This window comes from Vibrio sp. Sgm 5 (genome assembly GCF_026241575.1).
GTDB lineage: Bacteria > Pseudomonadota > Gammaproteobacteria > Enterobacterales > Vibrionaceae > Vibrio > Vibrio jasicida.
This window is the reverse complement of the sequence record NZ_JAPHPY010000015.1, coordinates 57,672-104,504: the sequence shown is the minus strand read 5'-3', so window position 1 is coordinate 104,504 and position 46,833 is coordinate 57,672. Positions and strand designations below refer to the sequence as shown.

At 44.0% G+C, this 46,833-nt stretch carries 44 protein-coding genes and 1 pseudogene (1 of these 45 cut by a window edge); 33 read left to right on the top strand and 12 right to left on the bottom strand.

The genetic code is table 11. The features are described from left to right. The first annotated feature begins 214 nt into the window (after window positions 1-214). The 9 genes from OQJ86_RS10950 (at window position 215) to OQJ86_RS10895 (ending at window position 6,150) form a co-directional block, all read left to right on the top strand. Window positions 215-694, top strand: coding sequence for a hypothetical protein (locus OQJ86_RS10950; RefSeq protein WP_265987739.1), 480 nt, complete (start codon window positions 215-217; stop codon window positions 692-694). Between the two features lie 819 nt (window positions 695-1,513). Beyond that, a complete protein-coding gene (locus OQJ86_RS10935; RefSeq protein ID WP_265987738.1) occupies window positions 1,514-1,822 on the top strand; it encodes a transposase in 309 nt (102 codons plus the stop codon). Beyond that, window positions 1,819-2,670 carry an IS3 family transposase gene (locus tag OQJ86_RS10930; protein ID WP_265987737.1) on the top strand — a complete coding sequence of 284 codons (852 nt, stop codon included), beginning with the start codon at window positions 1,819-1,821 and terminating at the stop codon, window positions 2,668-2,670. The genes OQJ86_RS10935 and OQJ86_RS10930 overlap by 4 nt, the downstream gene beginning before the upstream one ends. A 172-nt stretch (window positions 2,671-2,842) precedes the next feature. Further along, on the top strand, window positions 2,843-3,259 hold the full coding sequence (locus OQJ86_RS10925; RefSeq protein ID WP_265987736.1) for a DUF6973 domain-containing protein: 417 nt from the start codon (window positions 2,843-2,845) through the stop codon (window positions 3,257-3,259). Further along, on the top strand, window positions 3,256-3,642 hold the full coding sequence (locus OQJ86_RS10920; protein WP_265987735.1) for a hypothetical protein: 387 nt from the start codon (window positions 3,256-3,258) through the stop codon (window positions 3,640-3,642). The genes OQJ86_RS10925 and OQJ86_RS10920 overlap by 4 nt, the downstream gene beginning before the upstream one ends. A 659-nt stretch (window positions 3,643-4,301) precedes the next feature. Beyond that, on the top strand, window positions 4,302-4,652 hold the full coding sequence (locus tag OQJ86_RS10910) for a hypothetical protein (protein ID WP_265987734.1): 351 nt from the start codon (window positions 4,302-4,304) through the stop codon (window positions 4,650-4,652). 157 nt (window positions 4,653-4,809) lie between these two features. Further along, the gene (locus OQJ86_RS10905) at window positions 4,810-5,115 is read left to right on the top strand and encodes a hypothetical protein (protein ID WP_265987733.1); all 306 of its coding nucleotides are present in this window, start codon (window positions 4,810-4,812) and stop codon (window positions 5,113-5,115) included. 195 nt (window positions 5,116-5,310) lie between these two features. Beyond that, window positions 5,311-5,556, top strand: coding sequence for a hypothetical protein (locus tag OQJ86_RS10900; RefSeq protein ID WP_038872154.1), 246 nt, complete (start codon window positions 5,311-5,313; stop codon window positions 5,554-5,556). Between the two features lie 204 nt (window positions 5,557-5,760). After that, window positions 5,761-6,150: an MAPEG family protein gene (locus OQJ86_RS10895; protein WP_038881832.1), complete on the top strand. Its 390-nt coding sequence runs from the start codon at window positions 5,761-5,763 to the stop codon at window positions 6,148-6,150. Between the two features lie 75 nt (window positions 6,151-6,225). Here OQJ86_RS10895 and OQJ86_RS10890 read toward each other — a convergent pair whose 3' ends face one another. Beyond that, a complete protein-coding gene (locus OQJ86_RS10890) occupies window positions 6,226-6,456 on the bottom strand; it encodes a PAS factor family protein (protein WP_038872158.1) in 231 nt (76 codons plus the stop codon). Between the two features lie 459 nt (window positions 6,457-6,915). Here OQJ86_RS10890 and OQJ86_RS10885 point away from each other — a divergent pair, with 459 nt between their 5' ends. Together OQJ86_RS10885 and OQJ86_RS10880 are read left to right on the top strand one after the other, a co-directional pair. Continuing rightward, a complete protein-coding gene (locus tag OQJ86_RS10885) occupies window positions 6,916-7,497 on the top strand; it encodes a DUF1287 domain-containing protein (RefSeq protein WP_265987732.1) in 582 nt (193 codons plus the stop codon). A 14-nt stretch (window positions 7,498-7,511) separates the two neighbouring features. Beyond that, a pseudogene (locus tag OQJ86_RS10880) lies at window positions 7,512-8,173 on the top strand (Type 1 glutamine amidotransferase-like domain-containing protein). A gap of 964 nt (window positions 8,174-9,137) precedes the next feature. On the opposite strand, the gene OQJ86_RS10875 reads toward OQJ86_RS10880, so the two are convergent. After that, the gene (locus tag OQJ86_RS10875) at window positions 9,138-9,599 is read right to left on the bottom strand and encodes a DUF417 family protein (protein ID WP_042601289.1); all 462 of its coding nucleotides are present in this window, start codon (window positions 9,597-9,599) and stop codon (window positions 9,138-9,140) included. A gap of 131 nt (window positions 9,600-9,730) precedes the next feature. Here OQJ86_RS10875 and OQJ86_RS10870 point away from each other — a divergent pair, with 131 nt between their 5' ends. The 5 genes from OQJ86_RS10870 (at window position 9,731) to OQJ86_RS10850 (ending at window position 14,112) form a co-directional block, all read left to right on the top strand. Next, window positions 9,731-10,207: a GNAT family N-acetyltransferase gene (locus OQJ86_RS10870; RefSeq protein WP_265987731.1), complete on the top strand. Its 477-nt coding sequence runs from the start codon at window positions 9,731-9,733 to the stop codon at window positions 10,205-10,207. Further along, window positions 10,204-10,683, top strand: coding sequence for a GNAT family N-acetyltransferase (locus OQJ86_RS10865; protein WP_265987730.1), 480 nt, complete (start codon window positions 10,204-10,206; stop codon window positions 10,681-10,683). Before OQJ86_RS10870 ends, OQJ86_RS10865 begins: the two co-directional genes overlap by 4 nt. A 209-nt stretch (window positions 10,684-10,892) precedes the next feature. Beyond that, entirely contained in the window at window positions 10,893-12,311 is a 1,419-nt protein-coding gene (locus OQJ86_RS10860; RefSeq protein WP_104035873.1) for an SLC13 family permease, read from the top strand. Between the two features lie 3 nt (window positions 12,312-12,314). Continuing rightward, window positions 12,315-13,652 carry an ATP-binding protein gene (locus OQJ86_RS10855; RefSeq protein WP_038872180.1) on the top strand — a complete coding sequence of 446 codons (1,338 nt, stop codon included), beginning with the start codon at window positions 12,315-12,317 and terminating at the stop codon, window positions 13,650-13,652. Further along, complete coding sequence (locus OQJ86_RS10850) at window positions 13,639-14,112, top strand: response regulator (RefSeq protein WP_038872181.1); 474 nt, start codon at window positions 13,639-13,641, stop codon at window positions 14,110-14,112. The genes OQJ86_RS10855 and OQJ86_RS10850 overlap by 14 nt, the downstream gene beginning before the upstream one ends. 68 nt (window positions 14,113-14,180) lie before the next feature. Here the strand turns inward: OQJ86_RS10850 and OQJ86_RS10845 are convergent, their stop codons facing one another. Beyond that, window positions 14,181-15,890 carry a putative bifunctional diguanylate cyclase/phosphodiesterase gene (locus OQJ86_RS10845; RefSeq protein WP_038872184.1) on the bottom strand — a complete coding sequence of 570 codons (1,710 nt, stop codon included), beginning with the start codon at window positions 15,888-15,890 and terminating at the stop codon, window positions 14,181-14,183. Between the two features lie 458 nt (window positions 15,891-16,348). On the opposite strand from OQJ86_RS10845, the gene OQJ86_RS10840 reads away from it, so the two are divergent. From OQJ86_RS10840 to OQJ86_RS10825, 4 genes are all read left to right on the top strand, one after another. Continuing rightward, on the top strand, window positions 16,349-17,560 hold the full coding sequence (locus tag OQJ86_RS10840; RefSeq protein WP_265987729.1) for an HD-GYP domain-containing protein: 1,212 nt from the start codon (window positions 16,349-16,351) through the stop codon (window positions 17,558-17,560). Between the two features lie 345 nt (window positions 17,561-17,905). Further along, window positions 17,906-18,532, top strand: coding sequence for a LysE family translocator (locus OQJ86_RS10835; protein WP_265987728.1), 627 nt, complete (start codon window positions 17,906-17,908; stop codon window positions 18,530-18,532). Between the two features lie 207 nt (window positions 18,533-18,739). After that, window positions 18,740-20,284: a YjjI family glycine radical enzyme gene (locus OQJ86_RS10830; protein ID WP_265987727.1), complete on the top strand. Its 1,545-nt coding sequence runs from the start codon at window positions 18,740-18,742 to the stop codon at window positions 20,282-20,284. A 21-nt stretch (window positions 20,285-20,305) separates the two neighbouring features. Continuing rightward, a complete protein-coding gene (locus tag OQJ86_RS10825) occupies window positions 20,306-21,187 on the top strand; it encodes a YjjW family glycine radical enzyme activase (protein WP_039976692.1) in 882 nt (293 codons plus the stop codon). 20 nt (window positions 21,188-21,207) lie between these two features. On the opposite strand, the gene OQJ86_RS10820 is transcribed toward OQJ86_RS10825, so the two are convergent. After that, entirely contained in the window at window positions 21,208-22,164 is a 957-nt protein-coding gene (locus OQJ86_RS10820; protein WP_265987726.1) for a LysR family transcriptional regulator, read from the bottom strand. 603 nt (window positions 22,165-22,767) lie between these two features. Here OQJ86_RS10820 and OQJ86_RS10815 point away from each other — a divergent pair. Both OQJ86_RS10815 and OQJ86_RS10810 read left to right on the top strand, forming a co-directional pair. After that, window positions 22,768-23,535 (top strand): TerC family protein, encoded by a 768-nt coding sequence (locus OQJ86_RS10815; protein ID WP_265987725.1) that lies wholly within the window; start codon window positions 22,768-22,770, stop codon window positions 23,533-23,535. Between the two features lie 155 nt (window positions 23,536-23,690). Then, complete coding sequence (locus OQJ86_RS10810) at window positions 23,691-24,293, top strand: 2OG-Fe(II) oxygenase (RefSeq protein WP_038872201.1); 603 nt, start codon at window positions 23,691-23,693, stop codon at window positions 24,291-24,293. 81 nt (window positions 24,294-24,374) lie between these two features. On the opposite strand, the gene OQJ86_RS10805 is transcribed toward OQJ86_RS10810, so the two are convergent. Further along, window positions 24,375-25,655, bottom strand: coding sequence for an HD-GYP domain-containing protein (locus OQJ86_RS10805; RefSeq protein ID WP_104028925.1), 1,281 nt, complete (start codon window positions 25,653-25,655; stop codon window positions 24,375-24,377). Between the two features lie 289 nt (window positions 25,656-25,944). Between OQJ86_RS10805 and OQJ86_RS10800 the strand changes: the two genes are divergently transcribed. Continuing rightward, a complete protein-coding gene (locus tag OQJ86_RS10800; protein WP_042601300.1) occupies window positions 25,945-26,577 on the top strand; it encodes an SDR family NAD(P)-dependent oxidoreductase in 633 nt (210 codons plus the stop codon). 37 nt (window positions 26,578-26,614) lie between these two features. On the opposite strand, the gene OQJ86_RS10795 is transcribed toward OQJ86_RS10800, so the two are convergent. Beyond that, window positions 26,615-28,042: a GGDEF domain-containing protein gene (locus OQJ86_RS10795; RefSeq protein WP_230676728.1), complete on the bottom strand. Its 1,428-nt coding sequence runs from the start codon at window positions 28,040-28,042 to the stop codon at window positions 26,615-26,617. A gap of 8 nt (window positions 28,043-28,050) precedes the next feature. Then, on the bottom strand, window positions 28,051-28,548 hold the full coding sequence (locus tag OQJ86_RS10790) for a hypothetical protein (protein ID WP_038872208.1): 498 nt from the start codon (window positions 28,546-28,548) through the stop codon (window positions 28,051-28,053). Window positions 28,549-28,726: 178 nt separating this feature from the next. Between OQJ86_RS10790 and OQJ86_RS10785 the strand changes: the two genes are divergently transcribed. From OQJ86_RS10785 to OQJ86_RS10750, 8 genes are all read left to right on the top strand, one after another. Continuing rightward, the gene (locus tag OQJ86_RS10785) at window positions 28,727-29,917 is read left to right on the top strand and encodes an iron-containing alcohol dehydrogenase (RefSeq protein ID WP_045421400.1); all 1,191 of its coding nucleotides are present in this window, start codon (window positions 28,727-28,729) and stop codon (window positions 29,915-29,917) included. A gap of 174 nt (window positions 29,918-30,091) precedes the next feature. After that, window positions 30,092-31,297, top strand: coding sequence for an aromatic amino acid transport family protein (locus OQJ86_RS10780; protein WP_038872212.1), 1,206 nt, complete (start codon window positions 30,092-30,094; stop codon window positions 31,295-31,297). Between the two features lie 239 nt (window positions 31,298-31,536). Continuing rightward, on the top strand, window positions 31,537-32,661 hold the full coding sequence (locus tag OQJ86_RS10775; RefSeq protein WP_054756818.1) for an HD-GYP domain-containing protein: 1,125 nt from the start codon (window positions 31,537-31,539) through the stop codon (window positions 32,659-32,661). 98 nt (window positions 32,662-32,759) lie between these two features. Continuing rightward, entirely contained in the window at window positions 32,760-32,975 is a 216-nt protein-coding gene (locus OQJ86_RS10770) for a hypothetical protein (RefSeq protein ID WP_038872220.1), read from the top strand. Between the two features lie 398 nt (window positions 32,976-33,373). After that, on the top strand, window positions 33,374-34,138 hold the full coding sequence (locus OQJ86_RS10765) for an ABC transporter ATP-binding protein (protein WP_038872222.1): 765 nt from the start codon (window positions 33,374-33,376) through the stop codon (window positions 34,136-34,138). A gap of 12 nt (window positions 34,139-34,150) precedes the next feature. Further along, window positions 34,151-35,026: an ABC transporter substrate-binding protein gene (locus OQJ86_RS10760; RefSeq protein WP_265987724.1), complete on the top strand. Its 876-nt coding sequence runs from the start codon at window positions 34,151-34,153 to the stop codon at window positions 35,024-35,026. Further along, window positions 35,023-36,999 carry a Fe(3+)-hydroxamate ABC transporter permease FhuB gene (fhuB, locus tag OQJ86_RS10755; protein ID WP_265987723.1) on the top strand — a complete coding sequence of 659 codons (1,977 nt, stop codon included), beginning with the start codon at window positions 35,023-35,025 and terminating at the stop codon, window positions 36,997-36,999. Before OQJ86_RS10760 ends, fhuB begins: the two co-directional genes overlap by 4 nt. 226 nt (window positions 37,000-37,225) lie before the next feature. Beyond that, complete coding sequence (locus OQJ86_RS10750; RefSeq protein ID WP_265987722.1) at window positions 37,226-39,448, top strand: TonB-dependent siderophore receptor; 2,223 nt, start codon at window positions 37,226-37,228, stop codon at window positions 39,446-39,448. 47 nt (window positions 39,449-39,495) lie between these two features. Here OQJ86_RS10750 and OQJ86_RS10745 read toward each other — a convergent pair whose 3' ends face one another. The 5 genes from OQJ86_RS10745 to OQJ86_RS10725 form a co-directional block, all read right to left on the bottom strand. Then, window positions 39,496-40,044, bottom strand: coding sequence for a hypothetical protein (locus OQJ86_RS10745; RefSeq protein WP_038872233.1), 549 nt, complete (start codon window positions 40,042-40,044; stop codon window positions 39,496-39,498). A 264-nt stretch (window positions 40,045-40,308) separates the two neighbouring features. Then, complete coding sequence (locus tag OQJ86_RS10740) at window positions 40,309-42,087, bottom strand: ABC transporter transmembrane domain-containing protein (protein ID WP_265987721.1); 1,779 nt, start codon at window positions 42,085-42,087, stop codon at window positions 40,309-40,311. A gap of 2 nt (window positions 42,088-42,089) precedes the next feature. Continuing rightward, window positions 42,090-43,829: an ABC transporter transmembrane domain-containing protein gene (locus OQJ86_RS10735; RefSeq protein ID WP_265987720.1), complete on the bottom strand. Its 1,740-nt coding sequence runs from the start codon at window positions 43,827-43,829 to the stop codon at window positions 42,090-42,092. A gap of 271 nt (window positions 43,830-44,100) precedes the next feature. After that, a complete protein-coding gene (locus OQJ86_RS10730; RefSeq protein WP_265987718.1) occupies window positions 44,101-44,592 on the bottom strand; it encodes a prepilin-type N-terminal cleavage/methylation domain-containing protein in 492 nt (163 codons plus the stop codon). A gap of 332 nt (window positions 44,593-44,924) precedes the next feature. Beyond that, a complete protein-coding gene (locus tag OQJ86_RS10725) occupies window positions 44,925-45,800 on the bottom strand; it encodes a LysR family transcriptional regulator (protein ID WP_038872261.1) in 876 nt (291 codons plus the stop codon). 103 nt (window positions 45,801-45,903) lie between these two features. Here OQJ86_RS10725 and OQJ86_RS10720 point away from each other — a divergent pair, with 103 nt between their 5' ends. Further along, on the top strand, window positions 45,904-46,191 hold the full coding sequence (locus OQJ86_RS10720; protein WP_042601318.1) for a putative quinol monooxygenase: 288 nt from the start codon (window positions 45,904-45,906) through the stop codon (window positions 46,189-46,191). 11 nt (window positions 46,192-46,202) lie between these two features. Next, a protein-coding gene (locus tag OQJ86_RS10715) for a Gfo/Idh/MocA family protein (RefSeq protein ID WP_265987716.1) crosses the window boundary here: on the top strand, window positions 46,203-46,833 show its 5' portion. Its footprint extends 347 nt past the window's final position; the window shows 631 of its 978 coding nt (coding positions 1-631); the start codon lies at window positions 46,203-46,205; its stop codon lies beyond the right edge, outside the window.

Here is a 46,833-nt window from a genome sequence, read left to right as displayed (position 1 = left end):
GAGTTGAGAATTAAATGGTGATTTTCCTACAGAGGACTTTCACCTCATTAGTTCATGCCCATGCTGGGCGTACACAAACTGTTTAAGAATGATTCGCAACGCGTGGCATTTTTACTATGCGTTGATTTAAGTGTTTAAGGTGGTATGCGGTGGCTTCGGTATTGCGTTGCTCACACCTTAACAGGGCGTTAAACGACATATGGAGGCTAATCAGGTGAAATTGAGTTTGATAGCTTTGCTGTTATGCATGAGTTCATTTTGTTTTGGAGGCAATTTGGGCAAAGGGAAAGAAGACGCACAACACTTATTTGACTCGGTGCTGCCTTTTGCGGAAAAAATGTTAGCTGAGTATGGAGAGTTTTATCCATATGGTGCAGCGATGACTTTAACTGGAGACGTTGTTGATGTATCGGTCTTCGAAGGGAGCGAATGCCCACCTTCATCTGAGATCATTGATTTGCTCAATTCTGCCTTTCTTACAGCAGCTGCAAATCGACAATATAGCACCACCGCGGTAGTTTACGATGTTCGTATTACGCTTCCGTCAGGTAAGGTTTCAGATGCAATAGCCGTTAATCTTGATCATAATTCTGGCTATTCTATTGTCGTGTACTTGCCTTACAAAAAAGTAAACCAGGCTATAGAGTACGGTGAACTATCAGTTCAAGAAGGTCGTGGAGCAATATTTAATTAAGCGCGTGATATGTGCGTTTAACAAACTGTTCAAGAGGGATTCGCAACGCGTGGCATTTTCACTATGCGTTGATTTTAGTGATTAAGGTGGTGTGCGGTGGCTTCGGTATTGCGTTACTCACCCCTTAACAGGGCGTTAGTTTGCAAGAGGAACAACGCAGCTAAATCGCAAGATCTAGTGGTAAAAGCTCAAAGTTGAAATTGTCGTTTCGGCGTTCAATTTTAGTGTTAACTTGAGTGGTGTAAACTCAAAATTGGTATCGTTTCAACGGTTGATTTGTTCTTTGGTGCGGCGACTTTTGGGCTAACTGAGTTGAACTTTTTCGCTGAAACTCTGCTCGTTGAGTTTGTTGGTACAAAAGCCGATTTACTCGCTGAAATGACGTTTTCTCTGGTGTGGAAAGTTCACGTGGTTTCAGCGGCTTTGTTGAAAGTCCGCACTGTGAGATTGGCTTTCCAAAAGTGCTTTTTGGTGTTGTGAGTTCGTTTTCTGCGACGTTGTTTGTTCTAAGTGGTTTCATTGAGTAGCCGCCTTGAGACTACGCCTGACTTAAATGCATCAAAACACATAAATCTTATTGTTTGCAAAGTTTAAAATAACGTAAAATCAACGCTTTGGGTTTGCAAACTAACAAACTGCTCAAGAGGGATTCGCAACGCGTGGCATTTTTACTATGCGTTAAATTTAGTGATTAAGGTGGTTTGCGGCGGCTTTTGTATTGCGTTGCTCACCCCTTAGCAGGGCGTTAGTTTTCCGAGTACCCCACGTTTAGTAGACACTTTACTAAGTTAGATCTAGGGTCTAATTGAGAGGTGATTTATGGCTAAACATCGAAATCCAGCGTACACCGAAGAGTTCCGCAAAGAAGCGGTTCGTCTGTCTGAACTTCCAGGGAAAACGGCTGTATCGGTTGCCCAAGAACTAGGCATTAGTGCCCAACAGATCCGCAACTGGAAACGTCAATTTACCCGCCTATCTGATAAACAGTTTAACACCTTAGACGGTGTTGATTACTCGAAAAAAGAGTCCGAAGAGATCCGTGCGCTTAGGCGAGAAAACAAGCGACTGAAAGATGAAATGGAATTTCTAAAAAAGGTATCGGCGTACTTCGCGAAGCAGCAGGAGTGAAGTACGAGTTCATTGAAAGTTATGTGGGAGAATACCCAGTGGCGCTGATGTGTCGCGCTTTAGAGGTCAGCCGTGGTGGTTACTATAAGTGGTGTCATCATACTCCGAGTGAACGTTCTAAGCGTAGAGAACGCTTTGAACAGCTTGTCATGTGTACTTTTGCGGAGCATCGAGCTCGTTATGGTTCGGTGCGGATTACCGAAGAGTTAAAGGAAGCAGGCCATGCCTGCTGTATTAACTATATTGCTGATATCATGAAAGAAAAAGGTATCAAAGCTCGTAATGGCAAAGGGTTTAAATATAGCAAGGACGTGGCATCGATGACGAATGTAGCCGATAATTTATTACGAAGAGACTTCGAAGCCGACAACCCAAATCAAAAATGGGTTACCGATATCACGTATATCTGGGTGAAGAGCCGTTGGCTCTACTTAGCCACAGTGATGGATCTCCATTCAAGGCGTATCATCGGTTGGTCGTTGGATACGACGATGACGGTTCAGCTCATAACGAATGCTTTAAAAATGGCGTTCAAGTCGCGTAAGCCGCCGAAGGGCGTCATAATCCACTCATATCGTGGTGTACAATACAGGGCATATGAATACCAAGACTTCATGCGTGAGCATGGTGGTGTGCCGAGCATGAGCCGAAAAGGTAACTGTTGGGACAATGCGGTGATGGAGTCATTCTACAGTCGACTTAAAGTCGAGTTGATCTATGCAGAAGACTATCAAAATATCGTTGAAGCTCGGGTTGGTATATTTGAGTACATCGAGGTTTATTACAATCGCAGAAGAAAGCACTCAGCGTTGGGCCATGTCAGTCCGGTTGAGTACGAAAGTGTGTAGTTATGCAGTGTCCACTTTTTGTGGGTACACTAGTTGCCGAGTAAGTTCGAAGATGTAATTGATAATCATGTAACTGTGCTTTCCTTCTCAAGGTCTTATTTTTAATCAGTTTTTAGTAATGTGGATTTGCTTTAAAAGTGTAGGCTAGTTTGTGTTTAAATGCGGAGGTCTCATGGTTAAACATATTTATCAACAATACAATTCTCTTAAAGAAGGTGAAAAAGAGTATCTTACATTAAACCCTCACCATGCTATAGCAATAAAAGAAGCGAAAGATGTTGCTTTTTTCGAAACAGAATCTCGCTTTGGCATTAATGGACACAATGATAAAAGCGATGCATTTCGTCATTGTTTTTGGTCTGCGATGCTAGCTCATGACATTGGATACAAAAATGCTCTCGAATTTACGACAGCACATGAAGACTTTCCGGAAAACCCAGAAAATGAAAAGGTCATGGATTTACACAATAATAAAGTTGGTATTCGGTTAGGGTTATCGATGGCGAGTAATGATAAACTTGCACATTATTGTTACACTTCATTGCTAGCAGGTCGTCTTAAGGTAATAAAGAAAGAGAAGAAAAAATGAAAAAATTGGTTATGATTTTCTTTATTTTACTTCAAGTATCCTGTTCAGATACAAATGATATGCAACTAAGATTAAATGACAGTAGTGTCGATTTTTCTGAAGTTGTCGAAGGTGATTGGAATCGAGTCTGTTTTTTAGGTCCGTACTCCAATAATACTGCTGCTCGTTCTTTGCTGGGATTCGACTGGGATGCTGAGAATCTAAGTAGAATATCAGATTTAGATAGTATTACACTTTTATTATTTGCTAATGATGACGAAGTTATTAAATATAGTGAATTATCAAGAGAAATTGATTTTTCACTTTTTAGTAATACATGTATAAAACGTACTGAGGCAAAATTTAGCATTGGTGTGAATGATGTAGTCAATGTAGGAAGGTAAAAATAAAAGTCACCTTAGTTGTAACACATAACAAATTGCTTAAGATTGATTCGCAACGCGTGGCATTTTTAATATGCGTTAGTTTTAGTGATTAGGGTGGTATGCGGCAGCATCGGTATTGCGTTGCTTACCCCTTAATAGGGCGTTATGTGACTCTTCTGTTAATTTCATTGATTTGATAACTAGAATAAGATAGGTGAAAGAACTAGATGAAGTTAGATTAAATCTAAAGCGATCAAGGCAGATGCTTATAAATTATTTTCTTATAGGTCACCGAAGTGCCCTAATATATATGAGCTACAAAATATTCCCGGTAGAATGTTTATTCTAATCAATGCCTGAAATTATCACAAAGATGCTCTTGGGTGTTTGATACCAGGTAAAATGTGAGAGGGGGGATGGCCAAGTCTCATTACTATGTAGGTAATAGTAAATCGGTTCTTAAAGAAATTTATGTTGAAATCGTGAGCTATGAAAAATAACCATAAATATATCTAATCAACTGGAGCAGAAATAATGATAAGGAATATGGTAATTCTTATACTGTCTGCTTTTTGTTCAGGGCTGCTGCATGCTAAAACCCCAGAGGTAAGTCTTTTGCATAACTGGATGATAGAATACTACAAATCTATTGAACCGAACCTTGAAAAAAAGAAGCTTTGGAAACAATTCCTACACTTTTTTCTTTGGTGGAAATTTGGAAATGTAGAGACGGGGCTATTTCTGGAGAAGTTTCACCTTTATTGATGGTTGCACTAAAAGTTGAGCCTAAGAATACGTTACTTTTATTATCCGAACGCCCAGAGTCCTTTAACGATTGGCTAAATGAGTTAGAAGGGATGGTGTTTACAGACCTTACTGGTAATGAGGTAGCTCGGTTAGAAAAGTTAAGAATTGATGTATTGGCAACAATGAAATCTTACTCTAAAGAGCAACCGGATAAGTTCAAACCGATGGCTGACGCTCTTATTGAAAAGTTGAAGGCTATAAGAGTGAGCGTAATAGATTAAATCAGTGCTAGCAGCCTGCTAACTAAGCATTTGAGAGTGACTCGCAGCGCGTAGCATTTTTTCATGCGTTTACTTTTTTCTCAACGTGGTTTGTAGAGGTTGTTGTATTATGGCGATCTCACTTTAACAAACCGTATGGCTACTCAAGGGCGTATATATGTCGTTTTGGATTTTAGTTCCACTTTTATTTATTCACCTTGGTTTGGGTGGATTGATTGCTTTTGGTTTGGTTTTTTTGGCTTGCGCAGAACGCCAAGTTTCAATTTCTAAGTTTAATAATGATGTTTGTGTGGCTTTGTGGTTTGCATATAGCATATCAATATTCGCTAGTGTTGTTTTATTTTCTTATTATCACTTAACAAATGGTCAGGCTTTTTACTATTTTTGGCTCGCAATGCCTTGGGCTGTATTGGTTGTTCTTATCACGTACTGGAACGCAACAGCCGTCAAAGTTGAAGAGTAAACGATTCAAAAGTTATTTATCTAACCACATACGTACCATCTAATAATCTAAGTAATTCCTGTTTCAATGGTGTCCATGTTACATCATTAAAGCTTCACAATGTGTCTTCTGGACTAAATTCAAAATTGCATTGACGATATGATTAACTGTAGGATTGTACTCAACCTTTGTTCTATAAGTTTACAAGGAGTGTTAATGAAAAAGGTCGAACAGTTTGAGTCCAGATTAAAGAAAATAGATGTCTTCCTGACGGTTGTTGTAGCGTTATTTGCTGCTTTTGGTGTATTTTCATCTATAGCATCTGGGATCCAGTTTGGTTTAGGGCTGATTATTTCCGCTTTGATGTTATGGGTGACTAAATTTTTTGTATGCGGTATTTCATATACCTTCATACAAATAGCTAAGAATACGAATCCTAACACTATTGATGAAGACGCCTAATTGATAAGGCTCTTACCATTCATTATGGTATAAACGTTTGCCATAGAGAACCCACTTTTAAGGAACAACTTATGGAAAGAGTTTACAATTGACTTGTACTAATGCAGTCAAATTAGGTGCTAAATCATGAGTAATCCGGCTTATAGTGAAAGTATCGCTCATAATTTTAGAATTAACCTCTCGCGGTACCAACTAGGATGAAACATGGATATTTTGATTTTTTGTCTAATCGTAGCGGCTTTCTTACCTTATGTAGCCAAAATACCTGTGGCAATTGCTATGCATAAAGCGGGCGGCTATAACAATAATTACCCTCGCGAGCAGCAAGCTGGCTTGAAAGGATTTGGCGCTAGAGCATTAGCGGCACATCAGAACGCTTTTGAATCTTTGATAGTTTTTGCCTCTGCTGTTCTACTTGCAATATCGACAGGTGCAGTAAATGAGAAGATTCAGCTCTTAGCGTTAGCGCATATCGTTTTTAGAATCGCTTACCATGTTCTTTATTTATTGAACTTCGGTGTTTTACGGTCAATTTCTTGGGCAATCGCGATGGGGAGTGCGTTTGGGATTATGGGGCAGTGTATCTCTGGTTGAGGACAGAGGAGAGTTTATTTCCTTGAAGAAAAACGGCCCGCCAGGGGAGTAGGGCCGTTAAAAGTGCAAAGTTGATTAACGTTCAGGAGTCGCTAATAGTCTAACTGCACTATCTACCGCATTGTCGATACCTTGACGACTTTCCAGTTTACCAGAGCTCGCAGGACCGAGTGCACATGCATACAGAGCAAGCTGCTTATCAAAGGGCAGATCTAACTGCTCATAAAGGTTCTGGCGTATTTTCGCGTGGTGTTCTGGTTCTTGGTTAGCAAGGTTGACAAGCGTGTCATAAATAAGCGTTTTCATATAATTCCTTTTCTATTGCACGGGGTGCATATGTATTGTATTCGATTACAATTCGAAATTCAGAAGCCCCAATCACAGAAAAGTGGTCTGATATAAATTCGTGGTGCGAAGTAACAAAGTCGTTGGTGGGAGTTAAATGACTTGTAAATCATAGTGATAGGAATTCACTCTTCGTAGCTTGTTTACAACCGGGAAAGTTGTTCATGTGGTCGAAAAAGCGTAAAGCTAATCTCGGGGTAGCTTTTTGATTCTGGTCGTACAAACTATATGAAATCAATTTGAAGCGTGTCCTACATTAGATAAAAAGCCCGTCGGTGAATTTGACTCTACCGAGAAGTTTACGCAGTTTAAAAGCAATTCTTACTGGTCTTATCGAACAACCTAAAGTCAATCTCTCTGCAACCGATAAAATAGTGTTGAAGTATTGGGTGGCTTTGATGAAAAGGACTTTAACTTGTTATGGGAAAATTCATTGTCATGTGGGCGGTTCTTATTAGCTTGCCAGCTATAGCAAAACAATCTACTTCGCTTGCTGAGGCAGCAAAAGAACGAACACAGTACGACATTACTTATGATGGAAGTTATTACCAAATTGGCTACCCGAATGGCGATGTTGCTTCTGATATCGGGGTGTGTACCGATGTTATTATTCGTAGCTATAGAAAACTAGGTGTCGATCTCCAAGTCCTTGTTCATGAAGACATGAGAGATAACTTTTCTGCATATCCATCCAAACGAATCTGGGGCTTAACTCGTACTGATAGAAATATTGATCATCGCAGAGTTCCAAATTTACAAATGTTCTTTCAACGTCATGGGGTAGAAATACCTATCTCGAATGATGGTCATAATTTCAAGCCTGGTGACATTGTCACGTGGATGCTCCCTGGGAACCTCCCTCATATTGGTATCGTTGCCGATGACTTATCGACAGACAAACGACGACCTTTGATTGTTCACAATATAGGAGGAGGTGTCGTACTGGAGGATATGTTGTTTGATTATCCTATAACCGGTCGTTATCGGTTTGAGCCTAAATAGAAGGAAGTCAACTTTTGGAAAAACATTGTGTCGTATTGGGTGGAGGCGGATGGATGATGGGAGAGCTCCCAAGCCAACTCGACCAATACATTTTGTCACTAGTGGGAAAGAATAACCCCAAAATCTGTTATCTCTCTACCGCCACCGGAGATTCGGAAGAAGTCATCACCCGTTTCCACAATGCTAAGCTGAGCGAACACCTTACACACTTTCCTCTGTTCAAGTTAGAGAAAGGCTGGCGAACCAAGTTGCTAGAGCAAGATGTGATTTACGTTGGCGGTGGCAATACCCGTTCATGCTGGCTCTATGGAAAGAATGGTGTATCGACGACATTCTCAAAGAGTGTTACAACCGCGGCATCATACTTTGTGGGATGAGTGCAGGCGCCATTTGTTGGTTTGATTATGGGATTACAGACAGTGATCCAGAGGCTTACTCCATCATCAAAGGCATCGGTCTTTTACGAGGTTTAGCATCTGCTCACTTTATTGAGAACGACGAGAAACACGACCTATTCGAGCGCTTTGCTCATAGTCATCTTGATGCGACCTGCTACGGCCTCAGTGATTATGCCGCGCTTCATTTTGTTGATGGTAAGCCAAGCAAAGTCATTTATAGCAGTGAGGACGCTCAAATCACAATCCGAAATGGCAATGATGAAATTTCAAAGAGATAGGCCCAGCTTAGGTGCGGTTACTCGATTGTGTAAAAGCGGGAGTAAATGTCTTCTCTTTTGGTTTCGAAGGCACTCAGAGGCGTTACAGTGGCAACAAATTTTGTTGTCTGACAGCTTACGAGTGCTAGGCAACTACCGAGCATCAATAACTATTGGAGAGCGTGTCGCGAAAAGTGCTTTGGACCATAAGCATCAATTTTGGGCTTTGCACGTTGTCGCAACATCAAAACAGTATATAGGGGACTATGATGAGGCGACGAGCGTGTTTATACAAAGCCAAGCGTTTGCCACTGCTTTAGTTATCAGCATTTGGGCAAGTTGTATGTGGAGCAGGGGCGATTGAAAGAGGCAGAATCGCTGTTTAATACGGCTCTCAATATCAGAAAAAAATACGACAAGCCCCTTCTGAAGGCATCAACGTTAAAGGCGCTGGAAGGATTAAATGCGCTAAGAGAGCATGGAACAAGGAGTGTAGATGAGCCGTAAGATTTGGCTTTTTCTAGCCATTATATTACTAAGTGGACCTTCCGTGTTACCTATTAGCCTAGAAGTATTCTTTCTCGTTGAGTTAGTTGGTTTTCTAGGAATATGGTCAATCTGTTCCAGCTATTTGCACGCTATCTGTGCTCTCCCTTTTACACGGCGATTTTGGGCATGTTTTTCAAGCCCAGAGCAGCATTTACTTACTCACCTTCAAATAATGGAACTGATACGTTATCCGTCTCTCCTCGTTCATATGTTGCCTTATCGAAGCGTCATCGCGTGGTCCGTCCCTTTATTCGCTGTTGCTCAGTTTCTGACTGGCCTTCGTTTTTAATGTAGAAACTCATCAATAGGCTCTACTGATATTATTGTGGTGAACAATAAGTCATGATGATGTTTGGTTAAACGTTTTTACGGCAAACAAAAGCGCCATATCGTCATGGCGCTTTCTCTTTTCTATCTCTCGATACTTTTCCTAAAACTAGGCGATAGCTGGCGTCAAACTTGGTTTGTTTCGCTCAACCACGCTGATTGAAATCGCTAAGAACAGAATATCTTTTACAAGGAAAAAGTTCGCGATCAAAACACCGTCGGAAACTTTCCATGTATTTGGTGTCGTAACTAGGAAGCTCAGTGTCGCGAGGAAGATAACGCTTGCAGCGATACCGGACCAGTAGGCTACGGTTGGTTTTTTCAATCCAACCAATAGGCCGAGTGCGACGATGATTTCGGTTAAGCCAATGATATTAGACACGGCTTGAACGGAAATGATGCCATATAGCCAAGACATGGCAGGGTGATTTACCACCAAAGGTTCAATGAGTTTGGCTTCAGTTGGGGTGAATTTATAAATACCCAACCAGATAAGAACAAGGGCAACGCCAAATACGCCAAGGTAGTAACCAAATTGTGTCGGTTTTTGGGAAACAGATGATGCATGCATAATAACTTCTCCTATAAAAGCATGTTTTCAAATGACCGACAGTTGAATTATAAAATTCTTGAATTTATGGTTATATAAAATAACTAATGTCTATATAGCAAAAAGACGAAGAATAAAAAGGATTGGCTTAGATGGAATTTATTCCTGTAGATTTATCACGTCATTTGGATTTGTGTATCGCGTTTCGAAAAGACGCTTATGAGGTCAGTTTTGGTCATCAGGATGGGTTTGATATTCAAGAAATCACTTCTTGGTTTCAATCAATCGTCAATGACAACGAAGCGGGATTCTTCCATGTCATCAAAGATGGTCAAATCATCGGGCAACTCGAGTGCCGACATCCGGTTTTGGACGATGAAGGGCTGCGATTCGGTTACATTAACCTGTTTTACTTGAAGCCAGAATTCCGCAATCAAGGGCTAGGGAAGCAGTTACAAGACTTCTTATTGAAGCGTTTTGTCGATGATGGCTGTGCCTACGCCAGATTACGCTACATTCCGGGCAATGATGTCGGTGAACGTTTTTATCGAAAACATGGCTGGTATCCAGTGGGAGAGCCGAGTGGGCGAGGGCAACTCATGCAGATTGATCTATTGAGGGGCGTTTGATGACTATCCGTGAATTTCGTGAGCAAGATGCCCCGATACTGTGGGCACTTTTCTACAACACTATCCGCAACATTAATCTTAGAGATTACACCGAGCAACAAGTGAAAGCTTGGGCACCGGACGAATTTGATGCACAACTGTGGCTAAAGAAAATGACCGCTATCCAGCCTTTTGTTGCTGAGCTAGATGGCGTCATCGTTGGCTACAGCGATGTTCAGCCAAGTGGGTTAGTCGATCACTTTTTCTGCCATCATGAATACCAAGGGCAAGGTGTAGGACGTGCATTGATGACTCATGTAATCAAGCAAGCAGAAGCAAAAGGGCTGGACCGGATCTATTCAGAGGTGAGTATTACCGCTCGTCCTTTCTATGAGCACATGGGCTTTACTGTTGTGAACGAGCAGCAAATCGAAGTCCGTGGTGCTACGTTAACCAACTATGTAATGGAAAAGCACTTAGACAAAACGGATGTGTGATCAATAAATAATCCTCGCTCAATTAGTGAGCTTGAACACAGATACCGCATGTTTTCTGCGGTGAATAAGAGTTCATTGATCTAACACCAGAATTCCTCCTCAAAAGCGCGCGCATAATTTCTCTTCGGAGTGGCGAAAGGAAGCCAGTTAAAACAGCTCCTTACGTCAGTTATCTCACGGCAAACCATCTCAGGAAGAGAAGTAGTACTATGCGCCCTTATCTCAAATACATCATCCCAACGGTGATCCCTTTGCTCATTTTGCTGATGCCACTGTCAGCGTTTCCATTCGAAGGCATGACCATTATTCAGCAGCGCGTTATCGCGATATTTTTGCTCGCTGCACTTTGTTGGGTATTTGAACCGATCCCAATTTACGCCACCTCTGTGGTTATCATCGTGCTTGAGTTGTTGCTCGTTTCCAACAAGGGCATCATTTTCTTTCGGCTTGATGAAGGTCAGCCTCATTTTGGTGAGCTGCTGCAATACAGTGACATCATGGCGACGTTCGCCAGCCCAATCATCATGCTGTTCTTAGGTGGATTCTTCCTCGCGATGGCGGCAACAAAGTATCGATTGGATGTGAACTTAGCGCGTGTGCTGCTTAAGCCGTTCGGACAAAACCCGAAATACGTCATGCTAGGTTTAATGCTGATTACGGCAATCTTCTCTATGTTCATGTCGAACACAGCAACCACGGCGATGATGTTGTCCATCTTGACGCCAGTTATCGCGGTGTTTGGCCCGAAAGATCCAGGGCGCATTGCGTTTGCGTTGTGTATCCCTGTCGCAGCAAACATCGGTGGTATTGGTACTCCAATTGGTACGCCACCAAACGCGATTGCGCTTAAATACCTAGTGGGTGACAACCTCATTACCTTCGGTGAATGGATGGTATTTGGCGTGCCGTTTGTCATAGTGATGATGGCACTAGCGTGGTTCCTGATCGATTTTCTCTACAAAGCTGAGACGACCAAAATTGACCTCAACATCAAGAGTAAATTCTTGAAAACGCCGAAAGCCATCATTGTTTACATCACGTTTGCGGGCACGATTCTGCTTTGGTTGATGGGCTCGGCGCACGGCATGAACTCATACACGGTAGCTTTGATTCCGGTTGCGGTATTTTCACTGACGGGCATCATTAACAAAGAAGATCTTAAGAAGATTTCTTGGGATGTGCTTTGGTTGGTATCGGGCGGTATCGCGCTAGGTCTAGCACTTGATAAAACAGGTTTGGCGAGGCTGGTGGTTCACAGCATTCCATTTGATGAATTCTCGCCTTATGTGGTGCTGTTTGGCGCTGCGTTTTTGTGTTTGGTTATGGCGAACTTTATGTCTCACACGGCAACTGCCAACTTACTGATGCCAATCATGGCGGCGCTTGGTACCTCAATGGCATCGTTAACACCACTCGGTGGTGAAGTGACGTTGATTCTCGTAGTGACCTTTGCAGCTTCGCTTGGTATGTCTCTGCCAATCAGTACGCCACCAAACGCATTGGCTCATGCGACAGGGCATGTGCAAAGTAATCAAATGGCGCGTGTTGGTGTCGTGTTAGGTGTGGTTGGTGTGTTGTTGAGTTTCTTGATGGTGTGGATCCTTCACACCGTAGGACACATTGGTTAAGCCATGTACGAGAGTAAATTAGATACGCTGGTAGAGCGTTACTTCAATCATATCGAGCGTCGCATTACGGTGTCGGCAGGCTCGGTATTGATTGAGCAAGACGGCTACAACGAGCGGCTCTATTACGTATTGTCTGGCGAGCTTGCTGGTTATTTCTCTGAGGATGGCAAAAAGCAGACTCAGGTGTTTGCGGCATCTAAGGGCGCGTTTATTGGTGTGCACAGTTTCTTCTCTGGAACGTGGACTGCCTCTTCGACTGTGATTGCACAAACGGACGTTGAGTTAGCGTGGATTGAGCGCAATACGCCAGCGGTCGAAGCAGGTAAGTATGGTCCTTTAACTGCACAGTTTATGCCGGTAATGGTCAACGAGCTTTCTCGCCGTCAACGCCGAGCGATGCAAGAAGCGCTGGGTAAAGAGAAGGCATTGCAAAAGCTGCATACCGCAGAGCAAATGACAACACTTGGCCAACTTGCAGCAGGCATCGCCCATGAGCTCAACAATGCCATTGGTGTGGTGAGCAGTAAATCAGAGCGTTTGGAGTCGGTGATCATGGGATTGCTCGAAGAGGTCCATCCTGAGGCAAGCCAGTTCTTCGATTTCGGTTTGATGCAAGGGCAGAAAATCTCATCGAGTGAAGCAAGAACGCGAGGGCGCCATTTTGAGAAGTTCTATGGTTTGCCAAAAGATCTGGCCCGAGAATTAGCTCGCGCTGTGCCAACCGATTATCTCAATGAGCATTGGTTAAAGCGTCCAGAAGAAGCGATTCGTTACTGGCAGATGGGACGTGATTTACACGATTTGCGCATTGCCTCAAAGCACACCGTTGGCATTGTGAAGTCAGTGAAACAATTAGGTCGTACCGACATAGACAAAGAAGAAGGGCTCAGAGTTAATGACTCGATAAACCAAGCACTTGCATTGCTACAAAGCGATTTAAGACGTGTAAGTGTGCGTTTTAGTCCGGCTGATTTACCTCTGTTCGTAGGCTCGCAAACCGAACTGGTGCAAATCTGGGTCAACATTTTGAAGAACGCTTGTGACGCGCTAAGAGAGACTGAGTCACCAGCGATTGAGATACAAACGCGTGTAAGCAAGAACAAGATTCTAGTGACTATCACCAACAATGGTCCTGAGATTGACGAAGTTACACGTAGAAAGATTTTCCGACCAAACTTCACCACAAAGAAAGGTGGCCTGTCGTTTGGATTAGGGTTAGGGCTGTCGATAGTGAAGCGAATTGTAGCGGGCTATAACGGTTCGATTGCAGTGAAAAGCGACAGCGAAAAAACCATATTTAGAATTAAACTACCGGTAGAGGACGAACATGGACAAGCTTAATTTAATTTGCGTTGATGACCAGCGAGAGGTGTTAAGCGCGGTTCTGCAAGACTTACAGTCGTTAGGCCAATGGCTCAACATTGAAGATTGCGAGTCTGCCGATGAAGTACTTGAATTAATGGATGAGTTAGATGCAGACGGAGAGATGATTGCGCTTATTATTTCTGACCATGTGATGCCAGGTAAAACTGGTGTGGAATTGTTAACAGAAATTTCTAAAGACAGTCGTTTTCTACGCACTCGAAAAGTATTGCTAACCGGGCAGGCGACGCACACGGACACCATCAATGCGATTAACTCTGCGGGTATCGACCGTTACTTCGAAAAACCTTGGCAGGCAGAGCAATTGGTGGAGTGTGTGAGAAACTTGGTGACAAAGTACATCTTCGATATGGGCTTAGACTACACCGAATACCACGAGCACTTAGATCAGAATGTCGTGTTTGACCGCTTGAGATAATCGAATGCTCCTGAGCTGAGTAGGATGTTTAGCTCAGGATGCATTCTCGCGATTTTTAACTGGAGTGATTATTGACTCAAGGTGTATCGACTCGCACTTGCGACAGATAAAGGTTTAGAAAACCAGAAGCCTTGCAGGTAATCGACACCCATCTCAGCAAAAAAATCGCGCATTTTAGCATCTTCAATTCCTTCGATGACCACCTCAATGTTCTGCTCAAAACACATGCTGATCAAGAATTTCAAGTACTCTCGAGACGAACGGTTTGTTAGAGTCTTCCATGCCATTAACTTATCTATCTTGATTTGCGTCATCGGTAAATCGAAGAAGCAATTCAAAGAACTGTAGCCTGCACCAAAATCATCGAGTGAGAGCGCAAATCCGAGTTCACTTAATGTGTTGAGGGGGGCGATAGCCGCTTGGTTATTATCCAGAATAAAGGTTTCTGTTAGTTCGAGAACGATCGCTTTGGGTTCGACGCCTGCCTTATCCGCCATTGCTTTTATCTTGCTCGGAAACTCACTATTGAGAAGCTGTAATACCGACACGTTCACGTTCACACGCACTTGGTTCTGATAACGTTCACGATAGCTTTTAATGAACTTGCAAGCTTTTTCAAAGACTTGGTACCCCAGCTCGACTATCAAGCCTTTATTTTCTGCGACAGGAATAAATTCATCAGGATAGATTTCACCAAACTCTTTACTGCGCCAACGTACCAGAGACTCGAAGCTGACCACTTGTAAATCGGATGCTCGGACAATCGGCTGAAATTTCACGCTCAGTGTTTTCTCTTCAAGTGCGTTTTTCAAACCCTGCTCGATAAAAAAGTAACGGTCCACCGCATGTTGCGTTTTTTGGCTGTATACCGCGATGCGATCTTTGTTTTTCTCGCTGGCATATTGACAGGTGCGTGCGGCCTTGCGGACAATTTCTTCAGCTGAGTGCTCAGGATCGATAGAAGGGTAGAGTCCGATACTGATATTACTGCCCAAATATTGGCCTTCTTCGACTACCGCATCATGATAATTCTGTTTGATGGTTTGTGCATAAGTGTGCAAATCTTCTAGTGGTATTTCATCGAGCACCAAAATAGCGAAATCATCATCATGAACACGGTAAACGGTGCAGTTGGGCGAAGGCAAATGGCTGAGTGTCTGCAATAGTTTCTCGACTAAGCCATCGACCAGCTCACTACCATACTGGTTGAGGTAAGATTTGATTTCTTCTATCTGGATATAAAAAATCGATGCTTGGCTACGGTTTGATTTCACGAGTTCATCGATATTGAGAAGCAGATGTGCGCGGTTTGCCATACCGGAAGCGTTGTCATGAAAGGCCACTTGATGAATGTAGCTTTCCATTAGTTTTCGCTCAGAGATATCGCGATGGCTGCCGACCATATAGTGGCCGTGCTCGGTTTCTTTGGTCATCGCAACACCTTCAATCCATACGTATTGTCCGTTGGGTTTACGCAATCGATAGGTAGTGGTGACACGAGTGTTGTCGGTGTTGATATGGGCATCGACACGCTTAGACAGACGCTCTCTGTCTAAAGGGTGCACTAAGTCCAACCATCTATCTAGATTGATACGGCCCGCATTGATGCCAAATTGCTCATAGAATCGCTGGTTATAGAAAGCCATAGTGCCGAACTCATCCATGTAAAAGAGTCCTTCACTAAACACATCGAAGATGTGGATGAAGCGTTGCTCTACGATCTGAAGAAACTCACGATCGTGTTCGGAAATGGTTTGATCAACCTTGTTGGTGGTCAAGATGCTTCCTCCGCAATCCTAGCAGCGTTGAAGATAAATAGATAAGTCGAGCTACACGCTGATGACATTTTGGGCGGTTATCCTTTCACACTGCATACGAAACAAGTCGATTCAGGTTGGTTAGCTGTGATGTTAATGAGCTGACTTCGCTTATGTGGAATAGAAATTATATTAGAGTAATGCGACTAATAATCGGCATTTATAAAACTTAGTCAACAGTAAATACCATTTGTACGAAAGAGTTATTGATTCAACACCCAAATTATCAAAAATCAGACAAGAGATGATGATAAATTGGACTAAGTCCATAAATTAAAAGTGGTTTTTAGGGAGGCGAATGTCTCATATATTGACTTAATACTCATTAATTTTAATTGATAGTGAATTCTTATAACGATGAATGGTCAGATCCCTTATAATGCGTTTGCTAAATAATAGATGTTAACAAGTTTCGCGATATGCAGTACAAACCAGAAGACTCAATAAAAATTTCGATTGCAGATATCGGCATCGGTATGTTCGTTACTGCAATCGAACAAAATAAACGTGTGAACTTGGCCAATGCCGGACGCGTTTCTACTTCGCAAGGTATTAAAAAGCTGCAAGCCAGTGGGGTGAAGTTTGTGTGGGTTGATCAGAAACTTTCTGCTCAGGAGTGCGTGTTCAACCCTGTTGAAGAGGAACATGATGTCACGTTAGCGGCATCTGACGTTATTACAACACCGAAAATTCAGCGCGCGTTTCGTTCCCGAGAAGCCCAGCACAAGCGAGCCAAAAAACTGATTGCAGAAGCGAAAGGTTTAGCTCAAAAACTGCTGAACCAAACCTTTGAAGGCAAGATCATTGAAGTCGACGAAATTGAATCGTGGGCGGATGACATGATCGAAAGCGTATTTATTGATTCTGATGCGCTTCAATGTGTGTCTGCACTGCGGCAAAAAGATTCATATTTGCTTGAGCATTCCGTTAACGTCGCATGTTTGTTGGTATCTTTTGGTAAGCATTTAGGTTTGGATAAAGAAACGCTCAAACAGCTTGCTATCGGCGGGATTATTCATGATGTGGGTAAAATCAAAGTTGATGATGAGGTTTTACATAAGCCAGCACGACTCACACCTGAAGAATTCGAGCATATGAAGTTGCATCAGGTGTTTGCGGGTGAAATTATCGTGGGTGTGAAAGGGCTTGCCGATGTGAGCCGCGATGTATGCTTAATGCATCATGAAAAACTTGATGGTACCGGTTATCCACTAGGTTTATCTGGTGAACAGATCCCAATGCATGGCCGCATGAGCTGTATCGTCGATATTTATGATGCATTGACCGCAGACCGTGTTTACAAAAAGGGCATGAGTTCGGCAGAGGCGTTCAAAATCCTATTGAGTTTGACGCCATTCCACCTTGATCCTGAACTGGTGTACAAATTTATTAACTGCATCGGCGTTTATCCAGTCGGTTCTATTGTTCAGTTAAGTGATGGGCGTGTCGGTATTGTCTGGACATCGAATGAATCTCAAGCTCTGAAACCGATAGTGAAGTGTTTCTACTCGCGCAAATACAAGCGTTACATCGATGTGGCGATGGTGGATTTGAAAAACAGCTCTCACTCGATAGAAAAAGCCATCGCACCTTCATCGTTAGAAGTGGACCCAAAACCTTTCTATGACTAACGTACAGTGACTGCTTATTTGATGCGATCTGCGAATGATCTTGTCGAATAAGTAATCACTTTACATGGTTGCATATTCCCAGTATGTTGAATGCATAACTAAACAGCTCAAAGTAGGTTAGGGAGAGATAAACAGAGGTTTGTTACTCTGATTTCTGACCCAGACTTCCTGCCCTGGCTTCAAAACCAGAACGCTTTTTGAGGATCTCGATTAACTTTGAGCTTGTTCAGTTGTGGTTAGAATGATGTGGTGTTTTGCTCTATTGCGTTTCATGGATCGAAGCGAGAGTAAAAAGGCTATTCCACGTGATTCACTCATTTATCCGTACATTGGAAAGGAGCGCCAATGCAACTCGATACTTGGATTTATTACACCCTCGCAATACTTGTCCTGACTGCCTCTCCTGGGCCTAGTTCGCTACTTTGTTTAAGCAAAGGTGTTAGCAGCGGATTTCGCCACGCCTTTATGACGGCATTTGGTAGCTTAGCCGCGATCACCATCATTCTTACTTTGTCTTTTACTGGCCTTGGCGTCGTGATTGCTTCTTCGGAGTTGGTCTTTAACATCATCAAATGGTGTGGCGCGGGGTATCTGGTTTGGCTAGGTATCCAAGCTCTACGATCCAAACAGACGGATTTTTCTCAAGCAAAGTTAGAACAGTCTTCTTCTAGTTATCTCAGCGCGTTTGTAAGTGGCTTTATCGTTGGTGCAAGCAACCCGAAAGCCATTGTATTCTTTACCGCGCTATTTCCTCAATTCATTGACCCTTCTGCATCGCTATTCACTCAATACATGATCTTTGCTAGTACGTTTGTGGTGTTCGAGCTGAGTTGGTTAACCTTCTATGGATTACTCGGTGTGAGGACATCAAACTGGTTATTTGCAAAGGGAAGAGCTAAATTGTTCAACCGTCTTACAGGTGGTGTCTTCATCAGCGCTGGTGTGGCTTTGTCGACCGCGCATCGAAGCTAAATAACAGCGGATTAATCTAAGCTATTAAATCCTAGACTAAATTAGAAAAACCTTATTTCCAAAATGGAAATCGGCGTTTTGGTTTTTTTCATTAGTGGCAAAGACTCTTGGAGCGTAAAATTCAACGCGTCCCCTCAAGCGATGATTTGAAATCAACAAATGATTCGAAAGGGCGTATTCGTTGTATTTTCTCCAGGAACATCTTAGATGACTCAAAGCCTTTCCGATCTTCAGCAGCGTTTCCTTGCTATCGCGACCGATAGCAACTTGTCTCCAAAACAGAAATCAAACTTTCTTGCTTTGGAAGCCGAAGCCACAATTCCATATATGACCGTCTCTGACGAGGTAAGCCAAGCGATGCAGCAAGGCGTCATATGTGACATGTTTGAAGGTCACGCGCCGTTTAAGCCGCGCTATGTTTTGCCAGACTACGCAAAATTTCTTTCTCAAGGTTCTGAATACTTGGAGTTAGCTCCAGCAGAAGATTTTGATGATGCGATCAACATGTTGACCATCCTTTACCATCACGTGCCTTCGGTAACCAGCATTCCGGTTTACCTAGGTCAACTTGATGATGTGTTGATGCCTTACGTCGGTGATCTTACTGACGAGCAAATTTACAAAAAACTGAAACACTTCTGGATTATGCTGGATCGCACATTGCCAGATGCGTTTATGCATGTGAACATTGGTCCGACGGACAACATCATTTGCCGCACGATTTTGAAAGTTGACGCCGAGCTAAAACAGATCGCGCCAAACCTAACGTTCATGTACGACGAAGTAGTCACACCAGACGCTTTGTTAAAACAAGCAACACAAAACATTTGTGAGTGCAGCAAGCCACACATCGCGAATTACCCAATGCACGCGAATGCCTACGAAGGTGCTCGCTTTGGTATTGTGAGCTGCTACAACTCTTTGCCATTGGCTGGCGGTTCAAATACGTTAGTGCGTATGAACCTAAAAGAAGCGGCGAATCGTGCAGACAACCGTGAAGATTTCTTTAATAACGTGCTGCCAGAATATCACGGCTTGATGGTTGAGCTGATGGACGCACGCGCTTCACATTTGCATGAAAAATCTGAGTTCTTCAAAGGCTTTCTAACGCAAGAAGGCTTGATCGAAGAATCTCGCTTTGCGCCAATGTATGGCATCTACGGTATGGCAGAAGCAGTGAATGTGTTACTAGAAAAAGAGGGCAGTGCAAGCCGTTACGGCCAAGATGCAACGGCAAACGAGCTCGGTCACGCGATCTCGGCAAAATTGTCTGAATTGGTCGAAAGCACACCAGTGAAGTTTGGTCTAGAGGGCAAAGCACTGCTGCACGCACAAGGCGGTATCAGCCTAGATTTGGATGTAACACCGGGCGTTCGTATTCCTTACGGCAACGAACCAGATCCAGTGTCTTACGTGCAAGCAACGGCAGGTCATCACCAATACTACCGTTCTGGCATCAGTGACATTCTGACTATCGACGAAACAGTGAAATCAAACCCAGAAGCGATGTTCAACCTGTGCAAAGGCGCATTGAATGCTGGATACCGTGAGTTCACGGCAAACGTTGCATCAAACGACTTGGTTCGCGTAACGGGTTACATGGTCAAACTGTCAGATATCGCAAAGTTCGATGCAGAAGGATCACGTACTAATACGACGTTCCTAGGCGCAGAAGCGGCGAAGAACATCGGTATTTTAGAGCGTTCACCACGTGTGGTGAGCCACGAAATGTCACCGACTTACGCTAAGTAATGGGTGACGGATAAGAATAAGATGACTAGACGTTCGGAAAACCTCTTGGCTAAGGTAACTCGTATCCTTCCGTTCTCTTGTGTTGATGGACCGGGAAACCGTCTAGTCATCTTTCTACAGGGTTGTAACTATCAGTGCATCAATTGCCACAATCCACACACTATCAATCACTGCAATCATTGTGGTGATTGTGTGAGTGAGTGTCCCGCTGGCGCACTGAAGTTCGACGAAAGCAACAACGTTGTTTGGCTTAAAGAGGAGTGCACCCACTGCGACCATTGTATAGAGATATGTCAGCACCAATCTAATCCTAAAATTTCTGACTACTCTGTGGAGGCAATGCTCGATTTGATACGCAAACAGCGCTTTTTCATTAGCGGTGTTACTGTATCCGGTGGGGAATCTACCTTACAACTCCCTTTCATTATGGCGCTGTTTAAAGGGATCAAACACGATCCTGAATTGCAGCATCTCACTTGTTTCATCGATAGCAATGGTTCTTTATCCACCGTAGGTTGGGAAAGAGTCTTGCCGTACATGGATGGTGCGATGATTGACCTTAAATCGTGGCAAAGTGAAACGCACCACTGGTTAGTCGGGCGAGATAACCACCGAGTATTCCAAACCATTCAGTATTTAGCGCAAGTAGGCAAGTTGTACGAAGTGCGTTTGCTTCATATTCCGGGTAAAAGCGATTTAGATACGGAAGTTGCAACGGTGGGGCATTATCTGCAATCGTTGCCAGAATCGGTCAACATTCGTTTGAATGCCTTTCAGCATCATGGTGTCACGGGTGAAGCTCTGGAATGGGAAAAATGTTCCCAAGATGAAATGGAACGCTTCCACGCTCAATTAAGTCAATTTGTCAGCAGACCAATGACCATGCCATCGGTCTACGTGTAGCGCAGTAAAGATAAAAAGGCTTAGAGTTTATTCACTCTCGGCTTTCGGCATCCACCGAGGGTTTCACAAGCCTTAAGCACTTGTTGTTGTAGCCATCTTAAAGCGGGATCGTTCAGGCTCGCTTTATTCCACACCAAACTATACGCCACTTGTCCGTACTCAAACGGCAAAGGTCTCTCTATCAATCCCTTCGCTTGCAGCGCAATTCGTGCCCAAAGTTTTGAGCAAGTGAACAGATAATCAGAGTGGTGGCACATTACCGCTGCCGATCCAAAATCGGCCACGTGCATGGCGACGCTGCGTTTGGCGTAACGTTGAGTTAAGTTCTGCTCAAAGTAAGGTTGGGACAAATCTTTATCGTGAATACCAATGTGTCTCGCACACAAGTAGTTCTCTACTGAAAGTTCTTCTTTCACTAACGGGTTATTGCTGCCCATCAAACAGATCATTTCGTCTTCTAGGATCGTCTGCCAAACCAAATCTTTGTTGTGCGTCGGTGGTTGGCTGATGTCGTGCGGCAGAATCATAAAGTCGACTTGCCCACGGATCAGAGAATCAAAACTCATTTGTTCTTTTGCATACACATTGAGTTGTGCGCGACTTCCCATCTGTTGTGACAAGTTTTGCAGCATAGGTGCGAAGATCTCGAAGGTACTTTCACGCATTGCCAAAGAAAAGCGACCTTCGTAATACGCGGGATTAAACGAGCCTTGGTAAAGCAAACCGTTCATGCTGGAAAGAATGCCATGAACAGAAGGGCCGATGTTCAAAGCAAAGGGCGTCGGGACTAAACGAGTGCCATCGCGGTAGAAAAGGTCATCTTTAAGAATGTCGCGCAATTGGCTGAGCGTTTTACTCACGCTGGAAGGGGTCACGCAGAGCTGTTCTGCCGCTTGAGTCACGCTATGCGTCGTGAGCAGCATGTGCAATACAGTAAGGTGTTTAAGGCTAATGCGTGAGAGTGTTATGTAATCCATTCGCAAGGCTAGGGTCTGTTTATCTTTCGTGGTTAAATTTTGTTCGAGATAAAAGCGTTTTAATCGCGGCGAGTCGATTGAAGCCTAGTGGCTCTAAGTAAAATTGACTCAACAAAGAATAAAACGCTTTTAGCCGAACCCTTTGGGCAGCGTTTGTAGGTGCTTTCTACTGCGTTATCGGCTTATCAGGTAGAATAGCTACATATCAAAGCCTCTGTCTTGTATAAAACACCTACAAACTGCTGCAAAAATCATCACGAAAGGTCAACAGACCCTAACTCGTGTGATTTTTCTCAGTATATCAAAATATTATTATGAAACATTTTTTTACGATTGTTGAAGCACGCAAAAAGAGGCGTTTCTTTTCGTGTTCGATGTAATAGTTTGGCTCAACTCGGCACTTGATGGGGTGAGTATGGCTTATATCCCTTAGAGGACGAAAGATGCTTTACACAAGCCTGACAAAATAAGGGGTTGCGTACAACTGGAGGAGGTGATTTACTCGCGTTTCCTAAGTAACAGAGGTTTTAAAAACTTAATGGACGACCCCTTTAGTCGACTGAACAATTCACTGTATGACTTCCAATCACCGGAGGCGTACTCATGTTAGAACTTTTCATGCAACCAGAAGCGTGGGCTATCTTCGCTACTTTGTTTGCTCTTGAAGTAGTCTTAGGCGTTGATAACGTCGTATTCATCTCCGTTCTGTGTGAACGATTACCACAACACCAGCGTAAACTTGCCCGAAACCTAGGTATTGGCCTAGCGGTGATGGCGCGTATTGTTTTGGTGTTCTCGATCTCTTGGATCATGCAACTTACTCAGCCGTTAATCAGCTTCAGCGACTATGCGTTTACTGGTCGTGATTTGATTATGATTGCGGGTGGTGCATTCCTACTGGCGAAAAGCTTGAAAGAGTTGTGGAGTTGGTTAACGCATACTGAGCACGGTCACTCGACTCATGTTCGTACTGGTCTGGCTGTTGTTCTGCTTCAGATTGTCGCGGTTGATGCTGTGTTCTCGATGGACTCGGTGATTACTACGGTTGGTCTAACGAGCGAAGTACCAATCATGGTGGCAGCGATCATTTCGTCAGCGATTGTGATGGTGTTAACGGCGGAGAAAATCAACAATCTAGTGACGCGTTACCCGGGCTTTAAGACCCTTGCTCTACTGTTCCTAGTTTTGCTAGGTGGTCTGTTGATGGCAGAAGGTTTTGCTATTCACATCAACAAAGGCTACGTGTATTTCGCGATGGCGTTTGGTTTAGTGTTGGAAATGTGTCATATCCAACTTAAGAAAAAACAACGCCCAGTGATTCAACGAATTCGTCCAATTCGACCTCGTTCAATTGCATTGCAAGTGCGATAATCGAACTCAAAACTGGCCGCTCTCCTGAGCGGCTTTTTTACGTCTGGACATAAGGAAAAGCAAGGGTTTGTCGTGTCGATTAAAAATGGAATTTGTTGTTGTAGCACGAATTTCTTATATAGACCGCCCTAACTCTTACAAGTGAACGAAATAGAATGAACAAACTGATCGATGCGTTATCGACGGACGGATACTACATCTGGGATGATTTCCTTTCTCAAGAAGAAGTGGCTGAGCTGCGTGACTGTATTCCAGACAATTGGAAGAAAGCACGTATTGGTCGTAACGACGATGTGACACGTGTTGAATCGATTCGTAGTGATAAGATTCAATGGTTGAAGCGTGACATGGGCTCGGCAGTAACGTCATTTTTAGACAAGATGGAAGCGATTCGTTTAGAAGCAAACCGTTACTTCTATCTCGGTTTGTTTGAGTACGAAGCGCATTTTGCGAAATATGAGAAAGGTGATTTCTACCAAAAACACCTCGACTGCTTTAAAGGCAATGAAAATCGCCGTCTAACCACCGTGTTCTACATGAATGAATCGTGGAGCGAAGAAGATGCTGGCGAGTTGGTGGTTTATGATTTGAATGACAACGTGATTGCGACGATCCCACCACGTTCTGGTCGCTTGTTTGTATTCTTATCAGAGCAATTTCCTCACGAAGTGTTACCGACAAATGCAGAGCGTTTTAGCATTGCAGGTTGGTTTCGCATTAATGGTGTGAAAGACAACCAGCTTGATATCGCTCACTAAGCGGTTTCATTGATTTCAAGAAGACAAAGGGACACCCACTTGGTGTCCCTTTGTTGTTTGGTTTGTCTAGAACGCTCGGCGTTACATACCTACTGAGAGCTCATAACACGCTTGCCTGTTTGACCATAACACCTGATAAACGTCGGCACAGAGTTTTCCCGAATCTACTTGTTCACCCATGATGATTGCGATTTCTTGTAATGTCATACGGCCTCGATATGGGCGGTCTTGAGAAAGCGCTTGAAAGACATCGACAACGGCAATGATACGAGAAGGCACATCCAAAGCTTCCGCCGTTTTATGATAAGGGTAACCTGAACCATCTAACCGCTCATGATGGTTGGAAGCCCACTCGGCAATCTTGGCATTCGGGAACACTTTGTGCAGGGCTAGTTCAGTATCAATCGTATGACGCTTGATGCGTGTGTATTCTTGCTTGTCTAGTGGGCCTTCTTTGTGAAGGATCTCATCAGGGGTTTTGAGCTTGCCAATATCATGAACCAATCCCGCAATAAAAATCATCTCTTGCTCGTGTTCATCCAATCCCATTTTCTTCGCCAAGTAACGAGACAGTTCAGCCACTTTTTGTGAGTGTTGATAGGTGAAAGAACTTTTTGCGTCGACAATTCTTGCAAGGAAAAGTCCTAAACTGGTGAGATCTTCGATACTTAATTGCTTTTGCAGCCAATCGATATTTTCGAACTGCATACCAATAGTTTCGATGTGTTCGGATTCCATGGCGAACCAAAACGCGTCTGTCATGATAAGTTTGACCATGGCACGGCACATTTCGGGATGAAACAAGGTACCGGCATTAACTAAGACACATTCCGCGATCAGTTCTTCATGTAAAGTGACAAGATCACTATGGCAGTTAGTGACGTAGTGGGCGCGCATAAAATCTAAACGGTCCGCGAGATAGAGTAATGCGGCGACGTTTTTTTCGAAAGGGGGAATATCAATCTGTTCCAACTCATCCCAGTGCGTGTGATGGTAAAGAATCGGAGTAGCGAATTGTGCCAGCAAGCGACACTGCTTAAGTGTGTGGTAACCACGAATGCAGTGGGCTTTGGCGTCTTGAGGGACGAGCTGTTCGAGCAACATCATGTGCTCGCGGGTTTCTGAGACGCCACAGTCGTGAACCATTCCTGCGAAGTAACAGAACTCGGCTTGGTGATTATCCCAACCTAAAGCGAGAGCGCATTGGTATGCGATGTAAGCCACCCGATGGCTGTGGTGAGAATCGTCGACGCCTACGTAATCTAACGCACGCGCCACCCAGATAAGGGCTTGTTTTAGATCGACTTCAAATTCGTGATTACTCGACGAATCATAAGCCTGATTCTTTGTTAAAACCGACATGGTAAATACCGACGTTTTTGTTTTCCCTATGCTCATTTTTCTAGTTTTAAGGGAATGCAGCAGCGAACTGATAGCAAATATGACGAGCATAGGATGTGTTTATAGTTATGGCGGGAATAATACTGGTTGTCGCACGTAAATTTCATCACTAGGGGAAAAGTATCGTTCAGTTCTTTGAACTACGTATTGATTTAGAAAGAATTTTAGGTGTTCGATTGACTTCCTTTGAAAAGCCACCAATTAGTGATGTAAAGTATTCTCATTATCATTGTTGTGTGGAAGGTAAGTTATGAAAAGAGTGGTGGTTTGGGGTGCAAGTAGTGGTCTTGGTTTGGCAATTGCACAGTATTTTGCAGAGAAAGGTGCTGAAGTTGTCGGTGTGGCGAGAAATCCAGACAAAAGCCCAGAATTAAAGGCGATTTGTCAGTCAACGTTTGCATGTGATGCCACTGTTGCGGAAGAGGTTAACGCGGTGGTTGCACAGCTCAATCAAGATGACATTATCATCAGCACCATGGGTAGCTTCCGTGCTGATATCCCAGTGGACTATCTTGGGCATCGACATCTGGTTGACGCTGCGTGTCAGGCTTCTCTAAAGCGTTTTGTTCTAGTGACGTCACTTGGTTGTGGTGATAGCTGGAAATACCTTTCTGACCGTTCTAAAGCGGGTTTTGGCGGTGTTGTGCGTGAGAAGTCATTAGCGGAAGCATGGCTACAAACCAGCGACTTAGATTACACCATCATTCGTCCAGGTGGCTTGAAAGATGGTGAAGTGACGGGCAATGGTGTGTTGGTTGAACCTAAAGAAGTGCATGGTTTGGTATACCGCCAAGAAGTGGCTCGTTTACTTTTTGAGATGCTGGAAAAAGGTCAGGGCAGTGGTGAGATCTTCCACTGTGTCGATCCAGAGCTGACTTACTAGGTTGGCCTTTTAAGCGAATGATTTTGAGGGGCTGGGTTTAGGCGCTGTCCCTGCTTTCGTTTGAATAGAGCACGACTTGGTCGCGGCCTAGATCTTTTGCGGCATACAAGGCTTCGTCTGATTCATCTAACAGGCGATTTGGGTCTATGATGTCGGCTTGCGTGCGCTCTGAAAGGCTAATACCAATGGAGATGGTTAGATACTTGATGATCGGCTCATCATGATGAATGATTTCCAGTTGTTTAACCCGTCCGCGCAGTTGGTTGCCTCGCGCTAACGCCTCTCTAGTATCGTGAACAGGGGCAAGCACAACAAATTCTTCGCCTCCTAGGCGCAAAGCATAGCCGTGGGTTTGCACGGCGAAAGATTCCAAGGTCTTCGCAACTTTTTGCAAGGCCTTATCACCCTGCAAGTGACCCCTATGATCATTAAACTCCTTAAAGTGATCGATATCGATAAAGAAACACGCGATGAACATTTTGTTCGATTGATAACACAATGAGCGAAATGATGCTTCAAGAGAACGGCGATTATACAGACCGGTTAAGGGGTCGTGCTTCACCATGTCATCGAGTTCTCTGTTTTTGCAGACAACTTTGTCGACAAGATGGCTAAAGGCGCGCGCTAAATCTCCGATTTCATCTTTCCTTTTGGTATTAGGGACTTGAAACAAACTGATGGTTTCAAAATTTTGACGCATAAAAGTAGATAAGTTGTTGATTGGCGAAGAGATGTGATAAGAAAGCAGCAACAAAAGAGGATAAGAAATCGCCATTCCTAACACGATTTCGCGGATAGAATCGACAACAAATTCCTCTCGAATATCCCTTACGAGCTGTATGTCGTAGAGCAATTCAATGTTGCCTTGAATGTCCCCGTTTAACGGTAATGTGATATAGAGGATGTCTTTCTCAAAGCTTATGTGGCTTTTTCCGATTACCCGACAAGGGTAGAGATCCAACGTGTGGTCTTCTTCCAACTCTTTACTTAAATAGTACTGCTCACGGGCGTCATTGAGTCGGGCGAGCAGGTATTGCACTTTTACACTCGATTGTGAGCCTGTTTTTTTCACGGATGTTAGTCTGGCAATGCGTTGATCTAAGTCCTGCTCGAAAGTTGGGGGATAATCGGAGCGCCAAATCTCTTGTGCATTTCGATTGTAAGTGACGGACACTGGGGTTTTCGACACTGAGGAATAGCCGTTGACGTAGAGATAACGCAAATCCGTATGCATTTCCAATTCATCTTTAAAGCTCGGCAACATTAAGTTTGCATAGTTGCCGCCATGAACCGCATCGCTGATGTGATGAATTAGCGCGCTCGCACTCTGCTCACGAGAGACGATCGTCGTTTTAATGATGGTGTCCATTGAGTTATGAAAGTTGTAGTAACCCAAAGCACCAATCATGAGAATGACGAGAACAAAATGCGAGAGGAAGATCTTTATTCTTATTGATGTTCCCACAATATGAATTACTCATTAAACACATCAATGATGGGCACCGCACAAGTACCATTGACGCAGATGTCTTTGTATCCGTTATGACAGCGATAGCAAGCTTCAATTCTCAGAGAGGGGTGACTATCGGATATGTCGTTTCCCTGCCGATCATAACTCCCGTAAAGCGCTTCACCAGCAAGATGCTCGGTGACAAAAATAATGTTTTCTTCTTCGTATATCGCAACTGCCGTTAAGCCATCGGTATATGGGCCGTGCTTTTTATAAGCTTCTACTTTGTGTTTTGGGACATATATGCTCAGGTTTGTGCCTCTTCCTTGATTCGTCCAGTTGTACATCTTCACTGTTTCTTGCACAAAAGTGGGTGTGTTTGGTGGCAACACTACATCTCTGGCCGGAATAACGCTCTGTTTTACAAGCACAAGTCTGTCGAGGTTTTCTGGAAAGCTCGCTAATGAACTCGCGAAAACTGAGCCAGAAAAGGCCATCAGAGCAAACAGCTTGTATCCCATGGCATGTCCTCAAGCGTTGGTACATAAGTAATAGAATAGTCGATAATCATTGGTTTGGTCGGGTTGGGCTGTGAGAGAAACAAATACAAGATTCTGTGAGCTCTCGATCTCGAAGTGATTGAAAAAACATCTAGAATGACTAAGTCATACGCTCAGCCAAAACACAAAAGGAATTTGTATGCTGAAACATTTTCTCTATCGCGGTTATACCAATGGACTCAAAGTGGCCGCTCACGTTCTTCCTCTGCCAAAGCCAACGCTATTTTCGGGTTCTGGCTCCGTTAATGAATTGTGTGAGGCGGTCAGCGATCTGGGCTTTCAGCGATTGTTGTTGGTGACAGATGAGGGGCTTGTCCAGATCGGAATGGCAGAGCAAGTTGCAGAGCGCGCAAGCTCTAAAGGATTAGAGGTTGTTGTATTCTCAGAGGTGAAGCCAGACCCAACTTATGACCATGTTGAACGTGGCTTAGATGTTTATCTGGAATCCGGATGCGATGCGATTTTAGCGCTGGGTGGTGGCTCGGCAATGGATTGTGCCAAGGTGATTGCCGCTAAAGTGACGAATAAGCGTCCCATCAAAAAACTCGCGGGGTTGTTTCGTGTCTGGAGAACACCAGCGCCTTTATTTGTTATCCCAACCACATCGGGTACAGGATCTGAGGTGACCATTGCCGCTGTAGTTTCCGACCCCGTTACCCACCTTAAAACGCCGTTAATGGACCCTAAACTCGTGCCATTGATGGCTGCATTGGATGCAGATCTGTTGTTGGGCTTACCAGCAAAGATTACGGCGGATACGGGGATTGATGCATTGACGCACGCTGTTGAAGCGTATGTATCCCGCAATGCATCACAAGAAACAAAAGCCTACTCCGTTGCAGCCATTAAACTCATCTTTAAGTATTTGCCTAAAGTGGTAGAACAGGGGGAAGACGTAGAAGCAAGGCATAAAATGGCGATGGCGTCTTATTATGCTGGGTTAGCGTTCACCAAAGCGAGCTTAGGTTACGTTCATGCCTTTGCCCATAACTTAGGAGCAAAATATGGATTGCCTCATGGAATGGCGAATGGTCTTGCTTTGTTACCGGTTCTTAAGTTTTCGCTGCCAGAGATAGAGCCACAACTGATTGCTTTGAGTGACGCCTTGTTAGGAAGTAGCGCCGATTCTGCCAGTGCCCAAAACTTTCTCGATCGTATCGAAGAGTTGTATGAAGTGATTGGCATCGAAAAACACACACCAGTGCTTAACAGTTCGGACACAGAAGAGTTAGTGGCGTTGATCTTGAAAGAAGCGCATTGGAACTACCCAGTACCCAAATTCATGAATGAGCAAGAATGTGCTCAGTTACTTTCTGAAATTCGCACTTAAGATATGGTTGTAAATTAAAATATACAGTAGTGGTTTTTTATCCTTACACTTTGCTTGATATTATTCTAAAGATCCTACAGAATCAGCTTCATTACGAACATGGTGTTAGATTTATGGTGCCGTTGCCCGATCTGATGCTAATAAATCTTATTAAGCTGTAAAAATAAATATACAATGAGTCGATCTAAAGTGTTTGGTAGTACCCTGATTATTGCAGGGACTACAATTGGTGCCGGTATGCTGGCACTTCCTCTTGCCTCTGCGGGTATTGGTTTCACGACTTCCTTGCTGATCATGCTAGGTCTGTGGGCATTAATGGCGTTTACCGCGCTATTGATGTTGGAGCTTCATCAGTATGCCGATAGCAGTGCAACTCTTCATACTCTAGCGAAACAAATTCTTGGTCAGAAGGGCAAGTGGGTTGCAAGCTTTGCCATGCTTTTCTTGTTTTACTCATTGTGTGCTGCTTATATCGCTGGTGGTGGTGCTCAGTTTGGTGACAGACTCACCGAATGGTTTGGTCTAGATATTTCAGGTTCGACTTCAACCATCATTTTTACTCTTATTGTGACCATGGTTGTGACAGTGGGTACTGGCACTGTAGACAAAGTAAACCGCGTGCTGTTTGGTCTTAAAATGGTGACCATGATTGCAGTCTTGTCATTTCTTGCGCCAAATGTGACCGAATCTTACCTATTAAGCATGCCTGTAGAGCAAGGACTGATTGTTGCCGCCATCCCAGTTATTTTTACTTCGTTTGGCTTCCACGGCAGTATTCCGGCGATTGTGAACTACCTAGACGGCGACACATCATCGCTACGTAAAGCGATCATTGTGGGTTCGACCATTCCATTAGTGATTTACATTTTCTGGCAGATCGTCACTTTAGGCGTCGTAAGCCAAGAAACACTGGTTGAAAATGGTGGTTTGAGTGCACTGATTGGACAGCTTTCTCAAACGGTTCATCAGTCCAATCTTGGCAGTGTTGTTGGTGTATTTGCCGACTTAGCTCTTCTGACCTCTTTCTTGGGAGTGAGTTTAGGCCTGTTTGAATTCTTGGGTGACACCATCAAAGGCGATAGTGAAAAACCAAACCGTTTGGTGGCGGCTGTCATAACTTTTACGCCACCGCTTGGCTTTGCACTGTTTTACCCACAAGGCTTTATTATGGCATTAGGTTACGCTGCAATTGCGTTGGCAATCCTTGCGATTTTCTTACCTCTGGTGATGGTGGTGAAAGTACGTCGCTCTGAAGAGTTTACTGGTGAATACCGCGTTGCAGGAGGCCAAGGTGCGTTGGCGGTAACGGGGATTGTAGGAACAGGCATTGTTTTGGCACAAGTATTGATTACTCTGGGAGTGCTACCTGCGCTTGGTTAATAGAAACAGTGAATAAAACGAAAGCCAGTGTGTTACAGCGCACTGGTTTTTTTGATCTGGATTAAATTACCGTAGAATATTCGGTGAAAATATTGGCGGAAAACTGTTTTTATTTCGTACACTTAGACTGTGGTATGTCGATAATTTAGGTGGAGAAAAGCCGCTCTAATCACATCAAATACGCTGACTTTAATGAGCCTTTTCTTCGGTATTTCTCTACTTGGGTGTGGAGGTGAAGTATGGCGCACCGGAGTTTTTACCCGTTTGCAAAGCCGCTTAATGAGCAAATGCAAACATTGAAAAATAGGATGCAGGTCCATTTGCCATGCATTGATAGGGTGTCGTTTGCCAAATATCACCCTAAGCAAGGTGTGCTAAAATCTTTTGCTGAAAGTGAGTTTGATACTTGGTGTCTAGCGCATCATGAAGCGCCATTGCGCAAGCTTCACAATCTTAGTCTCGCGGCTGATAACGCCGTCCCTCGTGTGGTTAACGATCTCTACGACATCAACCATTGCTCACGTGTTCAGACATTACTTAAACACGGTTATCACTCCTCTGTTGCTGTCCCTTGCTATGATCAGCAAACCTTTACTGGTTTTGTGTTCCTCAACTCCATCCAACCAAATGCCTTTAGTTTAGAAGCGCTGAATGGCCTCAAACCGTATTTCGAAATGGTACAGTTTGCTGTGGAATCGGAGGACCATGTGGTTAATGCAATCGAAATACTTGCAGAACGGATGCACTGCTTGATGCCAGGCTATTCGCCCGAAGTGTTTTCTCATAGCAAGAGGATGGGACTTTACAGTGAAGTGATCGCCACTCACATTGCCGACCGTTACCAACTCTGTGATGAAGTGGTGGAGCAGATTGGGATGTTTGCGAGATATCACTCTTTGAGTGAGACCGCTTTACCAGCCGACATTGTTTGCCGTCGCCATCATTTATCTCGCGAGCAAGAATCGCGACTACAAGAGCACATCGAACAATGCATAGAAGCCGCAGATAACATTGTTGCGAGAATTGGTAACCCTGTGCATCCAAGCATTACCTTGTTCCACCAAATCATGACATATCAACACGAGAACTTAAATGGGTCGGGTTATCCGTATGGATTGGAGGACATCGATATTCCTATTGCGGCCAAAATTGTCGCTGTCGCTAACGTGTTCGATGTGATGACTACCCACCATCCATATCGTCAGGCGTGGTCGATCCCATATGCGTTATTAGAGTTAGAAAAGCTTGTGTATCAGGGATTGTTATCAAGAGAATGCGTCAACGCTTTACGTGATCATCAAGATTACTTAAAGCAAATCATCCATAAATACCCAGAGCATTATGCAGGCATGGGATTAATGTGAAAGTAGAGGAGTAAACCGTGAAGGGAATCAAATGTTGACTAGGAGGTCATTATAAACAATACTGTATATGTATACAGTAACTCGTTTGGAGGTGAAGTATGTTGTGGGAAACCCTTGAAAGAGTAAACCGCTTACGCCAACAAGCACTTGCGAATGATGAATTCGTAGAGTCTGCAAAAGAACACGAAGAAGCTTTGCATGACCAAGAGCATTATTACCAACCTAAGAAGCGTTCAGCCAAAGACAGACAAGGTAAGAAGTCGCTGGCCGATATCTATAAAGAAGTAGAATTTGGCGCTGACGCTCGTCACTAATGTCATCAAACGGCTGCGGACCTCATCCACTTTTTCTCACCGCCGCAGCGTAATTCATCTTATGGGCAAGTGCCTATCACTTAGCCGCTTGCCCAATCGTCTCGAAACGTAAATTCCCCCTTCGTTTTGAATCCTGCTTCTTGAAGTCACTTGGTTATCTTCCTTATCGATAAGCAAGGAGCGCACTCGATCTGAATCACCGATCCTTACCATCTTTTAAATTTATAAAATAATCAACTAATGATAATAATAATGGTTTGCATTTGTATCTGCCCTGTTATATAAAGCCAAGCTTATTAATCGTTTTGTTGAATAAAATAATGAAACGTAACGGATAGGTGAATGGGTTAATCACGCATTACCGATGCCGATAGTTAAATGGATTAGGTGAAGTAGGGATGTTAGAAGCCAAAGCTCTTCAGTTCAACATTAACGGAAAGTCTCTGTTGAAAGCATTTGATTTGACGTTTGAAACTGGAAAAACGTACGCGCTCGTTGGCCACAATGGTTCAGGAAAATCCACGCTTCTCAAGTTGTTAGCCCAGCAGCAGGCATACAGTGACGGTGATGTTTTGTTGCACGGCGACAATATTAATCATTTTTCCGCAAAAAAATTCGCACAACATATCGCATATCTACCCCAACACTTACCGATGACGGACAGTATTCTTAGCCGTGATTTGGTCAGTTTTGGTCGTTATCCATGGCATGGCTTGTTAGGGCGTTTAAGTGCAAAAGACAAAACCATAGTCGAAGAAGCGATGGAGATGACTGGAACGTTGAAATATGCTGATCGTTTAGTCGACACGCTTTCTGGTGGTGAGCGACAACGTGTGTGGCTGGCCATGCTACTTGCTCAAAAGACGGAATACTTGCTACTTGATGAGCCACTGTCGGCGCTCGATATTAGCCATCAGGTCGATATGCTTTCTTTGATCGCTAAGTTAAGTAGAGAGCTTGGATTAGGGGTCATCATTGTTCTGCATGACATCAATTTAGCCGCTCGCTTCTGTGACCACATCGTAGCCCTACATCAAGGTGATTTGATTGCACAAGGTGATGTTCAACAAGTGTTCACTGAGCCCAAGCTGAAAGAAATATATGGCATTGAAATGCGTATTTCAGATCACCCCGCTGGATATCCAGTAGCAATGCCAAGCTAAGCGGAGTCGACAATGAACCGCATACTTCGTTTTTCTTGGTTAAAGCACGTAGCCTCCCTTACGGCTCTCTTTTTAACCTTCCCAGTTGATGCAACCTCGCAACGAGTTATGTCTGTCGATTGGACCCAAACTGAAACCATGTTGGCACTTGGTGTTGTGCCTGTGGGAGTTGCGCAAGGGCAAGATTACGATGCTTGGGTAAAAGCGCCATTGTTGCCAGTGCAAACCAAAGATGTGGGTTTGAGGACGCAACCTAATATCGAACGTATTTATGAACTCAAGCCGGATCGTATTTTTATTGCGCCTTATTTCTCTGCTATGAAAGAGCGCCTTGCTGATATCGCGCCTGTGACTACCATCGATCTCTATGGTAAAGGCATTACGGATTGGTCGGTACTCACTCAATTTACCCTTACTTTTGGAAAGGAGTTGGGAAAAGAAGCGCAGGCGGAAACTCTAATAGCACAGTCTGAGGTGCAACTTTCCAAACTCAAGCAAACGATAGATGCAGATTCTGCTCCTTTATTAATGATTCAATTTATGGATACCAAGCACGTACGCGTTTTTGGTGAAAACAGTCTTTATTCTCAGGCGATTGCCAAGCTCGGTCTTTCTAACGCATGGAAAGAAGAAACCAACAGTTGGGGATTTAACATGGTTGGGATTGATAAATTGGCAGGAATCTCAGCACAGATCGTCATTGTAGAGCCACTTCCTCATGGAGGGGAGCAGCAACTCGCGAGTGATAAATTCTGGCAATACATTGTTGAGCAATCAGGCCATCCCGTTATGCGAGTCGCTCCCGTTTGGAGCTTTGGTTCGATGCCTTCTGCTGTTCGATTTGCGCACTTAGTGGCTGCAGAAAAAGAAAAGGAGCAACGTGAATGAAAACCGTTCCTTTGACGATGGTGGTGTTACTTTCGGCACTTACTCTGTTTGTTGGTGTGGTTCATCTGCACAACACAGCGGCATTTCCGGTTGCGCTGAAAAGCCTTTGGCAACCAAATTTTCAATCGATAGATTCGGTTTTACTGCATTTTAGCTGGTGGCCGCGAGTTTTCACGACCATTATTTCGGGCGCAGGATTGGCGGTCGCTGGCGTATTGATGCAACAAGTCTTGCGTAATCCACTGGCTTCACCAACTACACTTGGTGTCGCAAGTGGTGCGAATTTTACCTTAATGTTGGCGACGTTATTCGCCTCTTGGTTGCTGGATTTTTCAGCCAACCTTGTTGCGTTGATTGGCGGTGTTACGTCTATGGCGCTGGTGATGTTGTTATCTTGGCGACGCGCTTTGTCTCCAACCGTTGTTGTGGTTTCCGGTCTGGTAATTAACTTGTATTTTGCTTCGCTAAGTACGGTCATTTTGATGATGAATACCGAGAAGCTTAATGGATTGATGATTTGGGGAGCAGGTTCTTTAGTTCAAAGTGGGTGGGATGACTTTCGCTATTTGGCCCCACGTGTCGCGATTGCCGGCCTGGTCGCATTTCTGTTTGCTAAGCCATTAACTTTATTGGAGTTATCGGAACAGGGAGCAAAAAGCTTAGGTGTATCTCTAGCAAAACTAAGATTTGTATGTCTGGGTTTAGCGGTTTTGATTACCTCTTGGGTGGTGGCGACGGTTGGTATCATCGGTTTTATCGGTCTAGCTGCTCCGGCAATCACGCGTTTAATTGGTGTTCATCAGATCAAGCACAAGCTTTGGATATCGATGTTGATCGGCGCAATGTTATTGACATTGACCGATTTGGTTATTCAGCAGTTACCCGGTCTAATGGCTAGCTTTATTCCTACGGGAGCTGCAACGGCTGCGCTTGGTGCTCCGCTCCTACTTTGGTTACTGCCGCGGTTGTCGCAAAAGACACAAGGGCATACCCAAATGGTGCTTACTCGACACTCCGAACGAGTCAATAAGCTGAATAAACACGCCATCGCATTTACCTTTCTGATTATTCTGGCGGGCGTGGTTCTTTTCAGTACGGTTTCTGTACAGAATCAAGGTTGGACGTCGCTTTTCTCGACTAAAGAATGGCTATTTTTAGAATGGCGAACGCCAAGACTCCTAGCCGCGGCGATTGCAGGTGCTATGTTGGCGATAGCAGGAACCATTATTCAACGCTTAAGTGGCAATCCAATGGCCAGCCCTGAAGTTATCGGTATCAGTTCTGGTACGGCAATTGGCTTAATTATTGCCATGTTTACTGGCGTTGGCGCGTCTGTGGTTACTTTGTCGATAGGTGGTTTGATCGGCGCTTTACTTACGATATTCGTAATCGTTTTACTGAATAGAAAATCTGGCTTCCAACCAGAGCGCATTTTGCTGACAGGCATTGCGATTACTGCGCTGATGAATGCGATACAAAGTTTTATTTTGGCTACCGGTGATCCACGTAGTTATCAGGCGTTAGCTTGGCTCTCTGGCTCTACTTATTACGTTTCTTTGGATACCTTGCTGCCTTTGGCCGTGTCGGCGTTGACCTTCATCGGCTTGAGCTTTGTGTGTGTAAGATGGTTGGATATTTTGCCAATTGGCGCTTCTTCTTCAAAGGCATTAGGGCTAAATGTAGATCGCTCCCGTGCCGTTCTGTTACTCCTTGTCGCTTGTCTCACTGTGAGTGCAACGTTGGTCGTCGGTCCTATCAGCTTCGTCGGTTTACTTGCGCCACATTTGGCACGTCTATTTGGATTTAATAAAGCATCTCAACATATGTTGTGCGCGGCTTTAATTGGCGCTGGCGTAATGCTGTTGGCAGATTGGCTAGGCAGGCAAGTACTTTACCCTCAAGAGATACCCGCAGGTCTCATGGCCTCAATCATAGGGGGCCTGTACCTAATGTGGGGGTTACGTCGTTTGTAAGAGTTTAAATCCACTGGGCAAGACGACGAACCCAAACAAAGACAACTGATAAGAATTCTATGACTGGGTGATCGCTCTCATCACCCACTAAGTAGTGCTCGCAAAACACATTCTGTGCTTTTGCATTTATGGAAAACAGTGGTTATGCCGGAACCAACCTCATCGTATTCGTGCGTTGATATTGCTTATAAAAGGTTGGAAAGGTTGCCGACTAAAGGAGAAAATAATGAATCGGCAGTTTATGCTGACACCAGCGTCAATGGCTATTGCAATGGTGTTAGCTACCCCTCAAGTGCTTGCTCAAGAAGATGAAAACCTGGTTGTTATTGGCCTGCAAGAAGACAGTGCTGTTGGTCCCGACTTTAGCTATCTTGGCGCTAAGAGTCGCACTGCAACCAAAATGGATTTAGCGATCAATGAAACGCCTCGCGCGGTTTCTGTAGTGACTCGCGAACAAATGGATGATCGCGCATCCATCAGTGTTTCAGATGCGTTGCAATATACGCCAAGCATTCAAACCAACTACTTTGGTGAAGATAACAAACAAGACTGGTTTATCATCCGAGGTTTCAAACAGGCAAACAGCGGCTTGTACCAAGATGGCACTCGTCTTTACTCATCAGGTTTTTACAGTTGGCAGATAGACCCATTTGCACTAGAGCGAGTAGAAGTGTTGCGCGGTGCAGCTTCTGTTCTTTATGGCCAAAACCCACCGGGTGGGGTGATCAACCTAGTAAGCAAACGCCCACAATTTGATGGTGGCTCTGGCCAGGTGTCTCTGGAATATGGCTCTGAAGATCGTAAGCAAATTTCGTTAGACGTGAACTCCGAAGTGAATGAAAAGCTCGCGGTCCGTGTTCAAGGTCTGGCGAGAAAAAATGGCACGCGTGTTGATGGCGTCGAGGCTGAGCGGTTCTTAATTGCTCCGTCACTGACGTACAAATTTACAGATATGTCGGAAATTACCTTGCTGACTAGCTACCAGAAAGATGACTCCGACCCGTATCTGCAATTCTTACCTGTTGAGGGGACATTAAAGCCAAACAAAAATGGAAAGATCAGTGATAGCCTTGCAATAGGAAACACGGATTGGGAAACATTCGAGCGTGAACAGCTTTCTTTAGGCTACGAGTTCTCACACAGGTTTAACGACACTACGTCTTTTGTGCAGTCGACGCGTTACAGCCAAATGGAGGTGAACCTGAGGCAGATGTACTCCTATGTGTATGCAGCAGATGTTCCAGGGCTAGGTCCATTGCTTGACCCGCTTAACGAGCGTAAGAGTATCTTACGTGCAGCGACCACAGAAGAGGGGTCATCAGACGCGTTTAATATTGATAACCGTCTGATACACAATATGAAATGGGGAAGTGTGGAACACAACCTCATGGTGGGAATTGATTACCAAATGGTGAGCATTGATGGCAAAGACTTTGCCAGTGATCCATTGGTTGCGGACGGTGACGCTATCTTAACAACGCCAATTGGTATGCTGCCTGACCCACGTTTTGATGTGTTTAACCCAAATTATTCAGACAACGTTTGGTTACTTGACTCAACCACACTTCAACCGCTAACGGACGCAGATAAACAACGTACTAAGGTGGATAATGAACAGCTTGGTATCTATCTTCAAGATCACATGTTGATCAACGATAAATGGGCTGTGTTATTGGGGGCGCGTTATGACAATACGAGTAATGAAGTACATAACGTAACCACAGGCTCACGCACCAAAGTGGATAATGAAGAGTGGACGTTAAGCTTAGGTACTGCGTATATCACGGATTCTGGATTTACGCCTTACTTTAGTTACTCACAATACTTCGACCCAATCATTCAACAGGACAGTGCTGGTAAACCCGCTAAACCGGAAAGCGGTGATCAGTTTGAAGTTGGTGTGAAATACCAACCTCGTTCGTTTGATGGTTACTTTAACGTTGCTGCATATCAAGCAACTAAAGAGAACCTCGCTCGTATTTACCTCAACGAGCTGACTCAGATTGGTAAGGTAGAGAACAAAGGACTCGAATTAGAAGCGGTTGCTAACGTGACGCCGTCACTAACTCTGCTTGGTAACATCGCTTATGTGGATTCGGAAATCAAAGAGGATGTAAATACATCTTGGGTTGGCAATACGCCGTCTCAAGTAGCAAACACGGTATCTTCTGCATGGGCACATTACCGTTTCCTTGAAGGAACTTTTGATGGTTTAGCTTTCGGGCTGGGTGCTCGATATACGGGTGAATCCTACGGTGACAACACTGAAACGTTGAAGGTCCCAGGCTATTTCTTGATGGACGCGACGGTAAGCTATCGTATTGGTGATTACAAACTTCAGGTGGCGGCGAAAAACCTAGCTGATAAAGAGTATGTTGCGACGTGTGACGGCTTCTGTTGGTATGGTGATCGCAGAAATGTGATTGCGATTCTTACCTACGATTGGTAAATCATCGAGAGCGAAACGAAAACCCCCCCGAGCAGTCGGGGGATTTTTTAGAAATCAGCTTTACGGACGTAGTGGGGGTTTTTGTATTTCTTCTCTGGTCCAAAACTAGAAACCACCAACTTGTTCCAAAGCGTTTTATCGAACTCTCCTTTAGGAATGGAAGGGTATAGTGTTTCTTCTTCTTCCCTTGCAAAGTTCATGTACTGCTTTTTCTTTATTTGGTTGTATTTCTTTGCGATTTGGTTGTGTTTTCTCACCCATTCGAGCTTATATTCACGCAACACGTTTTCGCCTTTTTCGGCGTCCATACGTGATAAGAAAAGGCGTTTGTACGACACTTTTCTGTCGAGCATAGTACGCATTACCGTCTGGATATACTTACCATGATGAGTGATGGTGATATCTTTCTCGTCAATAGGCGTGATAAACCAGCTCTTCGGTAAAAAGCTCGGCTTCTTAAATTGCTTATTACGTTCCACTAGCACCTGATGAAGAACTAAATCAGATGTGCCGCGAAAGGTCTTTTGCCACTTAGCGATTCGTATCTGTAACGAACCTGGTAAGCGATAGATGTTAGTAAACTTATCTTGGTCCATGGACTTCTGTCATGAAATTAATATGCAATGTGAAAATTCGCAAACACAAACCCACAAACGTCATAAACAGGTATTGTTTGAATAGGTTGCGTCGGTAGTTAGCGCGATTTTACAACGACCTTGCTGATAATAGCGAGGGGTTATGTCAATAATAGGTAAGAAATAAAGAAATTGTTTAGATTATGAATGAAAGTTTGCATCTAAGAAAAAGCCCGTTTCGTTAAAACGGGCTTGACGTAAGTGCTCATGTGCGCTCTGAGCTGTTTAAACAGCTTCCTCGAACTGCTTATCGTCCTCTTCTTCAATTTGCTGAATATGGCGGTTTGCTTGTTGAAGTTGGTACATTTGCGCGTAACGACCATTTTGCTTCAATAGTGCTTTATGGGTTCCGCTTTCTACCAAATCACCATGGTGTAAGACGATGATCTTATCGGCATCCAAAATGGTCGATAAACGGTGGGCAATCACCACAAGTGTCATGTCTTGGCGAAGTACTTGTAGACTCTTCTGAATCAACGCTTCGGTCCCCGAGTCGATGTTCGCAGTCGCTTCATCCAAAATAAGAATCTTTGGCTTCGCCACTAATACACGTGCGAGTGCAAGCAATTGTTTTTGGCCTGCCGAAAGATTGGTTTCACCTTGGCCAAGTTGCGTATCCAAGCCATTCGGATAACGACGAATCTGTTCAGCTAATCCGACTTTTTCAAGAGCATCCCAAATCTGAGCGTCTTCCATTGGTCTACTCAGAGATATATTTTCTCGCACGCTTGCTGGGAGAATGTGCGGATCTTGTTGAACCATGGCCACATCTTTACGAAGGACATCTTTACCTAACGACTTTAATGGGCGCCCATCAATGAGCAGTTCACCGAACTCTGCTGGGTAGAAGCCCATTAGCAGGGACGCTAGGGTACTTTTTCCGCTTCCGGTATGACCGACAAGCGCAATAAAGTCTTGGTGGTTGGCCTTTAAAGAAATGTCCTTCAATACGTCTTGTTTTCCGTCGTAACTGAAAGTCAGGTTGTTAAGCTCAATTGATCCAGCTCTTAATGGCTGATGGTCATCACCGTAAGTTTGCTCTTTCGCATCGATCAATTCGAACACACGTTCACTTGATACGAGCGCTTGCTGAAGCAATGCCAATTGTTGGGTCATCTCAATTAAAGGTTCGGTAACACGAGCAAGATAACTGATGAACGCATAAAGCACACCCACACCAATCAGTTCGATACCGTTGAAACCAAAGATAGCCACCAAAGAGAGTAGGGCGAGGCCCGCTAACAAGTCCATTAACGGGCGCAATAAGTAGCCATTCAAACGAATCACCTTTTTAGAAGCAACCAAGTGCTGCTCGGTTAGGTCATTAAACTGCTTGTTAAAACGCGCTTCTTGTTGCATGAGCTGAACAACACTCATCCCTTGGATTGATTCGCTTAAATTCGCATTGATATCGGTGAGCAAATCGCGCATGTTGCGGTAGTTCTCGGTACTCATCTGTTTGAATAGGTACATAAAGCCAACGACGATAGGCAGTAGCACCAACACAACCAGTGTTAACTTCCAACTCATGTAAGTCATTACGCCAAGCATGACTAAGATCATGACAACATTTTTCACCACCGTCGCGATAAGCAGTTCATAAAACTGCTGAAGCGATTCCGTATCGTTAGTGATGCGAGAAACCAGCTTCCCTGCAGGTGTGTAATCGAATGCTGATAGCGGTTGTTTGATGACACCAGAGAAAACTTGTTTACGAATGGTTTTTATCGTATCGGTTGCAACAATACTGAATTGTAGCGACTGAAAGTATTGGAAGGTCGCGGAGATGATTTGCAAAGCGATGTAACCAGCCGCGAGCGAAATCAAAATATCGCGCGAGTAGTCGCCTTTGGCAATATGTTCATCGATAAAGTATTGGATCAACCAAGGCCCACCGGCACTAGCTAACGCTGCAATAAACAGCAGAGAAAGCCCTTTAATCATTGGCTTTGGCTGAGACAATGGGTAAGACATTAACCGCTTAAATGTTGTTGATTGCTTCATGATTAGTCCTCCATTGCCTGTTCAAGTTTTTGGTACTGATACATTTCAGCGTACCAGCCTTGACGTTCAAGCAACGCTTTGTGCTGTCCGCGCTCTCCAATGTGACCGTGGTTTAGTACGATGATTTCTTCAGCCGCCTCTAGAGCCGTTAGACGGTGGGCAATGACAATCAGCGACTGGTCACGATAATAAGTTTCTAAGTTCTTAAGTATTTGATGTTCTGTCCGGCCATCTACGGCAGACAGTGCGTCATCCAACACGAGAACCTGAGCATTTGATAACATCGCACGAGCGATCGCGATACGTTGCTTTTGACCGCCAGAAAGGGTAACGCCTTTTTCGCCCACTTCGGTTTGGTAACCTTCAGGAAACTTTTCGATATCGTCATGGATGCACGCCAATTTTGCCGCGCGGTAGACTTCGTCTTTCGACGCATCTGGATTACCTAAAGCGATGTTGTCGAAGATCGATTTAGAGAATAGGAAAGGACTTTGGTTAACGACGGCAAAACGATTTCGCCACTCAGGTAATACGGCATCTTTAATGTTAATGTCACCGAACTGAATCGTGCCATTATCCATATCATGTTGACGGAGCAAGAGAGTCAGCAGCGTTGATTTGCCACTACTAACCGGTCCCGCAATACCCAACATTTTTCCAGGTTCTAATGTGGCGTATAAATCGGTTAGTGCGGCGGGTAAATTCTTAGACCAATAGAATTCATCAATTTTGATGTTCAATGGTAATGGCTGTTTACCTAACGATTTCTCACCACTGATGATTTCAGGTTGTTCATCGAAGATTTCTTGTAGGCGATTCCAAGCGGCAGAGCCACGCTCAAGAATATTAAACAAAAATGCAAAGGCCAGCATTGGCCAAATCATTAAGCCGAGATACATGGTAAATGCGGTTAAGTCCCCCAAAGTGATGTCGCCTTTATCTACCAAGTAAGCGCCAGAAGCCACACTTAGGAAGAATGACATACCAATGGTAATCTGGATGGCAGGATCAAAACGAGCATCCACTCTTGCAACTGCAATGTTCTTTGCGCCTGTATCATCAACGACGTCTTCGAAGCGTTGTTGCTCTTGGTTTTCTAATCCAAAAGCACGCAACATGCGAACGCCATTGAGAGATTCTTGCGTCATATCTGACATTGAAGAGAAGGCTTCTTGGGCAATTTTAAAGCGTTTATGAAGAATACGAACAATGAAGAAGATAATTACCGCCAAGAATGGCATTGGTAACAACGCCATGACAGTGAGCTTCCAACTGACTTGAGTGACCATCACAATCAGTACTGCAATGCCAGTAATCAGTGAGTCAGCTGCCGTTAGTACACCTTCTCCAGCGGTCATCACGATATTACGCACGTCATTAGTGCCTCGGGCCATGAGGTCACCAGTTTTAAAACGCTCAAAGAAACGAGGAGGTTGAGTCGACAAGTGATGATACAGGCGATTACGCAAAATGGTCCCTAATTCCCAACTCGCGCCAAATAGCCATATACGCCAGAGTATTCGACAGGCATATATCGCAAAAAACAACACGATAAGGCCCAATAACCACATGACTAAGGTACGGGTTTCTAGCGTGTTATCGACGACACCGTCAACGATAATACCAACCGCTTTGGGAGGAATTAATTGCAGGGCGGAAATGACAGCAAATAATAGGATTGAACCTACATAATGTTTCCACTTTTGTCGAAAATACCAACGCAATTGCCAGAATATTCGCATTTCGCCTCCTGCTTAAATGATTGAATTTATTATGGAACCATTATTGAGCGAAATGATGAGTTTACAAGCATAATTTTTGAGCGAAATAAAAAACAATACAATGTGTCGATTTTGTCATGGTGCATTGATTTAGAGCTTTATCTATCTCTGTAAGGACCGGATGTAACAAAATATTGTGAAATTTATGTTAATGCTTGGTTTTGCGGGTTTCTGTCGTGTAAAAGAGGGAAGGCTTCAAAAGTAAGTCTCTTGAAGCCCATTTTAAGGCGTTTTAGCAGTCGTCAGTTTTAATTTCGTACTTTATTTGACCACCGGCTGTATGTGGGTAGTATACCTCAACATAGCAAAGGTGAAAGATGTCTACAGGCTTGTTAGCAAAACCGATGAGGAAATAGGGTTCATTTTCGTCTTCAACCCCATACCATCGATTGATCGTTAATTGCGGATCAAATCCTGCTAAATCATGAGCGGGAATCACATTCTTGATATAACCGTAATAACCAATCAAATCTTTCACACCATCATTGTCCAAGTCGATGTTTTTAAGATCACCTGAATCGACTTGCTCTTGAGATTGAATAACGGCTTTAGCGTACACCTGATTATTTGCTGTCATTAAAGCTTCACGTGCCCCATAAAGCACGGCGACTCTCGCATCCTTTTGAATGTCCAGAAACTTGGGAAATGCGACGACACTCAATACGCCAAGAATGACGATGCAAATCACTAATTCTATCAGTGTAAAACCTTTTGTATTACGCACAGCCAACCTCCAAATTTGCATTTTTATCGTCTGCTATTCTGGAGCAAAATTATGGCTGGGAGAGGATTGAAAAAGAATGAAGTTTTTGGATGAATAACATGGTTCTTGTTTATTAAACAAGTTGCTTAAAATTACAGAAGAAATTCATTCATTCTCACACAAAAAGTAAGTTTTCTCTCAACAAGAAGAGGTGAAACACACGTTGGAATAAGGTGTTGAAGATGATGTCCTCAATCGTGCACACCCTCTGATGAATTTGACATTTTTATCACTGATGTACCAGCGAAGTTTGTCATGGTAAATGAAATCGGCTTTTGGCGACGAGAGGTGGATTAGTTAGTGTCAGAAAGAACAAAATCGACAAACGTGCGATTTTTAAGGGAAAGCTGTTTTGAACGGTAAAGTAGGTGGATCGGTTTTGGCTTGGGAGCATGTTGATGGAGAATTTCAATCAATGCGCCAGATTGTATTTCTTGTTCAACTAAGATCTTTGGTTGCAGAAGAACACCAGAGCCTTTTAACGCGGCAAACTTAAGTACATCGCCATTATTAGACGTTAATCGGGTGTTGCTGTTTCCAAAGGTATTAGATGGCATATTCACCACTTGTTGGCTTTCTCCTTGGTGATACTGAAAACCCAAACAATGATGCTGCGCTAAGTCATCAAGCGATTGGATAGGGGCATGTTGCTCAAGGTAAGAGGGTGAGGCGCAGTAAGTCATGTGGTATTCACCCAATTTTCTCGCGACTAACGACGAATCGACCAATTCACCGATTCGAATAATCACGTCAGCTTCGCTTCGATATGGGTCAATCAAGTTGTTATCCAACATCAGCTCAACGTTCAAATCGGGAAATTCAGCTAAGAAGTCAGCCACGATGGGGGCGATGACCTTTTTACCATAAGTGACAGGGCAGTTAACTTTTACTGTTCCGGTTGGACGGTTAATCAGCGTCTGGATTAGGTTCTCTGCGTTGGTGATGTCTTCAATAATACGGTGGCACTCTTGATAGTAGAGTCTGCCAGCTTCGGTCAGGGACTGTTTGCGCGTGGTGCGATGAATCAGCTGTGTACCTAAGCTTTGCTCAAGAAAGCCCACGTGCTTGCCAACCATGGTCGGTGAAATATCAAAGTGGTGTGCAGCATTACGAAAGCTGCCATGTTCGACCACGTAAGCGAAAACTTTCATGCTTGTTAATTTATCCATTGCACACTCAGAGTTGATAAAGAAATAACTAAAGCAGAGTTTATCAATCAAATGAGGTTAATTACAGTGGACGTATGATTAAGAATGGAGAAAGAGAGCCATCATGAGCGAGACGATTTTTGTTACCGCCGAGCTGAAAATGAATGTCGATAAGCCAAGACAACAAGTGGTTGAAGCCATCGAACAATTTTGCCTTGATATGCAAAGCGAAGCGGGATGCTTGCAAGCGAATGCGACCTACGATTCGAAAGAACCACAACGTGTGATTCTTTGGGAGCGATATGAAAACCGTGCCGCGATTGAAGCGCATTTTGCTATGCCGCATACACAAGCGTTTATTGCGGCTGAAATGGCAGAGTTAGTCCAAGCATTCGAAACCCAAGCTCAATAGGAGAAGCGAACATGAAATGGGGCATTTTAGGCACAAGCTTTATCTCAGGTGTCATGGCTGAGGCAATCCAAGGCGATGACAAGAGTGAACTGTACGCGGCTGCTGGGCGTTCGGAGCAGAACTTAAAGGCATTCGCTGAGCAATATGGCGTCGAGAATACGTTCAACGATTACGATGCGTTGATTGCCGATGAGCAAGTCGACATTATTTATATCGCATTGCCAAATCACCTTCATCATGACTTTATGGTCAAAGCGGCAGAACAGGGTAAAGCGATCCTGTGTGAAAAGTCGCTTTCGGTAGATATGGAAAAAACCGAGTTGGCACTAAAAGCAGTTGAAACACACAAGGTATTCTTTGCTGAAGGTTTAATGTACTTACATCACCCGTTGATCAGCGAGTTGGTTTCGGTGCTTAAATCGGGAGAGATTGGTGAACTTCGCTCGATTCATTCTTCTTATATTGCGTCGATTGCACAGTTTGTTAATCCAGACAGCAAAGGTGCTTTGTATAACTTAGGTTGCTACCCAATGTCATTGGTGCATTTGGTGGTGAAAACCATGTTGGGTGAACAAGCCTTTGGAAACCGCTCTATGACGGCGATTGGTCGACGAGGTAACGATGGGAACATCTGCGAGTCGA

Bases quoted from the DNA above. Each gene is read 5' to 3' on its own strand.
- OQJ86_RS10935 (WP_265987738.1), top strand. From the start codon at position 1,514: ATGGCTAAACATCGAAATCCAGCGTACACCGAAGAGTTCCGCAAAGAA.
- OQJ86_RS10925 (WP_265987736.1), top strand. From the start codon at position 2,843: ATGGTTAAACATATTTATCAACAATACAATTCTCTTAAAGAAGGTGAA.
- OQJ86_RS10920 (WP_265987735.1), top strand. From the start codon at position 3,256: ATGAAAAAATTGGTTATGATTTTCTTTATTTTACTTCAAGTATCCTGT.
- OQJ86_RS10905 (WP_265987733.1), top strand. From the start codon at position 4,810: ATGTCGTTTTGGATTTTAGTTCCACTTTTATTTATTCACCTTGGTTTG.
- OQJ86_RS10900 (WP_038872154.1), top strand. From the start codon at position 5,311: ATGAAAAAGGTCGAACAGTTTGAGTCCAGATTAAAGAAAATAGATGTC.
- OQJ86_RS10895 (WP_038881832.1), top strand. From the start codon at position 5,761: ATGGATATTTTGATTTTTTGTCTAATCGTAGCGGCTTTCTTACCTTAT.
- OQJ86_RS10890 (WP_038872158.1), bottom strand. From the start codon at position 6,456: ATGAAAACGCTTATTTATGACACGCTTGTCAACCTTGCTAACCAAGAA.
- OQJ86_RS10885 (WP_265987732.1), top strand. From the start codon at position 6,916: ATGGGAAAATTCATTGTCATGTGGGCGGTTCTTATTAGCTTGCCAGCT.
- OQJ86_RS10875 (WP_042601289.1), bottom strand. From the start codon at position 9,599: ATGCATGCATCATCTGTTTCCCAAAAACCGACACAATTTGGTTACTAC.
- OQJ86_RS10870 (WP_265987731.1), top strand. From the start codon at position 9,731: ATGGAATTTATTCCTGTAGATTTATCACGTCATTTGGATTTGTGTATC.
- OQJ86_RS10860 (WP_104035873.1), top strand. From the start codon at position 10,893: ATGCGCCCTTATCTCAAATACATCATCCCAACGGTGATCCCTTTGCTC.
- OQJ86_RS10855 (WP_038872180.1), top strand. From the start codon at position 12,315: ATGTACGAGAGTAAATTAGATACGCTGGTAGAGCGTTACTTCAATCAT.
- OQJ86_RS10850 (WP_038872181.1), top strand. From the start codon at position 13,639: ATGGACAAGCTTAATTTAATTTGCGTTGATGACCAGCGAGAGGTGTTA.
- OQJ86_RS10840 (WP_265987729.1), top strand. From the start codon at position 16,349: ATGCAGTACAAACCAGAAGACTCAATAAAAATTTCGATTGCAGATATC.
- OQJ86_RS10835 (WP_265987728.1), top strand. From the start codon at position 17,906: ATGCAACTCGATACTTGGATTTATTACACCCTCGCAATACTTGTCCTG.
- OQJ86_RS10830 (WP_265987727.1), top strand. From the start codon at position 18,740: ATGACTCAAAGCCTTTCCGATCTTCAGCAGCGTTTCCTTGCTATCGCG.
- OQJ86_RS10825 (WP_039976692.1), top strand. From the start codon at position 20,306: ATGACTAGACGTTCGGAAAACCTCTTGGCTAAGGTAACTCGTATCCTT.
- OQJ86_RS10820 (WP_265987726.1), bottom strand. From the start codon at position 22,164: ATGGATTACATAACACTCTCACGCATTAGCCTTAAACACCTTACTGTA.
- OQJ86_RS10815 (WP_265987725.1), top strand. From the start codon at position 22,768: ATGTTAGAACTTTTCATGCAACCAGAAGCGTGGGCTATCTTCGCTACT.
- OQJ86_RS10810 (WP_038872201.1), top strand. From the start codon at position 23,691: ATGAACAAACTGATCGATGCGTTATCGACGGACGGATACTACATCTGG.
- OQJ86_RS10805 (WP_104028925.1), bottom strand. From the start codon at position 25,655: ATGTCGGTTTTAACAAAGAATCAGGCTTATGATTCGTCGAGTAATCAC.
- OQJ86_RS10800 (WP_042601300.1), top strand. From the start codon at position 25,945: ATGAAAAGAGTGGTGGTTTGGGGTGCAAGTAGTGGTCTTGGTTTGGCA.
- OQJ86_RS10790 (WP_038872208.1), bottom strand. From the start codon at position 28,548: ATGGGATACAAGCTGTTTGCTCTGATGGCCTTTTCTGGCTCAGTTTTC.
- OQJ86_RS10785 (WP_045421400.1), top strand. From the start codon at position 28,727: ATGCTGAAACATTTTCTCTATCGCGGTTATACCAATGGACTCAAAGTG.
- OQJ86_RS10780 (WP_038872212.1), top strand. From the start codon at position 30,092: ATGAGTCGATCTAAAGTGTTTGGTAGTACCCTGATTATTGCAGGGACT.
- OQJ86_RS10775 (WP_054756818.1), top strand. From the start codon at position 31,537: ATGGCGCACCGGAGTTTTTACCCGTTTGCAAAGCCGCTTAATGAGCAA.
- OQJ86_RS10770 (WP_038872220.1), top strand. From the start codon at position 32,760: ATGTTGTGGGAAACCCTTGAAAGAGTAAACCGCTTACGCCAACAAGCA.
- OQJ86_RS10765 (WP_038872222.1), top strand. From the start codon at position 33,374: ATGTTAGAAGCCAAAGCTCTTCAGTTCAACATTAACGGAAAGTCTCTG.
- OQJ86_RS10760 (WP_265987724.1), top strand. From the start codon at position 34,151: ATGAACCGCATACTTCGTTTTTCTTGGTTAAAGCACGTAGCCTCCCTT.
- fhuB (WP_265987723.1), top strand. From the start codon at position 35,023: ATGAAAACCGTTCCTTTGACGATGGTGGTGTTACTTTCGGCACTTACT.
- OQJ86_RS10750 (WP_265987722.1), top strand. From the start codon at position 37,226: ATGAATCGGCAGTTTATGCTGACACCAGCGTCAATGGCTATTGCAATG.
- OQJ86_RS10745 (WP_038872233.1), bottom strand. From the start codon at position 40,044: ATGGACCAAGATAAGTTTACTAACATCTATCGCTTACCAGGTTCGTTA.
- OQJ86_RS10740 (WP_265987721.1), bottom strand. From the start codon at position 42,087: ATGAAGCAATCAACAACATTTAAGCGGTTAATGTCTTACCCATTGTCT.
- OQJ86_RS10735 (WP_265987720.1), bottom strand. From the start codon at position 43,829: ATGCGAATATTCTGGCAATTGCGTTGGTATTTTCGACAAAAGTGGAAA.
- OQJ86_RS10725 (WP_038872261.1), bottom strand. From the start codon at position 45,800: ATGGATAAATTAACAAGCATGAAAGTTTTCGCTTACGTGGTCGAACAT.
- OQJ86_RS10720 (WP_042601318.1), top strand. From the start codon at position 45,904: ATGAGCGAGACGATTTTTGTTACCGCCGAGCTGAAAATGAATGTCGAT.